Here is a 56620-nt window from a genome sequence, read left to right on the forward strand (position 1 = left end):
AAGGGCTGTCCCTAGTACGAGAGGACCGGGACGGACGAACCTCTGGTGTGCCAGTTGTCCTGCCAAGGGCATGGCTGGTTGGCTACGTTCGGGAGGGATAACCGCTGAAAGCATCTAAGCGGGAAGCCTGCTTCGAGATGAGGACTCCCACCCACTTGATGGGGTAAGGCTCCCAGTAGACGACTGGGTTGATAGGCCAGATCTGGAAGCGCCGTAAGGCGTGGAGGTGACTGGTACTAATAGGCCGAGGGCTTGTCCTCAGTTGCTCGCGTCCACTGTGTTGGTTCTGAAACCACGAACAACCCCGTAGTCGGGCCACGGCTATGGTGCGGTTGACAGTTTCATAGTGTTTCGGTGGTCATAGCGTGAGGGAAACGCCCGGTTACATTTCGAACCCGGAAGCTAAGCCTTACAGCGCCGATGGTACTGCAGGGGGGACCCTGTGGGAGAGTAGGACGCCGCCGAACAATCTTTGGAGGACCTCTGGTCTCAGCGACTCGCTGGGACCAGAGGTCCTTTTTTGTTTTTCCGAAGCGCGTCGGGTACCCGACTGCGCGAGAATGACTTGCGGTACCGAAGACAGGAGTCACCATGTCCCCCAACTCTCCCGATGAGCGTCCGGAGCGCGACCAGCGCCGCCGGGACAGTGGTGACCGCGGCGGCTACCGTGGCGGCCCGCGCCGCGACAATGACCGTGGCGGCTACGGCCGGCGCGATGACCGACGCGATGACCGCCGAGGCGACGACCGCCGAGGCGACGACCGCGGCGGATACCGCCGCGACGACAGCCGTGACAGCGGTGGCTCCCGAGCCCGCGACGACCGTCGCGACGGCGACCGCGGTGGCGACCGCGGCGGGCGCCCGCCGTACCGCCGCGATGACCGGCCCAGTGGGCCTCGTCGCGACGACCGGTCAAGTGGGCCTCGTCGCGACGACCGCGACCGTGACCGTGGTTTCCGCAGGGAGGGGGACCGTCCGGCGTACCGCCGTGACGACCGTCCCGGTGGCCCGCGCCGTGACGACGACCGCGGTGGCTACGGCCGCCGTGACGACCGCCGGGACAGCGGCGACCGAGGTGATCGCGGTGGTTTCCGCCGTGACGACAGCCGTGGTGGCGACTTCCGTCGTGACGAGCGTCGTGACGAGCGGCCGGCCTACCGTCGCGACGACCGCAGGGACGACCGGCGTGACGACCGCCGCGGCGACGACCGCGGTGGTTTCCGTCGCGACGACCGTGACCGTGGTTTCCGCAGGGAGGGGGACCGTCCGGCGTACCGCCGTGACGACCGTCCCGGTGGCCCGCGCCGCGACGACGACCGCGGTGGCTACGGCCGCCGTGACGACCGCGGTGGTTTCCGCCGTGACGACAGCCGTGGTGGCGACTTCCGTCGTGACGAGCGTCCGGCCTACCGTCGCGACGACCGTCGTGACAGTGGCGACCGTGGTGATCGCGGTGGTTTCCGCCGTGACGACAGCCGTGGTGGCGACTTCCGTCGTGACGAGCGTCGTGACGAGCGGCCGGCCTACCGTCGCGACGACCGCAGGGACGACCGGCGTGACGACCGCCGCGGCGACGACCGCGGTGGCTTCCGTCGCGACGACCGCCGGGACAGTGGCGACCGTGGACGCGGTGGCCCGCGTCGTGACGACCGGGGCGGACGCCCCGGCGGCTTCGGCGGTCGCGACGACCGCAGGGGTGGCGACGACCGGCGCGGCGGCGGCCGCTACCGCGAGGAGCGGGACCGCGACCGCGAGCCGATCAAGCGGCTCCCGATCCCTGACGACGTCACGGGCCACGAGATCGACAAGGACGTGCAGCAGGAGCTCCAGAGCCTGCCGAAGGGCCTTGCTGAGGACGTCTCGCGCAACCTGGTGATGGTCGCCCGGCTCATCGACGAGGACCCCGAGAGCGCGTACGCGTACTCGAAGATCGCGCTGCGGCTGGCCTCGCGCGTCGCCGCCGTTCGTGAGGCGGCAGGCTTCGCCGCGTACGCCAACCAGAAGTTCAGCGAGGCGCTCGCCGAGTTCCGCGCCGCGCGGCGGATGACCGGCAGCGTGGAGCTGTGGCCCGTCATGGCGGACTGCGAGCGCGGCCTCGGACGGCCCGAGAAGGCGCTGGACATGGCCGGTGCCCCCGAGGTGCAGAAGCTGGACAAGGCCGGTCAGGTCGAGATGCGTCTCGTGGCGGCCGGTGCGCGCCGCGACATGGACCAGCTGGACGCCGCGATCGTGACCCTCCAGAGCCCGGAACTGGCCTCGAACTCCGTGCAGCCGTGGACGGCGCGCCTGCGCTACGCGTACGCCGACGCGCTCCTCGCGGCCGGCCGCGAGGACGAGGCCCGTGAGTGGTTCGCGAAGGCCGTCGAGTCCGACAAGGACGGCAGCACCGACGCATCCGACCGGCTCGCCGAGCTCGACGGTGTCGAGTTCGTCGACGTGCTCGTCGAGGACGAGAACGAGGACGAGAACGAGGACGAGGACGGGGCCAAGACGGCCGCGACGCAGGCGGAGGCCGAGGCCGAAGAGACGGCCGGGACCGCTTCCGACGTCGACGAAGACCTCGACGCCGACCTTGACGCCGACTTCGAGGACGAGGACGAGGACGACGAGGCCGAGTCGGCCCCCGACGCGCGGCCGGAGGACGGCAGCGACGCGGCGGACTCCGACAGCGGCGAGACCCCGCGCGGCTGACACCCCGCCCCGCCCCGCGACAGCGGGGCGGACGGCGCACGACATGCACGGGCGGCGGGACTCCTTCCGGAGTCCCGCCGCCCGTGGGCGTTTTCGCGTGGGTTCAGCGGGCCAGTGCCCGCAGCACCAGCCCTGAGGCAGGCTTCGGCCCGAACGACGTCGACTTGCGGGGCATCTTGACCCCCTGGCGCGCGAGGTCGCGTACGACCTCCTCGCGGACCGGATGCATCAGGACGGCTGTCCCGCCGTCGCGTTCCGCCTTCTCGACCGTGGCGGTCGTGTCGTGGATGTACGCGATGTGCGCGGGCGAGTCCTCCGGGATGGCCCAGATGTGGTCGAGGAGCGTGGCGTGCAGGACGGTCGCGTCGAGGGTGCGCCACGCCTCGGGGCGGTCGGCCGGGATCGTCCGGGCGAGGAGGGCCGAGTCCGGGCGGTCGAGCAGGTGGAACGCGCCGTCGCCCGCCAGGAGGAAGGCGTTCCCGTCGGCGGCGGCCACCGCCAGGGCCTTCAGCGCCTCGGGGAGGGGCGCGTCGAGGTGGCGTACGCGGAAGGAGTCCCCGAGCACGGCCAGGGCGTCGGGCACGGGCAACTGGTGCAGCAGGCGGTGGATGGCGCGGACCCGCAGCGGATAGCGCGCCGTGTCCACCAGCAGTACGAGACCGAAGTCCCAGGGGCTGGGGGAGGGATGTTCGGCGCGCACACGCAGGTAGGTGGCCCAGCGGTGGTGGCCGTCGGCGATGAGCGCCTGGTGGTGGCCGAGATCTGTCTGGATCTCGGCCAGTTCGGCCGGATCGGTGACCGCCCACAGCCGGTGGCCGATGCCGTCCTCGGTGACGGTCGCGAGGAGCGGCGGGAGTTCGGCCGTCCGCTCGATGACCGCGGCCGTGCCCACGCGGGAACCGTTGCCCCGGTAGGTCAGGAGCAGCGGTTCGAGATTGGCGGAGGTGGCGCGCATCAGGGCCGCGCGGTCCGCGACGACGTGCGGCATGACGTCCTCGTGCGGGAGGACGACCCCTTCCGAGGGCTCCGAGAGGCGCAGGGCGCCGATGACCCCGCGCTGCAGATGGTCGCCGTCGCGCTGTTCGTAGACGTACAGGCCAGGCTCGGAGTCGGTCGTCAGTACGCCCTCGGACAGCCAGCGGCTCAGGGTCTCGGCCGCCTGCCGGTTGCGGGCTTCGGGGGTGACGTCCTGGGGGAGGATCAGCCGGACGATGTTGTGGGGGTCGGCGGACTCGAGTTCGATCAGCCCGTCGGGCCGCACGATGACGTCGTACGGCGGGGACGTCACGGCGGCCAGGCTGCCGACCCGGTCGCGGTCGTAGCGCAGGCCCCGGAACGGGGTCAGTTCGAGGCCGCTGCGCGCCGGTGTTTCCTCCGCGGGACCTGCATAGTTCATTGGGGCATCGTAAGTGTGTCGAGGCATGAGCGATGATCGGGGGAAAGTGGTCGAACGAGGAGCGATACGCAATGAGCCAGACCGTCCGGACCCGGCCCAAGGGCAGTGACCAGGCATTGAGCGAGGCGTACGACACCGCTCTGCTCGATTTGGACGGAGTGGTCTATGCGGGTGGCGCGGCGATCGCGCACGCCGTGGAATCGCTCGGTAGGGCCCGCTCCGGAGGCATGCATCTCGCGTACGTCACGAACAACGCGCTCAGGACACCGGAGGCGGTGGCCGAGCATCTGACCGAGCTGGGGACGGACACCGGCGCCGCCGATGTGATCACCTCGGCGCAGGCCGTGGCACGGCTCATCAGCGAGCAGGTGCCCGCCGGTGCGCGCGTGCTGGTCATCGGCGGTGACGGGCTTCGGGTCGCGCTGCGCGAACGCGGACTGGAGCCGGTGGAATCCGCCGACGACGACCCGGCGGCGGTCGTCCAGGGATACGGCGGGCCGGACCTGCCCTGGGGTCGCTTCGCGGAGGCGTGCTACGCCATCGCGCGCGGCGTGCCGTGGTTCGCGTCCAACACGGATCTGACCATCCCGAGCGCCCGGGGCATCGCCCCCGGTAACGGCGCGGCGGTCGAGGTGGTCCGTATCGCCACGGGTGCCGAGCCGCAGGTGGCGGGCAAGCCGCTGCCCCCGATGCACCGCGAGACGATCCTGCGGACCGGGGCGAAGCGCCCGCTGGTGGTCGGGGACCGGCTGGACACGGACATCGAGGGCGCGGTCAACGGCGACGTGGACTCGCTGCTCGTGCTGACCGGCGTGACGGACGGCGCACAGCTCCTCGCGGCGCCGCCGCAGCACCGGCCGACGTACGTGGACACGGATCTGCGCGGTCTGCTCACCGGCCAGCCCGAGGTCGTCGAGGTGGGCGAGGGCTTTTGCTGCGGTGGCTGGACGGCGACGGCCCGCCCGTCGAGCGGCTCCTCAGGGAGGGCACAGACGGGCGACTCGGGGAGGCTGGAGCTGGAGGGCGACGGCGAGCCCGTCGACGGGCTGCGGGCGCTGTGCGCCGCGGCGTGGACGGCGGCCGGCGAGGGCACCTGCGCACTGGACGGCGGGAAGGCGCTGGCCAGACTGGGGCTGTGAGCAGGCGTTGCCCCGACGGGTTCTGACGGGGGATCGAGACGCGATGAGAGGGTAGGCTAACCTAACCTCGTGTTGGTCGACAGTCCTCCCGAACAGCGCGCGGAATCCGCCCCCGCGCCCCCGAACCGCCGGACGATACGTGCCTTTGGGCTCCTTGCCTCTGCCGGGATCCTGGTGCTCGTCGCCCTGGTGAGCATCGCGGTCGGCGCGAAAGCGCTGCCGCTGGACCAGGTCTGGCACGGCCTGTTCCAGGACTCGGGGACGTACGCCGACGTCGTGGTGCGTGACCGGATGTCCCGTACCGTGCTCGGCCTGCTCGTCGGCGCCGCGCTGGGGCTGTCGGGTGCCGTACTCCAGGCGCTCACCCGAAACCCTCTGGCGGACCCAGGACTGCTGGGCATCAACGCGGGCGCGTCCGCGGCGGTCGTCACCGCGATCACGTACTTCGGGGTCACGAGCCTGAGCGGCTACGTCTGGTTCGCCTTCTTCGGCGCGGCGGCCGTCGGAGCGCTGGTCTGGTTCCTCGGCGGCAGCCGCGGCGCGACCCCGGCGCGGCTCGCGCTCGCAGGCACGGCCATCAGCGCCGCGCTCTACGGCTATCTCCAGGCCGTGATGATCATGGACGGCGCGGCGCTCGGCAGGATGCGCTTCTGGACGGTCGGATCGCTCGCCTCGGCCACCGACTCGACCATCAGGCAGGTGCTGCCGTTCCTGGTGGTCGGCACGGTCGCCGCGCTGGCCCTCGCCCGGCCGCTGAACGCGGTCGCGATGGGGGACGACACGGCCCGCGCGCTCGGCGCCAACCTGAACCGGACCCGCGCACTGTCCATGGCAGCCGCCACCGTGCTGTGCGGCGCCGCGACCGCAGCCTGCGGGCCGATCGTGTTCGTCGGGCTGATGGTCCCGCACGTCGTACGGTCCTTCACCGGCCCCGACCTGCGCTGGATCCTGCCGTACGCCACGGTCCTGTCGCCCGTGCTCTTGCTCGGCGCCGATGTCGTCGGACGGCTGGTCGCCCGGCCGGCGGAGCTCCAGGTCGGCATCGTCACCGCCGTCCTGGGCGGCCCGGTCTTCATCCTTCTCGTACGGCGACGGAGGACGGCACAGCTGTGAAGAACACAGGCAACCCGGCCTCCTTGCGGAACACCGCGAACAACACCGGCACTCCGGCCCCTGCGCAGAGGAGCGGCGACGCGGCCCCGGGCATCCGGGGTGTCCGCGCCGTCCGCGCACGCGGCGGCCTCTCCGTCCGGTTCGACGTCCGGGCGTTCACCGTAGTCGTCCTGCTGCTGGTGGCCGCACTCGGTGCGAGCGTGGTGCTGATCGGCACCGGCGACTTCCCGATCCCGGCCGCGGACGTGCTCAGGACGCTGTTCGGCGACCAGGACCCCGGCCGGGAGTTCATCGTCAACGACCTGCGCCTGCCGCGCGTCCTCGTCGGCCTGCTCGTCGGTGCCTCCCTCGGCCTCGGCGGAGCGCTCTTCCAGGCCGTCTCCCGCAACCCGCTGGGCAGCCCGGACGTGCTCGGCCTCGGCCAGGGCTCGACAGCCGGCGCCCTCATCATGATCGTGCTCTTCTCGGGAAGCGCGGACCAGGTGGCGCTGGGGGCGCTCGTCGGCGGGCTCGTCACCGGCCTCGCCATCTACCTGCTCGCCTGGAAGCGGGGCGTGCACGGCTACCGGCTGGTCCTGGTCGGCATCGGCGTCTCCGCGATCGTCACCGCCGTCAACGGCTATCTGCTGACCGAGGCGGACATCGTCGACGCGGCCCGCGCGGTCGTCTGGATGACGGGTTCCCTCAACGGCCGTGACTGGGAGCAGGTGTGGCCGCTGCTCGTCCTGTGCGCGGTCCTCGTCCCGCTCGTCCTGGCCAACGCCCGCGGGCTGCGCATGATGGAGATGGGCGACGACGTCTCGAACGCGCTCGGGGTGCGCGTCGAGCGGACACGACTGCTGCTGATGCTCGCCGCCGTACTGCTGACCGCGGGCGCCACCGCCGCCGCCGGCCCCGTCGGCTTCGTGGCACTCACCGCGCCGCAGCTCGCGCGGCGGCTGACCCGCTCCCCCGGACCCAACCTGGTGCCGTCCATGTGCATGGGAGCGACGCTGCTGATCGTCGCGGACTGGGCCTCGCAGCGGGCCTTCGGCACGGACCAGCTGCCCGTCGGTGTGGTCACCGGCGTGCTCGGCGGCGTGTACCTGCTGTGGCTCCTGGTCACCGAGCGCAAGGCGGGACGCATATGAGCGCCGGCGGACCGGACATGAACAACCAGAGGAGCACTGTGAACCGCCTGTCCGCCGACGACGTCACCCTCGGCTACGACCAGCGCGTCATCGCGGAGAAGCTGTCGGTGGAGATCCCCGACAACTCCTTCACCGTCGTCGTCGGCCCGAACGCCTGCGGGAAGTCGACGCTCCTGCGCGCCCTGTCGCGGATGCTGAAGCCCACCCGCGGCCGGGTGCTCCTCGACGGCCAGGTCATCCAGTCGATGCCCGCCAAGAAGGTGGCTCGCACGCTCGGGCTGCTGCCGCAGTCGTCGATCGCCCCCGACGGGATCACGGTCGCCGACCTGGTCGGCCGGGGCCGCTACCCGCACCAGGGGCTGCTGCGGCAGTGGTCGGCGGAGGACGAGCGGGTGGTCCAGGAGTCCATGGCGTCGACCGGTGTCGCCGAACTCGCGGACCGCTACGTCGACGAACTCTCCGGCGGCCAGCGGCAGCGCGTGTGGATCGCGATGGCACTCGCCCAGCAGACCCCCCTGCTGCTCCTGGACGAGCCGACGACCTACCTCGACATCCAGCACCAGATCGACGTGCTCGACCTGTGCGCGCAACTCCACGAGGAGCAGGGCCGCACCCTCGTCGCGGTCCTGCACGACCTCAATCACGCGGCCCGGTACGCCACCCACCTCATCGCCCTGCGCGGTGGCGAGGTCATCGCCGAGGGGGCCCCGAACGACATCGTGACGGCCGAGCTGGTCGAGCAGGTCTTCGGACTGCGCTGCCAGGTCATCGAGGACCCGGAGACGGGGACTCCGCTGGTGGTGCCGGCGGCCCGCAGGGCACGCCGGGCGACAGCGGCCGCCGCGGCCGCCGAAGGTGCCTGAGAGAAGTGTCCTGGGCCCGGCCGGGCCGCGAACGGCCACAGGCCGGGACCGGCCGCGATGGCCGCGAGCCCGGACGCGCCGCGATGGCTGCGGGCCCGGACGCGCCGCGACGGCTAGAGGAGGGACCGGAGCCGGAACAGGTCCCGCAGACCGGCCTCCAGCCGTACCCGGCCCGAACCCCAGGCTTTCGCGAAGTTCAGCTCGCCGTTCACCATCGACACCAGGTCGTCGCCGCTCATCGTGAGCCGTATCTGGGCTCGCTCGCGCGGCGTGCCCGGCAGCGTGTCGAGGACCTCGATCCGGCCGTCCTCGAGGCGGCCCACGAAGGTGATGTCGAGGTCGGTGATACGGCAGCTGAGCGAGCGGTTCAGGGCCGCCGCGCTGCGTACGTCCCCCTGGGCGCCCGCCAGGTTGTCAGAGAGCTTGTCGAGTGCGGTGCGGCACTCCTCAATCGTCGCCATCGCGATCGACGTTACCGCAGCGCTTCGCGGTAGCGTCGGGGCATGAGCGAGTCAGTTCCCGAGGCCGGGGCCCCGGCACAGCCGGCGGCCGTGGAGCCCGCGCCGCAGGTGACGATGCCCGAGAGCGACCCGTCCGGCGTGCCGTCCCGGACGGCCGGACCCGAGGGCGAGGAGGCGCGGGACACCGTCCCCGACGCCGAACCCGCGTACGATCCCGCCGCCCCGGCCCCGCTGGACGTCCCCCGCACCCCGACCGGCAACGCCGACGTGGACGCCCAGCTGGACCGGCTGACCGACGCCGACCACCTCGCCACGGACGGACACGTCGAGGTGTACGAGGATGTACACCGGGGGCTGCGCGACGCGCTCACCGCGCTCGACGCCCGCCCGGGACCTCCGGCGCCCCCGACGACGTATGGCACTAGGAGCTGAACCGAACGTGGCAGGAGTGGCACGCCGCCGCCTCGACGCCGAGCTGGTCCGCCGGAAGCTCGCACGCTCGCGCGAGCACGCGAGCCAGCTGATCGCCGCGGGAAGGGTCACCGTCGGCAAGACACTCGCGACCAAACCCGCGACTCAGGTGGAGACCGCGGCCGCGATCGTGGTCACCCAGGACGACAGCGACCCCGACTACGTCTCACGCGGCGGGCACAAGCTCGCCGGCGCCCTGGAGGCGTTCGTACCGCAGGGGCTGAAGGTCACAGGACGGCGGGCGCTGGACGCCGGCGCGTCCACCGGGGGCTTCACCGATGTCCTGCTGCGAGCGGGCGCCGCCCATGTCATCGCCGTCGACGTGGGATACGGACAACTCGCCTGGTCTCTGCAGAGCGATGAACGCGTCACCGTCAAAGACCGTACGAACGTACGCGAGTTGACGTCGGAGGCGATCGATGGGGAGCCCGTGGACCTAGTTGTCGGGGATCTGTCCTTCATCCCGCTCGGCCTGGTGCTGCCCGCCCTGGTGCGGTGCGCGGCGCCGGACGCCGATCTGGTGATGATGGTCAAGCCGCAGTTCGAGGTGGGGAAGGAACGGCTGGGGAGCGGCGGTGTCGTCCGCAGCCCCGAACTGCGCGCCGAGGCCGTGCGCGCGGTGGCCGGACGAGCCCGGGAGCTGGGGCTCGGAGTGAAGGGTGTGACCGCCAGCCCACTGCCCGGACCCTCGGGCAATGTCGAGTACTTTCTGTGGCTGCGTGCCGGGGCACCCGAACTCGACCCGGCTGACGTTGACCGAGCAGTGGCGGAGGGGCCGCGTTGACACAGACCCGAGCTCGTACTGTTTTCCTGCTGGCCCACACGGGGCGGCCGGCGGCCATCCGCAGCGCCGAGCTGGTCGTCCAGGGGCTGCTGCGCTCCGGAATCGGCGTACGGGTCCTGGAGGCGGAGGCGGCCGACCTGCCGCTGCCCGGCGAGGTGGAGCTGATCGGGGAGGCGACGCCGCAGTGTCTCGACGGCTGCGAGCTGCTCATCGTCCTCGGGGGTGACGGCACGCTGCTGCGCGGCGCGGAGTTCGCCCGAGCCTCCGGGGTGCCCATGCTCGGAGTCAACCTCGGCCGCGTCGGCTTCCTCGCGGAGGCCGAGCGGGACGACCTCGACAAGGTCGTCGACCGTGTCGTCACCAAGGCGTACGAGGTCGAGGAGCGCATGACCGTGGACGTCGTCGTGCACCGCAACGGCGACATCGTGCACACGGACTGGGCGCTCAACGAGGCCGCCGTGCAGAAGGTGTCCGCCGAGAAGCTCCTCGAAGTCGTCCTGGAGATCGACGGGCGGCCCGTGACCGGCTTCGGCTGCGACGGCATCGTCTGCGCGACCCCGACGGGCTCCACGGCCTACGCCTTCTCCGCGGGCGGGCCCGTCGTGTGGCCGGAGGTGGAGGCGCTGCTCATGGTGCCCATCAGCGCGCACGCGCTGTTCGCCAAACCCCTCGTCACCTCGCCGGACTCCGTGCTCGCCGTGGAGGTGCTGCCGCACGTCCCGCCGGGTGTCCTGTGGTGCGACGGCCGACGGACCGTGGAGCTGCCGCCCGGGGCCCGTGTGGAGGTGCGGCGGGGCGCCGTGCCGGTACGACTCGCACGGCTGCACCACGCGTCCTTCACCGACCGGCTCGTGGCGAAGTTCGCGCTGCCGGTCTCGGGGTGGCGGGGAGCCCCTCACTAGGCGCGCGCAGGGCCTGCCACACGCGTGCGGCGGGCCCTTCGTCCGTGCGACGGACCGCCCGGAAACCCACTCCCGCGGGTGACAAGGGCGCCTTTGCGGTCCCTTGTCACCTGCGTCTTCGCTCCGGCGGGGCGGGGCCCGTCGCACACACGGGCTCCGACCTCGTAAGGTCGTGTCCGTGTTGGAGGAGATGCGGATACGGTCGCTCGGAGTCATCGACGACGCCGTCGTCGAGCTGTCGCCCGGCTTCACCGCCGTGACCGGTGAGACCGGTGCGGGCAAGACGATGGTGGTCACCAGCCTCGGGCTGCTGCTGGGCGGGCGCGCGGACCCGGCCCTCGTACGGATCGGCGCGAAGAACGCGGTCGTGGAGGGGCGGATCGCCGTACCCGCCGGTGGGACCGCCCTCGTGCGGGCCGAGGAGGCCGGGGCGGAGCTCGACGACGGAGCCCTGCTCATCAGCCGTACCGTTTCCGCGGAGGGACGTTCACGGGCGCACCTCGGCGGACGCTCGGTACCGGTGGGCGTCCTCGCGGAGCTCGCCGACGAGCTCGTCGCCGTGCACGGCCAGACCGACCAGCAGGGGCTGCTCAAGCTGTCCCGGCAGCGGCAGGCGCTCGACCGGTACGCCGGGGACGCCGTCGCGGGGCCGCTCGCCAAGTACGCGGGCGCCTACCGGCGGCTGCGGGCCGTCTCGGTGGAGCTGGAAGAGATCACCACGCGAGCGCGCGAGCGGGCCCAGGAAGCCGACATGCTCCGCTTCGGACTCGACGAGATCGCGGCTGTCGAGCCGCGGGCCGGCGAGGACGTCGAGCTGGCCGCCGAGGCCGAGCGTCTCGGCCACGCGGAGGCGCTGGCCTCGGCCGCCACCGCCGCGCACGCCGCGCTGGCGGGCAATCCCGAGGACCCCGAGGGGATCGACGCCACCACGCTCGTCGCGGGCGCCCATCGGGCGCTGGAGGCCGTGCGGTCCCACGACTCCGCGCTCGCCACCCTCTCCGGGCGCATCGGCGAGATCGGGATCCTGCTCGGCGACGTCGCGGGTGAGCTGGCCGGATACGCCGACGACCTCGACGCCGACCCGCTGCGGCTCGCCGCGGTCGAGGAGCGCCGCGCCGCGCTCACCCAGCTGACCCGGAAATACGGCGAGGACATCGCCGCCGTGCTCGCGTGGGCCGAACAGGGCGCCGCGCGGCTCACCGAACTCGACGGCGACGACGAGCGGATCGACGAACTGACCGCCGAACGGGACGCCTTGCGCACCGAACTGGGCGGACTCGCACAGGCCTTGACCGACGCCCGTACGGAGGCGGCCGCACGGTTCGCCGCCGCCGTCACCGCCGAACTGGCCTCGCTCGCCATGCCGCACGCGCGCGTGTCCTTCGACATCCGGCAGACGGACGACCCGGACGGAGTGGAGCTCGGCGGGCGCACCGTCTCGTACGGCCCCGCGGGCGTCGACGAGGTCGAGCTGCTGCTCGCCCCCCACCCCGGTGCGCCCCCCAGGCCCATCGCCAAGGGCGCTTCGGGCGGTGAACTCTCGCGCGTGATGCTCGCCGTCGAGGTGGTCTTCGCGGGCACGGACCCGGTCCCGACCTATCTGTTCGACGAGGTGGACGCCGGCGTCGGCGGCAAGGCGGCGGTGGAGATCGGACGCCGGCTCGCCAAGCTCGCCAGGACCGCCCAGGTCGTGGTCGTGACGCACCTGCCGCAGGTGGCGGCGTTCGCCGACCGGCAGCTGCTCGTCGAGAAGACCAACGACGGGTCGGTCACCCGGTCCGGAGTGAAGGTCCTGGAGGGCGAGGAGCGGATCCGCGAACTGTCCCGGATGCTCGCCGGACAGGAGGACTCGGAGACGGCGCGGGCCCACGCGGAGGAACTGCTCGCGACGGCGCGCGCCGACGGCTAGGCGGGGGCCGTTCGGATCGGCCCGGGTCCACGACGCCCGGCACGGGACCTCGCCGCGTCGCCCCCCCGGGGCTTACGCCGTGGGGCCTTTCGCCGCCGCGGGTCTCCCCGTGGCGGGATCGCCCGATCGCCACGGCACGTCCTGGGCGTTCCGTGCCGAGTCCGGCCCGCGCGGCCACCGCCGCCCTCGTCGGTGCGGCCGGGCCGTACGCGGGACTTCGGGCGCGTTGGGGGGTATGGCGGCGTGAACATGCTGGCGCGCGCTTTGCGGAGAGGTCGGCGCACCCCCGCCAACCCCTCCCACATGCAGGGGACTTCTCACCCGTGTGAGTGATCGGCCTCGGCGAGTCGCCCCGCCCGCCGCGCCCCGCACCGGCGACGGTCCCGGAACACCCGTACGGCCTGGCATCCTTGGCGGAGTACGCGAAGTCCGCGGAGCACGCGGAGCGCGCCGTGCGTCACACTCCCGCACGAACCTTCTGTACGTTTCTTCGTGACCGTCCGACGCCGAACCAGGAGCCCCGGCCGCGTGACCCACGTGAGCAGCCACCCGCCGCACGGACAGTCCGCCCTGTGCACCGTGCAGGTGCTCGGCGGCGGGAGCGCGGGCAGCAGCGCGCACGTGCGGTCGCTCGCCGCCGGCCTGGTGGCCCGAGGGGTACGCGTCACGGTGTGCGCTCCCATCGAGGCCGACCGGACGTACGGCTTCACGCACGTGGGCGCGCAGCACGTGCCCGTGCCGCGCAGCAGCGACCCCGCCTCCGTGGCCGCGCTGCGGGCGGCGTGCGCGGACGCCGATCTGGTCCACGCGCACGGACTGCACGCCGCGCTGCGGGCGACGCTGGCCCTCAGCGGACTGCGCGTACCGCTCGTCGTCACCTGGCACACGCGCGCGCACGCCGAGGGAGCCCGGGCCCATCTGCTGCGGCTCCTGGAGCGGAGGGTCGCCCGGACCGCCGCCGTGGTGCTGGGCACCTCCTCCGATCTGGTGGACCGGGCGCGCAGAAGGGGCGCCCGCGACGCACGGCTCGCCGCCGTCGCCCTGCCTGCACCCCGCACCCGGGAGGAGCCGCAGGACCCCGACCTCTCACCGCTCAAGGTGCGGGCCGAACTCGGCGCCACCGAACGCCCGTTGCTCATGGCGGTCGGCTCGCTCGACCGGCACCGCGGCTACGGCGTCCTGCTGGACGCGGCACGCTCCTGGCGCCGCCTCGATCCCGTGCCGCTGCTCGTCGTCGCGGGGGAGGGACCGCTGCGGGCGGTGCTCCAGCGGCGGATCGAGGACGAAGAGCTGCCCGCCCGCCTGATCGGACGTCGCGGTGACGTCGCGGACCTCCTCTCGGCCGCCGATCTCGTACTGCTGCCCAGCAGTTGGGAGTCACGCTCGGTCCTCGCGCAGGAGGCCCTGCACGCGGGTGTGCCGCTGGTCGCCACCGCGGTCGGCGGCATCCCCGAACTCGTCGGCGACGCCGCCGAACTCGTCCCGTACGGCGACGCGGACGCTCTCGCCGACGCGGTGGTGCGCCTGCTCGGCGACCCCGCACGCCGGGAACTCCTGAAGGAGCGGGGCCTCCGGCAGGCCGCCGGCTGGCCGACCGAGGACGAGACGGTGGCCCAAGTGCTCACCGTCTACGACGAGTTGACGCAGACCCAACCACTCGCCTGAGCCCCGCGGCACGGCCCGGTCACGGGACGTGGCGGCGGGCCCGCAGCGCCAGGCTCAACGCCATGACCGTCTGCGGGTCGTCCAGGTCCGTGCCAAGCAACTCGCCGATCCTGGCGAGGCGGTTGTAGAGGGTCTGCCGGTTCAGATGCAGCTCGCGGGCGGTCTCCGCCTTGCGGCCCGCGTGCGCCAAGTAGGTCTCCAGCGTGGGCAGCAGAGGCGGCTTGGAGCGGTTGTCGTGGTCGCGCAGCGGGCCGATCGCGCGGTCCACGAAGGCCGCCAGGTCCGGATGGTCGCGCAGCCGCCACAGCAGGAGGTCGATGTCCAGGCGGCGCGCGTCGTACCAGGGGCGGTCCGACAGGCCCTGCGCCGCCGTCGCCGTCTCCGCGGCGTGCCGCAGACCGGCCGAGGCGGCGGCCCAGCCGCCCGCGACGCCGACGACCACCACCGGCGGCTGTGCGCCGGGCCGTTGCATGCCCGCGCGTTCCACACCGGCCCGCAGCGCCGCGGCGACCCGGTCCGCCACCGCCGGGCGTTCGGACTCCGAGCGCAGGCCCACGAGCAGCGGCACACGGCCCTCGACGGGGCGCACACCGAGCAGCAGGGGGACTCCGACCGACGCCAGCTCCTCGGCGACCGCGCGGGCCAGGACCGCCCAACCGCCGCCGGGGGAGGGGCCGTCGGCGAGACGCATCACGACCGGGAGGAGCGGCCCGGCACCGGGCTTGAAGCCGAGCACCCGGGCCTGCGCGGGCGCGTCCTCGGCCGCGATACGGCCCTCGGCGAGATCGGTGAGGAAGTCGCCGCGCCCGCGCGCCGCGAGCTCCTCCTCCTGGCGGGCCTGCATCAGTACGACGGCCAGGATGCCGGCGGCCCGCTCCGCCGCGATCCGGTGCACCGGGGCGACAGGGTTGCCGACCGGCAGCAGAACGAGACGTGCCCGCACCGAGCCCGAGCCGGGGCCGCCCCCGGGCACGTCCACGAGCGTCGTACCGGCGGGCGGCTCCTCCTTGTGCTGGCCGCGCAGGCCCTCCCACACCTGGAGCGGGTCGGCGCCGGCGGACTTCGTCCCGGCGGCGTACAGCAGCTGTCCGTCCGCCGTCTCCAGGAAGACCGGGTCGCCGCTGAAGTCCGCCAGGATGTCCAGGACCTGGGGCACACCGCCGCCGCCGAGGAGTGCCTCCGTGCAGCGCCGGTGCACCTCCTCGGCCTGCTGGAGCAGCGCGTAGTGGCCGTTGACGATCTCGGTGTGCACCTCCTCCGTGACCGTCACGAACGGGACTTCGCGGTGCAGCTGGACCAGCGGGAGACCGGCGGCCCGTGCCGTGTCGACGAGCGCGGAGGGCAGCCGGGTGAAGCGTGGTCCCAGCTCCACGACGAGCGCGGCGATACCGCGCTCGGCGAGGGTGCGGACGAAAGCACGCTGGTCCGCGGGGCGGGTGCCGAGCCCGTATCCCGTCGTCAGGAGCAGTTCGCCGCCCTTGAGCAGCGAGGCGATGTTCGGGACCTCGCCCGCGTGCACCCAGCGCACGGTGCGCTGCAGGCGGTCGGCTCCGGCGAGGATCTCCGGCAGTCCGCTGCGCAGTCCGGGCAGCTCGAGGGCCCGCTGCACGGTGATGCCGGCGCCCTGGGTGTCGTAACGGCTGTCCATACGGCGGACGCTACCCGTGGATGCGTTCCGGGGGCATCCTCCGGGGCTTCGGGAAGCTCCGCAGGACCGGCCTCGGCAGGCGCCGCGGGACCGGTCGGAGGGTGCCGGGTCCGGCGCCGGCCGCCGTGCTCACTGTGCCACGGGCCTGATGTTGTGGTTGAAACGGAAGACGTTGTCGGGGTCCCACGAGGCCTTCACGGCGCCCAGACGTCTGAGGTTCTCGGCACCCAGACCGGCCACGATCCGGTCCGCGCCCTCGTCGCCGATGAAGTTGAGGTAGACGGCGCCGGTGCTCCAGGGCCGTACGCTCTCCCGGACCTCCCTGACCCAGTCGATGCACCGTTCGTCGTCGGCGGGGTCCTCCCAGATGCCGAAGGGGTGCACCACCCAGGGCGCGTCCCGGTACGGCACCGGATATCCGGCGGGCCCGGTGGCGATCGCGCCGCCCTGCGGGAACAGCACGTGCTGGGTTCCCGTGGGCACGGGCACCCTCTCGCCGAGGGAGTGGAAGACGTCGAGCATGGCGTCGGGGGCCGCCGCCATGTACTCCGCGGACCAGTAGTTGCGCATGTCGGGAGGGTCGTCGAACATCGTCTGGAACTCCGCGTACGGCACGGCCGTCACGATCTCCGCCTCGTGCGGCAGCGCCAGCAGCGGCTGGGCGACCTTGCGCAGATCGTCCTGGCCGCCCGTGTAGGTCACCACGGCGGCGAGCAGCCGCGTGCCCACCAGATGGGCGGGGACGAAGTCCTCCGGGGGGCCGGTCAGGTAGAGGATGCCGCCGCCCGCCTCCTGCGGGCCGGTCGTGATGATCTCGCGGTAGGTACGCAGTACGTCGGGCCCGTGCTCGGGGAGGAAGATCACCAGGGCGAAGGAGAACTCGGGCAGCTCGTGCAGGTGCAGGGTGAGCGCGGTGGCGACACCGAAATTCCCGCCGCCCCCGTGCAGCGCCCAGAACAGTTCCGGGTTCTCGTCGCGGCTCGCGCGGACGGCCGCACCGTCCGCGGTGACGAGCTCCACACCGAGCAGATTGTCGATGGCGAGGCCGAACGCCCGGTCCAGCCAGCCGGTGCCGCCGCCCAGCACGAAGCCGCCGACGCCGGTCGTGGATGCGCGGCCCCCGGTGGTCGCCATGTGGTGGGGCTGGGTGGCGGTGTCCATGTCCCGCATCGTGGCGCCGCCCTGGATGCGTACGCTCGCCGATCCGGGGTGCACCGTGACCTCGTGCATCCGCCGCAGGTCGATCACCAGGGCGGCGTCTCCGAGGGCCATGCCCGCCACGCTGTGCCCGCCGCCGCGGACCGCGACCGCCAGGTCCAGGTCCCGAGCGAAGCGGACCGAGCGGATCACGTCGGCCTCGTTCTCGCACTGGGCGATCACGGCGGGCCGCCGGTCGATCATCGCGTTGAAGACGACCCGGGCTTCGTCGTAGCCCGGATCGTCCGGGGTGATGACCTCGCCGCTCAGATCCGTGCGGAGCGCGGCGAGCGCCGCGCCCGCCTTCGAAAGGGGAGCCATCGCAGCCGCCCCCTTTCCGGCAGGGGACAGGACTGCTTCAAGCGTAGGAGGGTACGGCGGATCCCTCCTGTTCGGCGGGGTGCGCCGGGTCAGCCGCCGTACGCTCCCGAGGCCGTCAGGCGCAGTGCCGTGTCGATCAGGGGGACGTGGCTGAACGCCTGCGGGAAGTTCCCCACCTGGCGCTGCAGGTTCGGGTCCCACTCCTCGGCGAGCAGCCCGAGGTCGTTGCGCAGGGCCAGCAGGCGTTCGAACAGCTTGCGGGCCTCGTCGACCCGGCCGATCATCGCGAGGTCGTCGGCCATCCAGAACGAGCAGGCGAGGAAGGCGCCCTCGTCGCCCTCCAGACCGTCCACGCCCGCGTCCTCACCGGCGGTCGGGTAGCGCAGGATGAACCCGTCCGGGGTGGACAGCTCGCGCTGGATCGCCTCGATCGTGCCGATCACCCGCTTGTCGTCCGGCGGCAGGAAGCCCATCTGCGGGATCAGCAGCAGCGAGGCGTCCAGCTCCCTGGAGCCGTACGACTGCGTGAACGTGTTGCGCTCCTTGTCGTAGCCCTTCTCGCACACGTCCCGGTGGATGTCGTCGCGCAGTTCGCGCCACTTCTCCAGCGGACCGTCCGCGTCACCGGACTCGATGAGCTTGATGGTGCGGTCGACGGCGACCCAGGCCATCACCTTGGAGTGCACGAAGTGCCGGCGCGGACCTCGTACCTCCCAGATGCCCTCGTCGGGCTGGTCCCAGTGGTCCTCCAGGTAGCGGATCAGCTTCAACTGGAGCAGCGAGGCGTAGTCGTTGCGGGACAGGCCCGTCATGTGGGCCAGGTGCAGGGCCTCGGTGACCTCGCCGTACACGTCGAGCTGGAGCTGGTGCGCGGCGCCGTTGCCCACGCGGACCGGCATCGAGTTCTCGTACCCGGGGAGCCAGTCGAGTTCCGCCTCACCCAGCTCGCGCTCGCCCGCGATGCCGTACATGATCTGCAGGTTCTCCGGGTCGCCCGCGACGGCGCGCAGCAGCCATTCGCGCCAGGCGCGCGCCTCCTCGCGGTAGCCGGTGCGCAGCAGCGAGGAGAGGGTGATCGCGGCGTCGCGCAGCCACGTGTACCGGTAGTCCCAGTTGCGTACGCCGCCGATCTCCTCCGGGAGCGAGGTCGTCGGGGCGGCGACGATCCCGCCCGTCGGCGCGTACGTCAGGGCCTTCAGCGTGATCAGCGAGCGGACCACGGCTTCGCGGTAGGGCCCGTGGTACGTGCACTGCTCGACCCAGTCGCGCCAGAACTCCTCGGTGGCCACCAGGGACTGCTCCGGCTCGGGCAGCGCGGGCGGCTCCTTGTGCGAGGGCTCCCACGAGATGGTGAACGCGATCCGGTCGCCCGGCGCCACGGTGAAGTCGGCGTACGTGGTCAGCGCCTTGCCGTAGGTCTCGCAGGCCGTGTCGAACCACACCGAGTCGGGTCCCGCGACGGCGACGGTGCGTCCCTCGTGCTTGTGCACCCAGGGGACCACTCGGCCGTACGAGAAACGCATCCGCAGCGCGGAGCGCATCGGCACCCGGCCGGTGACACCCTCGACGATCCGGATCAGCTGCGGCGCGCCGTCACGCGGGGGCATGAAATCGGTCACCCGGACCGTGCCCCGCGGGGTGTCCCACTCGGATTCGAGGATCAGCGAGTCGCCACGGTACCTGCGGCGTGCGGCCGTGGGCGGTTCGGCGTCGGCCGCGTGCGCCGGGCCGAGCCGCCAGAACCCGTGTTCCTCCGTGCCGAGCAGCCCCGCGAAGATGGCATGCGAGTCGAAGCGGGGCAGGCACAGCCAGTCGACTGTGCCGTCCCGGCAGACCAGCGCAGCTGTCTGCATGTCTCCGATGAGTGCGTAGTCCTCGATGCGCCCGGCCACGTGCATCTCCAGTCGAACGGCCACGTCGCCCCCCGTCAGGGGCGGTCGCTCTTGCGGTCAGGGGAACGTATGTAATGCGAAGCGTCTGTTGTTGCGGAACGTCGGTGTTGCGCCGCTGCGGAACGTCAATTGTCGGTGCGATTGTCGTTGCGAAACGAACTGACGAGCTCTCTTTGTTCCGGGATACAGGCGGGGATGGTGCCGTGTGCCGGCCGGGCTCGGCAGCGAGTGTCCGAGCAGGATACGACGCACCTGGAAGATCCGCGTGCCGCTCACGGCAACCCGGGTGGGCCGATCGAGTGAGGGCTGTGCGGGCTCTGTGCCCAGGTGTGCGCGGAGCGTGGCCGGAAGCGGTCCTGTTCTGTCGCTGATACCCTGGTAGCCCGTGGACCGGTGGGCAAGAAACCCCCGAACCGCAGCGACGGCACCTCCGGAAATCTCCGGACCCCACGCCGGCACGCACCCCAGACCGCGACCACGGGAGCCCCCCTTTGGCCATGCCGCCCAAATCCACGACGACCAAGCACATCTTCGTCACCGGGGGTGTCGCCTCCTCCCTCGGCAAGGGCCTCACCGCTTCCAGCCTGGGCGCGCTGCTCAAGGCGCGGGGCCTTCGGGTCACCATGCAGAAGCTCGACCCGTACCTGAACGTCGACCCCGGCACCATGAACCCGTTCCAGCACGGTGAGGTGTTCGTCACCAACGACGGCGCCGAGACCGACCTGGACATCGGTCACTACGAGCGCTTCCTCGACGTGGACCTGGACGGCTCGGCCAACGTCACCACCGGTCAGGTGTACTCGACGGTGATCGCCAAGGAGCGGCGCGGCGAGTACCTGGGCGACACCGTGCAGGTCATCCCGCACATCACCAACGAGATCAAGCACCGCATCCGCCGTATGGCCACCGACGACGTCGACGTCGTCATCACCGAGGTCGGCGGCACGGTCGGCGACATCGAGTCCCTGCCGTTCCTGGAGACGGTCCGCCAGGTGCGTCACGAGGTCGGCCGCGACAACGTCTTCGTCGTGCACATCTCGCTCCTTCCCTACATCGGCCCGTCCGGGGAGCTGAAGACGAAGCCGACGCAGCACTCGGTTGCGGCGCTGCGCAACATCGGTATCCAGCCGGACGCGATCGTGCTGCGCGCCGACCGCGAGGTGCCCACCGCGATCAAGCGCAAGATCTCGCTGATGTGCGACGTCGACGAGGCGGCCGTGGTCGCGGCCATCGACGCCAAGTCGATCTACGACATCCCGAAGGTCCTGCACACCGAGGGCCTGGACGCGTACGTCGTGCGCAAGCTGGACCTGCCCTTCCGCGACGTGGACTGGACGACCTGGGACGACCTGCTCGACCGCGTCCACAACCCGCTTCACGAGATCAACCTGGCCCTGGTCGGCAAGTACATCGACCTGCCCGACGCCTACCTCTCGGTCACCGAGGCGCTGCGCGCCGGCGGCTTCGCCAACAAGGCCCGCGTGAAGATCAAGTGGGTCACCTCCGACGACTGCAAGACCCCGGCGGGCGCCGCGAAGCAGCTCGGCGACGTCGACGCCATCTGCATCCCCGGCGGCTTCGGCGACCGCGGCGTCCTGGGCAAGGTGGGCGCCATCCAGTACGCCCGCGAGAACAAGATCCCGCTGCTGGGCCTCTGCCTCGGCCTCCAGTGCATCGTGATCGAGGCCGCGCGCAACCTGGCCGACATCCCGGACGCCAACTCCACCGAGTTCGACTCCGGCACCGCGCACCCGGTCATCTCCACCATGGCCGAGCAGCTCGACATCGTCGCCGGCGAGGGCGACATGGGCGGCACCATGCGCCTGGGCATGTATCCGGCCAAGCTCGCCGAGGGCTCCATCGTGCGCGAGGTGTACGACGGCAAGGAGTACGTCGAGGAGCGCCACCGTCATCGCTACGAGGTGAACAACTCCTACCGCGCCGAGCTGGAGAAGAAGGCCGGTCTGCAGTTCTCCGGCACCTCCCCGGACGGCAAGCTGGTCGAGTACGTCGAGTACCCGCGCGACGTCCACCCGTACCTGGTCGCCACCCAGGCCCACCCCGAGCTGCGCTCCCGCCCGACCCGCCCGCACCCGCTGTTCGCGGGCCTGGTCAAGGCGGCCGTGGCACGCAAGACGGGCAAGTGACACAAGGGTTGTACGGTGACCGGGGTGCGCGTCTTGCGAGGTGCGCGCCCCGGTCCGTCACAGGACCGGATCTTTCGCACGTGTGGGAGGACAGGCCATGACGATCAAGGACACCGCCGAGGAGTGGGAGGTCCGGGCGACCGAGACCCCGTTCAAGGGCAACAAGACCTCGGTGCGCACCGACGACGTGGTCATGCCCGACGGCTCGGTGGTCCGCCGCGACTACCAGGTCCACCCCGGGTCCGTGGCCGTCCTCGCCCTCGACGAGGAGGACCGCGTCCTGGTCATCCGCCAGTACCGCCACCCCGTGCGCCACAAGCTCTGGGAGATCCCCGCGGGCCTGCTCGACATCCCCGGTGAGAACCCGCTGCACGCCGCGCAGCGCGAGCTCTACGAAGAGGCGCACGTCAAGGCCGAGGACTGGCGCGTGCTGACCGACGTCTACACCACTCCCGGCGGCTGCGACGAGGCCGTGCGGATCTTCCTCGCCCGCGACCTCTCCGAGGCGGAGGGCGAGCGTTTCGAGGTCGAGGACGAAGAGGCCGACATGGAGCTGGCCCGGGTGCCCCTCGTGGACCTCCTCCGCGGTGTGCTCGGCGGTGACCTGCACAACAACTGTCTCGTCGTCGGCGTCCTCTCGCTGATCGCCGCACGGCAGGGCGACGGCCTCGACGCGCTGCGCCCGGCCGAGGCGCCCTGGCCCGCGCGCCCCTTCGAGGTCTGACGTCCGCCCACGCGGGTTCCCGTCGCCGCGCGCGGCACGTCGCCAGTCCTACGATCGCCTGATCCGATCGGGGGACGTGTCCGCCGCGCTCCGCACGGTTGGTCGCAGAGCGTGAACTAGGCTCTGGAAACGCCCGACCCGGAGTCCCGGCGGGCTTGCGCGTGCAGTGGGACGGGAGTGTGGCCCGTGGCGGAACCGGCCGTGGAGGACGGCGGCACGAACGTGTCGGCGAAAGGGCAGCCGACGGCTGGCGAGTCAGTTTCCACGAAGGGTCAGTTCCTCGGCCGTACAAGAGAGTTGAAGGAACTCAGGGCCGACATCGAGCGGGCGGGCCTGGACACCCTCTCGGGGCGCAAGGCGCCCCGGGCACGCGTACTGCTCATCGCGGGCAAGCCCGGATCCGGCCGTACCGCGCTCGCCGAGGAGCTCTCCCGGCAGGTCGCCGAGCGTTACCCCGACGGGGTGCTGCGCGCCCGGCTCACCGAACCCGACGGCGCCCGGGTGCCCACCGAGCGCACCGCGCGTGAGCTGCTCGTCTCCCTGGGCCTGACGACACCTCCCGGAGCTGACGCCGACGACCTCGGCGAGGCCCTGCGCGAGGCCCTCGCCGTGCGCCGGGTGGTGCTGCTGCTCGACGACGCGGCCGACGCCGAGCAGGTCGACGCGCTGCTCCCGGACGCGCCCGAGTGCCTGGTCATCGCCGTCTCCGGAGGGCCTCTCACCGGCATCGCGGACGTCCGCCCCTGCACGCTGGGCGGCATGGACACCAAGTCCGCCCTCGAACTCCTCGACCGGTTCACCGGCTCCGTCCGCATCACCGTCGACCCGCTGGCCGCCGAGGGCCTGGTCGAGCTGTGCGCGGGCCAGCCCGCGGCCCTGGTGCTCGCCGGCGGCTGGCTTGCCGCCCGGCCCGCCTCGGCCGTCGCCGACCTCACCAAGCACCTGCGTACCGACGGCGAGGAGGGCACGCCCCTCGACCGCGTCTTCCGCCTCTCGTACGGCTCGCTCCAGGCGGCCACGGCGCGGACGCTGCGTCTGCTGTCCCTTGCCCCCGCGGGCCTCGTGGACCCGCACACCGCCTCCGCGCTGTCCGGCTGTTCGGTCGGCGCCGCCCGCTCCGCCCTGGACGAATTCGTCACGCTCGGTCTGTTGCGCTCCGTCGAGTCGCCGCTGTCGCAGTACGAGGTGCCCGGCTGTCTGCTGCCCCTGTTGCGGGCGATGACGGAGATCCACGACCGCCCGTCCGAGCTCCAGCTGGCCCGCGCCCGCATGCTGGAGCGGACCGTGCGGCTGCTGGTGTCCTGCCGCGCCATCACGGAGACCGACAGCTCGCCGGCCCGCGAGAAGCTCGCCGGGATGCCCCGCGCCCTGCGCTTCCCCACTCCCCGGGCCGCCGCCCAGTGGCTGGAGGTCCGGCAGCCCGCGCTGCTGGCCTCGGCCCGGCTCGCGGTCGCCGACGGGGAGCTGGACACGCTGGCCCGCCGCCTCATGGCCGCGCTGGTCAGGGCGATGGTCGCGCACGTCGGGACGCGGGCCGCCGCCCCCGAGCTGTACGGCATCCACCGGCTCGTCCTGGACGTCGCCGAGCGGCGCGGCCTGCCGCGTGAGAAGGCCGCGGCGCTGCTGAACCTCGCCGACCTGGACGCGCAGACCGGCCGGACCGCCGACGCCCTGATCCGCTACCGGGCGGCGCTGGACGCCGGACGCGAGGCGAACGACCCGTACGCGACCGGCCGCGCGATGGAATCCGTAGGCGGTGCCCATCAGGAACTCGGGGACTTCGACCGGGCCGCCGACTGGTACGGCAGGGCACTCGCCCAGCGTCTGGCCCGCGGGGAGCGCGTGGACGCCGCCCGGCTGTACGGCCGCATCGCCACCGCGCACACGTACGCGGGCCGCTACGGCGAGGCCATGCGCAACTGGCGCGCCGCCGTCACCGGGCACCGGCGCAACGCCGACGTGGCCGCGCAGGCACGGGCGTTGAGCGAGATGGCCCGGGTGCAGGAGTACGCGGGGCGGCCCGAGGAGTCGCTGCGCACCTGCCAGGAGGCCGTCGAGTGGGCGCGGCACGCGGATGACGTACGCCTGCAGGCGGCGCTCCAGCTCAGGCTGGCCGACACGCTGGACCGGCTCGGTGACCCGGCGGCCGCCCGGCTGCACCGCGGCGCGGCGGAGCGCATGCTGGGAGACGAGCTCCCCGAGGGCACATCCAGCCGGGAAGACGACGCTAACGCCTACGAAATCCGCAGTACATCCACTGAAGATTGATGCATTGAAAGGCTAGACAGAGAGAATCCCTTCATTAAACTGGCTCCGCCGCGTTCTTTCGTGGTGTCTCCCGATGTGCTCCGGTGCGTCAGGTATGACATGCATTGCCTGGCTTGCATCGCCTCGGCATGCATAGCCCCAGAACCCTCTGAGCCAAGGACCGTGATCGACGTGAAGGTCGGCATCCCCCGCGAGGTCAAGAACAACGAGTTCCGGGTGGCCATCACCCCCGCCGGCGTGCACGAGCTGGTGCGCCACGGCCACCAGGTCGTCATCGAGCGCGGTGCCGGTGTCGGCTCGTCGATCCCGGACGAGGAGTACACCGCCGCAGGCGCGCAGATCCTGGAGACGGCGGACGAGGTGTGGGCCGCCGCCGACCTGCTGCTCAAGGTCAAGGAGCCGATCGCGGAGGAGTACCACCGCCTCCGCAAGGACCAGACCCTCTTCACCTACCTGCACCTGGCCGCCTCCAAGGAGTGCACGGACGCGCTCCTGGAGTCCGGCACCACGGCGATCGCGTACGAGACGGTCGAGCTCCCCAGCCGCGCGCTGCCGCTGCTGGCCCCCATGTCCGAGGTCGCGGGCCGTCTCGCCCCGCAGGTCGGCGCCTACCACCTGATGCGCGCGGCCGGCGGCCGTGGCGTGCTGCCCGGCGGTGTCCCGGGCGTGCTGCCCGCCAAGGCCGTCGTGATCGGCGGTGGCGTCTCCGGCTGGAACGCCGCGCAGATCGCCATCGGCATGGGCTTCGAGGTGACGCTGCTCGACCGCGACATCAACAAGCTGCGCGAGGCCGACAAGATCTTCGGCACGAAGGTCAAGGCCGTCATGTCCAACTCCTTCGAGCTGGAGAAGGCCTGCCTGGAGGCCGACCTCGTGATCGGCGCCGTGCTCATCCCGGGCGCCAAGGCCCCGAAGCTGGTCACCAACGAGCTGGTGTCCCGGATGAAGCCGGGAAGTGTCCTTGTCGACATCGCGATCGACCAGGGCGGCTGCTTCGAGGACTCGCGTCCCACCACCCACGCCGAGCCGACCTTCCCGGTCCACAACTCGGTCTTCTACTGCGTCGCCAACATGCCCGGCGCGGTGCCCAACACCTCCACGTACGCGCTGACCAACGCCACGCTGCCGTACATCGTCGAGCTCGCGGACCGCGGCTGGGTCGAGGCGCTGCGCCGTGACGCCGCGCTGGCCAAGGGTCTCAACACCCATGACGGCAAGGTCGTTTACCGTGAGGTAGCCGAGGCGCACGGCATCGAGCACGTCGAGCTGGAGACGCTGCTCGGCTGAGTCATCGACCGGCAAAAAGTCGATACTCCCCGGTCCGCGCTTCGCTCGATCGGAGGGAAAGCGTCACAGGTCGTCAACACCGCGCACCCGGCCGGACCTTGCCCGACAAGGTCCGGCCGGATGTGTGTCGGGTCACTTTGCGGCACTCGTTCAACTCGCCGCGAAGGTAACCCTTCGACCGATTCGCACACCGGTGAAACCTGCCGTGCGACGGCCTTACGCCCTTGACAGAGGGGTGTTCGGTTGCCGACACATCGGGTCGGGTCCGGCGGATTGTGTTGCTGCGGACCGGTGACACGCCATAGAGTCGCCAACCGTCGGCATGGTGCCACGCTGACCTATCTAGAAGTTTCCTGGTCACCAAGGAGGTAAGACGACTTGTGAATGAGTCGACATTTACTCCCGGGGGTGGTCAACCAGGAATGCCGGCGCGGGGCCAGGGCCCCACGGAGCTCAAGGCTGTCGGCTCCGTCGCTGTCCGAACCTTCGCAGCCCACCAGAGTCCCCGGATGACTCAGACAGCACACCAGAGCATGGATGGCCATCACGTGAACGCCATGGCCGGCAACGGAAGTGGCGAGAACCGCACCCACTTCGCCGACTACGACGAACTGCCCGAGGGGCACTTCTACGACCCCGACGCCGAGTACGAGCCCGATCCGGAGTACGCGGCCACGCTCGCGCCCGACGCTGCCCGTCAGCGCCGCGAGCGCGTCGGCCCGACCGGCCGCCCGCTGCCGTACTTCCCGATCCCGGGCCCGCTGACCGACCACGGCCCCGCGAAGATCATCGCGATGTGCAACCAGAAGGGCGGCGTCGGCAAGACCACGTCGACCATCAACCTGGGCGCCGCGCTCGCGGAGTACGGCCGACGGGTCCTGCTCGTCGACTTCGACCCGCAGGGCGCGCTCTCGGTCGGTCTCGGCGTCAACCCGATGGAGCTCGACCTCACCGTCTACAACCTGCTCATGGAGCGGGGCATGGCGGCCGACGAGGTGCTCCTGAAGACAGCGGTCCCGAACATGGACCTGCTGCCCAGCAACATCGACCTGTCCGCCGCCGAAGTGCAGCTGGTGAGCGAGGTCGCCCGCGAGTCCACGCTGCAGCGCGCCCTGAAGCCGCTGATGGCCGACTACGACTACATCGTGATCGACTGTCAGCCTTCGCTCGGCCTGCTCACCGTCAACGCCCTCACGGCGGCTCACAAGGTGATCGTGCCGCTGGAGTGCGAGTTCTTCGCCCTTCGCGGAGTCGCGCTGCTCACCGAGACCATCGAGAAGGTCCAGGAGCGGCTCAACCCCGAGCTGGAACTCGACGGCATCCTCGCCACGATGTACGACTCCCGCACGGTGCACAGCCGCGAGGTGCTCGCGCGCGTGGTCGAGGCCTTCGACGATCACGTCTACCACACGGTGATCGGCCGCACGGTCCGCTTCCCGGAGACCACGGTCGCCGGTGAACCGATCACCACGTACGCCTCCAACTCCGTCGGTGCCGCCGCCTATCGCCAGCTCGCCAGGGAGGTGCTCGCCCGGTGTCACGCCGAGTGAGTCTGCCGGGGGCCGACGAACTGTTCCGTACCACCGGGGGAATGGCGCTCCAGGCGTCCACGCCCTCACGCCGGACCAATGGCGAGGCGCGGGTTCCGGCGCCCGCGGGTGACAGCGACGCGGCCGCGGCGGGGGAGGACGCGCCCCAGTCGGTGCCCGTACAGGGCGGCGACGGCGAGGGCGACGAACACGTCGCGGCGGACGCCGAGCCGGCCGACGCGGGCGAGTCCCGCAGCCGGGGTGCCGCCGTGGAGCGCACGGGGCGGCGCCAGGCGCCGCAGGAGGGCTCCTCGGCCACCCAGCCGTCCCGCAAGCGGGGGCGGGCCGCCAACCGCCGGCCCAGCGGCCGGGAGCGGCACGACGAGAAGATCACGGTGTACGTGTCCGCCGAGGAGCTCATGGACCTCGAGCACGCCCGGCTGGTCCTGCGCGGCGAGCACGGTCTCGCCGTCGACCGCGGGCGGATCGTCCGCGAGGCGGTGGCCGTGGTGCTGGCCGACCTGGAGTCCCGGGGGGACGCGAGCATCCTCGTACGACGGCTGCGCGGGCGGTAGCGGTAGCCTGCGACGGCTATGACCTCGAACGACGCCCCTGTCCCCGCCGCCGGCTCCGGCGGGCGTCGGCGTGTCCTGGGGCGGGGCCCCGGGGCGACGCCACCGCCCGAGACACCGGCCGCGGCCTTCCCGCCGCAGCCTCCGGACGGAGCGCCCGAGCTTCCGGCGCGAGCCGAGGCGGCCGCGTCGCCGCAGGTGGACGAGGCGAGCGAGCCGGTTGCGCGGGTCGGCACGGGTGAGTCGCCCGCCGGGGGCGAGCAGCCTGCCGCGGTCGTGGAGACCGAGGCGGTCGTGGAATCGGTCGAGGTCGTGGAGACCGAGGCGGTCGCGGAGTCCGTCGAGGTCGTGCAGTCCGTCGAGGTCGTGGAGCCTGTCGCCGTCGAGGGTCTTGCCGGGGCTGTGCCCGGGGGCGGGGTCGCGACGGACGTCGGTGCGAATGCCGTGCCCGGACCCTCCGTCGGCTCCGACGACCCCGGTGACGGGGTCTTCAAGGTGCGGCTCTCGAACTTCGAGGGCCCCTTCGACCTGCTGCTCCAGCTGATCTCGAAGCACAAGCTGGACGTCACGGAAGTGGCGCTGTCCCGCGTGACAGACGAGTTCATGGCGCACATCAGGGCGATGGGACCGGACTGGGACCTCGACCAGACGACCGAGTTCCTGGTCGTCGCGGCGACCCTGCTCGACCTCAAGGCGGCCCGGCTGCTGCCCGCGGCCGAGGTCGAGGACGAGGCCGACCTGGCGCTGCTGGAGGCCCGGGACCTGCTCTTCGCGCGGCTCCTGCAGTACCGCGCGTACAAGCAGATCGCGGACATCTTCAACGCGCGGCTGGAGGAGGAGGCCCGCCGGTACCCCCGTACCGTCGGGCTCGAGGCCCACCACGCGGAACTGCTGCCCGAGGTCGTGATCAGCATCGGGCCGGAGGGCTTCGCGAAGCTCGCGGTCAAGGCGATGCAGCCGAAGCCCAAGCCGCAGGTCTACGTCGACCACATCCACGCGCCGCTGGTCAGCGTGCAGGAACAGGCCGGGATCGTGGTGGCGCGGCTGCGCGAGCTCGGCGAGGCGAGCTTCCGCGCACTGGTCGAGGACGCCGATGACACCCTCACCGTCGTGGCCCGCTTCCTGGCCCTGCTGGAGCTCTACCGGGAGAAGGCCGTCGCCCTCGACCAGGAGGAAGCCCTCGGGGACCTGCTGGTGCGCTGGACGGGCGGCGAGGGCGACGAGCAGCCCCGGGTCACCGACGAGTTCGACCGGCCCCCCGAGCAACCGACGGGCAAGGACGACGCCGAGGGGACCGGCACGGGCAAGGAGGAGAAGGCGTGAGCGAGGACATCAGCGAGATCCCGGCGGGGTTGCGCACCGCCGCCGACCTCGATCTCAAGCCGGCCCTGGAGGCCGTCCTCATGGTCGTCGACGAGCCTGCCACCGAGGAGCACCTCGCCAAGATCCTGGAGCGGCCGAAGCGGCAGATCGCGGACGCGCTGAGGGAGCTGGCCGACGAATACACGGTCCAGGGCCGCGGCTTCGAGCTGCGGCTCATCGCGGGCGGCTGGCGGTTCTACACCCGGCCCGCGTACGCCACGGCCGTGGAACGCTTCGTCCTGGACGGGCAGCAGGCCCGGCTCACCCAGGCGGCGCTGGAGACGCTGGCGGTCGTCGCGTACCGTCAGCCGGTCAGCCGCTCCCGGGTCTCCGCGGTCCGCGGAGTGAACTGTGACGGTGTGATGCGCACCCTCCTCCAGCGCGGTCTGGTCGAGGAGGCGGGCACGGAACCCGAAACAGGTGCGATCCTGTACACGACGACGAACTACTTCCTGGAGCGAATGGGCCTGCGCGGCCTGGACGAGCTCCCGGAGCTCGCGCCCTTCCTCCCCGAGGCGGACGCGATCGAGGCCGAGACGCAGGAAGGGGTTCCGTCGTTCGATCCGGACGCACCTGACGCTCCGGGGACAGACGACGCAGACGACTAAGACGGAACTTTGATGCGAAGCAGCGGTAGCGGCAAGAGCGGCGGGCGCGGTAACTACCGCGGTGCCGGCAACAGCAGGGACCAGAAGCAGGGGCAGGGCCGCCCCAGCAAGCCCCGCCCCGAGGAGCGCCGCTACGACGTGGGCCCCGGCGCCTCCAAGGACGGCCCGAAGTCCGGACGCGGCAGCGCGGCCCGCGGCGGCGCCAAGGGCGGACCCAAGCAGAGCCAGCAGCGTGGCGGCCGTACGGAGCCCGCGCGCTCGCGCGAGTACGAGACGCGGGCCGAGGAGCGCAACCGGGACCGGTACGCGGGCAAGAAGGACATCAAGCTGCCCAAGACCTTCCCGGGCGCCGAGCAGGAGGGCGAGCGCCTGCAGAAGGTGCTCGCGCGCGCGGGCTACGGCTCCCGGCGTGCCTGCGAGGAACTGGTCGAGCAGGCCCGGGTCGAGGTCAACGGCGAGATCGTCCTGGAGCAGGGCCTGCGCGTCGACCCGGAGAAGGACGAGATCAAGGTCGACGGGCTGACGGTCGCGACGCAGTCGTACCAGTTCTTCTCGCTGAACAAGCCCGCCGGTGTCGTCTCGACCATGGAGGACAACGAGGGCCGTCAGTGCCTCGGCGACTACGTGACGAACCGCGAGACGCGGCTCTTCCACGTCGGCCGCCTCGACACCGAGACCGAGGGCGTCATCCTGCTCACCAACCACGGTGAGCTGGCCCACCGCCTGACCCACCCCAAGTACGGCGTGAAGAAGGTCTACCTCGCGCACATCGTGGGCCCGATCCCGCGCGACCTGGGCAAGCGGCTCAAGGACGGCATCGAGCTGGAGGACGGGTACGCCAAGGCGGACCACTTCCGCGTCGTCGAGCAGACCGGCAAGAACTACCTCGTCGAGGTGACCCTCCACGAGGGCCGCAAGCACATCGTGCGCCGCATGCTCGCCGAGGCGGGGTTCCCCGTCGACAAGCTGGTGCGGGTGGCCTTCGGTCCGATCACCCTGGGCGACCAGAAGTCGGGCTGGCTGCGCCGCCTGTCGAACACCGAGGTCGGCATGCTGATGAACGAGGTCGGCCTCTAGGGGGCCGGGCTCCCTCGGCCCACGACGGCCGGTTCCGGAACTTCTCCGGGACCGGCCGATTCGTTTTCGCCGCCCCGCCGGTCTGTACCGGTGAACGATCCGCCGGTCCGCGCCGGCGGGGGACGCGCCGGTCCGCGCCGGGCGCCCTCCGCCGGACCGGGCCGGCGCGGGAACGCCGGTCGGTACCGGCGCGGGAGCCGCCGGGCGTGGGCCGGCGGGAAGGGAGCGGGCATGGCTGCGACGACCGACCGCGAGGAGTTCGTACGGCTCACGGATCCGTACCGGCGGGAGCTGCTCGCGCACTGCTACCGCATGCTCGGATCGGTGGACGACGCCGAGGACCTCGTCCAGGAGACCTATCTGCGGGCCTGGCGGGCGTACGGCGGGTTCGAGGGCCGGGCGTCCTTGCGGACCTGGCTGCACCGGATCGCCACGAACACGTGCCTGACGGCCCTGGAGGGCCGTGTGCGCCGTCCGCTGCCCGCCGGCCTCGGCGGGCCCTCGAACGCGCCCGAGGAGCCGCTGAGGGCCCCCGCGACGGACGTCGAGTGGCTCCGGCCGCTGCCCGACGCGCTCGTCGATCCGGCGACCGTGGTGGCGGCCCGGGGGAGCTTGCGGCTCGCGCTCGTCGCCGCGCTCCAGAACCTGCCCGCCCGGCAGCGGGCCGTGCTCATCCTGCGGGACGTGCTGGCCTGGCGCGCGCCCGAGGTCGCCGCGCTGCTCGGGACGTCGACCGCGGCCGTCAAGAGCACCCTCCAGCGCGCGCGGGCCCGGCTCGACGAGGTGGCGCCCGAGGAGGACCTGGTGACCGAACCGGACGTCGCCCGGGACCGCGAGCTGATCGACCGGTACATGGCGGCCTTCGAGCACGCCGACATGGACGCCCTGCTGGAGCTCCTCCAGGACGGCGTCGAACTGGAGATGCCCCCTCACCTGGACTGGTTCCGCGGCACCAAGGACGTGCTGCGTTTCCTGGGGGTGCGGGTCAGCGAGCCGGGACGGGTCCGGATGCTGCCGACGGGGGCCAACGGACAGCCCGCGGTGGGGTCGTACGAGAGGGGTGCGGACGGCGCGTACCGGGCGCACTCCCTGCAGGTGCTCGATGTGACCGGCGCACATGTCCCGGACCTGCACGACGCGCACGCAGCGCCTGCGCTCGGCGTACGCGGAGCGCGCATCGCGCGGATCACCGCCTTCCTCGACCCGGACCTCTTCGCGCGCTTCGGCCTGCCGAAGGTGCTGCCGCAGGTGCGCCGGTGAACTCCGGCGAGCTCCTGGAGCGTTCGCTCGCCTATGCCCTGGGAAGCGTCGCGGTGGTGGCGCCCGGCACGCTGGGACGGACCACGCCCTGCGTGCGCTGGGACCTGGGGGAGTTGCTGCGGCACCTCGACGACTCGGTGGACGCGCTGTACGAGGGCGTCACCGACGGGCAGGTGGGGCTGTGTCCCACCACGGGCGCCGCCGATCCCGTGTGCGCCTTCCGGGAACGTGCCTGCGCGCTGCTCGGCGCCTGGGCGGTGGCCTTCGGTGACGTGCCGCACGCGGGCCGCCCGCCCGGCACGGACGGGCCTTCGGCCGGCGGCGCCGCGAGCCGCGGCGGGGCCTTCGCGCGCGCTCTCCCGGGCGCGGGCGAGCCCCTCGTGGGCGTGGGCGACCGCTCGCTCGGGCTGGGCGTGCTCGCGGCGGTCGGCGCCGTCGAGATCGCGGTGCACGGCTGGGACGTGGCGCAGGCGTGCGGGAGGTCCCGGCCGATCCCGCCGGCGCTCGCCGCCGAACTGCTGCCCGTGGCGCGGTGCGTGGTGGACGACACCGACCGCGGGGTGCGCTTCGCCGCACCGGTCGGCGCGCCGACGTCGTGGCCCCGGCCCGGAGACCGTCTGGTGGCCTTCCTCGGGCGGCGCCCCGGCCCGCCGCGATTCCTTTCCGGACGGGCCCCGGTCTGCCTTCCGTGAGTGATCCCTCGACCTCACGGAAGGAACAGACATGGCCGACACCCTGCGCGCCCCGGTCCGCGAACCCGCTTCCGGTGCCGCACCGCCACGACGCGCGTGGACCGTCGTACTGGCCGGACTCGGGGCGCTGCTCTGCTCCCTGGACGTGGTGGTCGTCTCCACCGCGCTGCCCGCGCTGCGGGCGGACTTCGGGGCGAGCCTGTCCGACCTGGAGTGGACGATCAACGCCTACAACCTCGTCTTCGCCTGTCTCACCCTGACCGGTGCCGCGCTCGGCGACCGGTTCGGACGGCGCCGCATGTACGTTGTGGGACTCGCCGTCTTCACCGCGGCCTCGGCCATGGCGGCGCTCGCGGGAAGTCCCGGACAGCTGATCGCCGCGCGCGTGGTCCAGGGCGCCGGCGCCGCCGTCCTGCTGCCGCTCACGCTCACCCTCATCAGCGACGCGTTCCCGGCGGAGAAGCGGGGCGTCGCCATCGGCCTGTGGGGCGGGGTGACCGGGCTCGGCGTGGCGGCCGGACCGGTGCTGGGCGGCGCGGTCACCGAAGGCCTGTCCTGGCAGTGGATCTTCTGGCTGAACGTGCCGACGGGCCTTGCGATGCTGCCGGCGGCCGCCCGCAGGCTGCGGGAGAGCCACGGCCCTCGTCCACAACTCGACGTCGTGGGACTGCTGTTGGCGGCGATCGGGCTGACCGGACTCTCGTGGGCGCCGGTGCGGGCCCCGGAGGCGGGCTGGGGGAGTGCCGAAGCGCTGGGCGCGCTGGCCGTCGGAGTGGTCTTCGTGGCGGCCTTCCTCGGCTGGGAGCACACGCGGGCCCGCTACCCGATGCTGCCCCTCACCCACTTCCGCCGGCGCGGCTTCTCCACCGCCAACGGCGCCGCGTTCCTGACGTTCATGTCCCTGCTCGGCTCGCTCTTCATGATCTCGCAGCTCTTCCAGCTGGGCCTCGGCAACTCCCCGCTGGCGGCAGGCGTCCGCATCCTGGTGTGGACGGGGATGCCGCTGCTCGTCGCGCCGCTCGCGGGCGCGCTCGCCGACCGGTTCGGCAACCGCCCCTTCATGCTCGCGGGACTCGTCCTGCAGGCCGTCGGGATCGGCCTGCTGGCCTGGCAGGTCGAGCCGGGCGTCTCCTACGGCAGCCTGGTCCTGCCGCTGGTCGTCGCGGGTGTCGGCATCTCCATGGTCTTCCCCGCCGTGGCGAACGCGGTGACGTCGTCGGTGCCGCCCGAGGAGGCGGGCGTCGCGGCCGGGGTCAACAACGCGCTGCGCGAGTTGGGCGGGGTCTTCGGAGTCGCCGTGGCCGCGGCCGTGTTCACGCGGTACGGCGGCTACGGCTCTGCGCGGTCCGTCGTCGACGGCTGCGGACCCGCGCTCTGGGTCTCGGCGGGGGCCGCAGCGGCGGGCGCGGTGGTGGCGGCGTTCGCGCCGTCGCGCGCCGGAGACTGACACCGGTGCCGGGCGGGCGGAGCCGGGGACCGCGCACCCCGGCTCAGCCCGCCCGGCACCAAATTCCCGCGCTCAGGGGCTTGTTGGCACCCACCCACCCCTTTATAGTCGTACTGACCATAGTCAGAGTGACCATAAAAGTGGCGCTGAGCAGGAGGTGGGGGCGTGCGCGGGAAGGAGAGCCGTGCGCCGGGCGGCACAGCACCGGAGGGCTACGACAAGTACGCGTTCGAACCCTTCGCCGTCACCGTCGACCTGGCCGTCCTGACGGTTCGCGCCGGCGCACTCCAGGTGCTGCTCGTCGAGCGGGGGCAGGAACCCTACGCGGGCCGCTGGGCCCTGCCCGGAGGCTTCGTGCTGCCGCACGAGTCGGCGGAGGCGGCGGCCCGCCGCGAACTCGCCGAGGAGACCGGCCTGTCGGACCTCTCCGGACTCCACCTGGAGCAGCTGCGCACCTACAGCGAGCCCGACCGCGACCCCAGGATGCGCGTCGTCTCCGTCGCCTTCGCCGCGCTGCTCCCGGACCCTCCCGAGCCGCGCGGCGGCGGCGACGCCGCACAGGCCCAGTGGCTGCGGTTCAACGCGCTGGGCCCGCTCGCCTTCGACCACGACCGGATCCTCGCGGACGCCCACGAACGCGTCGGCGCCAAGCTCGAGTACACCTGTCTCGCGACGTCCTTCTGCCCGCCCCGCTTCACCCTCGGCGAACTGCAGCAGGTCTACGAGACCGTGTGGGGCACCGTCCTCGACCGGCCCAACTTCCGGCGCAAGGTCCTCGCCACGCCCGGATTCGTCGAGCAGGTCCCCGGCGCGGCGCGCCTCACCGGCGGCCGCGGCAAGCCCGCCGCGCTCTACCGCGCGGGCGGCGCCAAAGCCCTGCACCCGCCCCTGCTGCGTCCCAGTTCGGAAGGACGGCCCTGATGACCGCCACGACTCTCGCCAAGCGCGCCGCCACCGGATCTCTCATAGGCCTCGCCCTCGGCGACGCGTTCGGGTACCCGACCGAGTTCAACTCCGTCCCCGCGATCCTCGACAAGTGCGGGCCCTGGCGGCAGATGGCGCTGCCCACGCCCGCGAAGGTCACCGACGACACCCAGATGACGCTGGCGCTGGCGCGGGGCCTGCGCACGGCCATGGACCGCGGACTGCTCGGCCCGCTGCGGATGGAACGGCCGGTCCGCGAGGAGTTCGTGGACTGGTACCAGTCGCCCGACAACAACCGCGCGCCCGGCCGCACCTGCCTCGTCGCCTGCAACCTCCTCAAGAACGAGAAGCGCCGCTGGCAGGAGGCCAGCCAGATCGGCTCCAAAGGCTGTGGCGCCAACATGCGCGTGGCTCCCGTCGGACTGGTCCGCGGACTCAGCGACGAACAGCGCGCCGGTGCCGCGCAGCTCCAGGCCGCGCTCACGCACGGACACCCCACCGCCCTCGCCGCCGCGGACCTCACCGCGCAGGCGATCTGGCTCCTCACACAGGGCGTCGAGCCGATGGGCCTCGTCGGCCGGCTGCGCTCGTACGCGTACGAGAACCGCCACCGCTACCACTCCCGCTGGCTCGGCGACCTGTGGACCTACAGCGAGGACCCCACGCCCGAGGCGTTCATCACCCGCGGCTGGGACGAGTGCCTCGCCGCCCTCGACCAGCTGCGGCACGCCGTGCGGACCGTCTCGCCCGAGAGCGACCCCTGCATGGCCACCGGCGGCGGCTGGATCGCCGAGGAGGCCCTCGCCACCGGCCTGCTGTGCTTCCTGCTCTTCGTCGACGAGCCTCTCACCGCGCTGCGCCGGGCCGCCTGCACCTCGGGCGACTCCGACTCCATCGCCTGTCTGACGGGCGCCTTCGCCGGCGCCCACCACGGTTCGGACGCCTGGCCTACGGCCTGGGCCGACCGGATCGAGTACCAGGGCGACCTCATGTCGCTGGGGGCGCTCTGGGACGCTTGACCGATGACGGACGTCCTCGACATCGACCTCAAGGCCGTGGTGGCGCAGCAGCCCGACCCGGTGCTCTTCGCCACGGTCTCCGGAGCCCATCTCTACGGCTTCCCCTCGAGCGACTCCGACGTCGACCTGCGGGGCGTCCACCTGCTGCCCGCCACCGAACTGGTCGGCCTGCGCGAACCGGAGGAGACCCGGTCGCGCATGTGGTTCGAGGACGGTGTGGAGATGGACCTCGTCACCCACGACCTGCGCAAGTTCGTCCGGCTGATGCTTCGGCGCAACGGCTATGTGCTGGAGCAGCTTCTGTCCCCCCTGGTCGTGCACACCACCGAGGCGCACCGCGAGCTGGTCTCGCTCGCCCCCGCCGTGCTCACCCGCCATCACGCCCACCACTACCGGGGCTTCGCCGCGACGCAGTGGCGGCTGTTCGAGCGGACCGGCGAACTCACACGTTCCGTGTGCTGCTCACCGGCGTCCATCTGATGCGCAGCGGTGAGGTGCAGGCCCATCTGCCCACGCTCGTCGGGTGCGTGGCCGAGGCGCCCGCCCGGCTGCCCGACCTCGTCGCCGCGAAGGCGGAGCGGGAGCACGGCGCCGCCGAAGTCGACCACGCGCGCGTGCGGGACGACGTGGAGCGGTTGCACACCCTGCTGGACGAGGCCCAGGAAGCCTCGGCGCTGCCCGACGCCTCAACCGCCCACGACGCCCTGCACGATTTCGTCGTCCAGGTCCGCCTGGAGGGCTGAGGCGCGGCGCACCCGGACCAGGAAATCCTCCACGCGGACCCGGTCCGGCTCGTACGGGAGGGGACTACCCGCGGCCGCCTCGTCCGTCTCCGTCGCCAGCCGGGACATCCAGGCCTCCACCCGTTCCCACGGGACCTCGCCCCGCTTCACCGCGAGGAGCGGCTCACGCTGCTCACCCACGTCGATCCGGAGCTCGCCGGTGCGCAGCAGATCGCGGCACGTCGTGAGAAGGCGCAGCAGGTGCATGGCGTGCTTCCAGCGCGGGGCGCCGTGCCTTCGGACGTCGGTGTCGAGCTTCTTGCGCTGCCCCATGGCGTAGCGCGCGAAGGTCTCGTGCGCCTGACGGGACAGGAATGCCTCGCGCAGGGAGAGCAGTTCGCGGCCGGTGGCGTCCGCGTACTCGACGAGCGGGGAGTGCAGGCACTCCAGGACGTTCGGGTTGGCGCGCAGCGCCAGGGCGCAGAACCGCTCCAGCTCCCAGCTGAACTGTTCCTCGGCCGGGCCCTCCACATGCGTCGGCGGCTTCTCGAAGCGCCAGAAGAGCGGGGTGGGGACGAGGAAGACGCCCCGACGGTCGGTGTCGCTGGTGTCGTTGGCCAGCCCGAAGGCGCGTGAACCCATCACGCAGGAGTAGATCGTGTGGTCACGCACCAGGGCCGCGGCATCCATTCCCGGAGCGTACGTGCTGCCTCAGGTCAGCCGGATGGATTTTCCGTCGACGGTGATCTTCTTGGCGGGCAGCGGACGCGGAGCCGGGCCGGCCTTCACCGAGCCGTCCACGACACTGAACTTGCTGCCGTGGCAGGGGCAGTCGATCAGACCGTCGACCACGGCGTTCACCGTGCAGCCCTGGTGGGTGCAGATCGCGGAGAAGGCCTTGAACTCGTCCTTCTCCGGCTGGGTGACGACGACCTTCTGCTCCTTGAAGATCTTGCCGCCGCCCACCGGGACGGCGGCCTTCGTGGTCAGTTCCTTGCCGCCGGAGGCCGCCGCGGACGGCGCGGGCGAGGGAGCCTTCGACGTGTCCGCCAGCGGGGCCTCCGAGGGGGACGACTCCGACTCGCCGCTGCTGTTGTCGCCGTATTTGCTGCACCCCGAGAGCAGTGCGGCCGTCCCTGTCGCGAGAACCGTGCGCCGCGTCGAGCGGTTGGTCATGTCGTCACTCCGAACGTACGGAAGAACCAGAGGGCAGAGGTCAGCCAGATGGCCGTGAGCACGGCGAAGACGAGGCCGCCGATGATCGGCAGCAGCCAGCCGGGCAGGCGCTCCGAGCGGAGCAGCAGCATCTTGGCACTGAAGGCCCCGAAGAAGAAGCAACCCAGGAGGGAGTGCCACAAGACGCGCGATTCGTACGTCTGATAGCCCAATGCGTACAGACAGTGCACAGCGACCGGGACGGCCACGAGGAAGGCGATCCGGCCCGACCAGCGGTGCAGCGCCGGCGCCCAGCCCGGGCCCGGCAGCCTGCCGTAGACCATGAACGCCGAGACGACCTGGACGAGCGCGAGGAAGAAGGCGGTCGTCGCGAGCCAGGACTTCACGGCGCCCGTGCTGCTGAAGCCGGCGATGTTGAAGGCGGTCCCGGCCGGGTCGTGCACCTTGCCGTAGGCGCCCAGCCCGACGGCGACCGCCGCGGCGGCCAGGGCCGGGACGAGATAGCGGGCCGGGTGCGAGCGGCGGCGGACGGGCCCCGGCGAGGGGAAGCCCTGGGTGGCTGCGTTCGGGTCCACGGTCATATCGGTTCCCTGGTCAGGAAGGACGGGTGTCCGGCGGGGGGAGCGGGCCGCGGGCGTTCGCGGAGCCTGCGGCGGGGGCGGGCGGGGGACGCTGTCCGGGTGCGGGTACTGGCGCGGCTACTGGGGTCGGCCGGGGTGCGGGTGCCGGTGCCGCCGTGGGGCGGCGGACGGAGCCCGGTGCGGGTCAGGGAGTGACGGGCTTCGCCGTGATCGTCCGGCCGTCGACCGTCACGGCACCGGTCTCCGGGTCGATCCGGGGTGCCGTGGACGGCCTGCCGTCGCGGTCGAGGACGCCGACCTGCCGGCCGCCGGGCAGCACGATCCAGCCGCCGTCGATCTTCGCGCCGCGCACCGTGGCGGTCGCCCGGTACAGGCCGGACGGCTTGACCGCCTTGTCGGCGGTGAATCCGTAGCGGTGCCCGCCCAGCTCGACGGTTCCGCGGATCCGCTTGCCGTCATGGAGGGTGCCGTCGAGCGCGGCGCCGTTCTTCCCGGTGAGCTTCATGGTGCCGTCGTCCGCGACGGCGCCCTTCAGCCAGGATTCCTTGTCCCGTCCGTCGCAGAAGTAGGCGACCGCCCGGCCGTCGCGCAGTGAGACGGCGACCGCCGACGAGTCGTCGTCGGTACGGCCCGCGTAGTCGGCGTCTGCCGCAGCGCTCCGGGACGGGCTCGCGGACGCCGTCGACGGCGCGGCCGGGGATGCGGGCGTGGGTGTGGTCGGACCGGCCGTCGCGCCGGGCGACACGGTCGCGGCGGGTGGTTCCTGCTGGGCCGAGGACGCGTTCTTCGTCCCCGTCGTCGCATTGAGCGACAGCATGAACACCCCGAGCAGGAGTCCCGCCAGCAGGGTGAGAAGGGGTCCTGGACGCTTCATGCGGGTCATACGGGCCTCCCCCGAGGCGAGCCTCCTGCCATGACAACGGACGCGCGCCCCCGCGTCCAGGGGCGCACAGGGGTGTTCTCACCACAAGTGGCGGAATACGGCGATTCGCGTGAGATTGGCAAGGTCTGAGGCCGGGAGGCGACCCTGCCCCCGGCCCTTCTCTGGAAAGGCGTGACCATGGCGGGTAACGATCTCGGCAGCCTGCTCGGCGGCCTCCTCGGTGACTCCGGCCAGAGCGGCGCCGCGGGCGCTCCCGGCGCGGGCGACATCCTCGGCGCCCTGCTCGGAGCCCTGAGCGGCGGCTCGGGAGCCGCGAGCGGCAATCCGCTGGGCGGCCTGCTGGACATGCTCACCAAGGCGGGCCTGGCGGAGCAGAAGGACTCCTGGGTCGGCACGGGCGAGAACCAGTCCGTGACGGGCGCGCAGATCCAGCACGCGCTGCCCGACGACGCCCTCAAACAGATCGCCGACGAGGCCGGGATCACCACCGACCAGGCCGCGACCCAGATCGCGGAGAACCTGCCCCGGGCCGTCGACAAGCTGACGCCGCAGGGACAGATGCCCGCGGGGTCCCTGGAGGACCTCATCAGGGCGCAGAACCTCTGAGAACCACCGGCCCAGCAGGGGGCGTCCGCTCGTCTCGGCAGGCGGGCGCCCCGCACCCGCGCGTCGCGGGCTGACTACGCTGGTGCGTTCAGACACGTACGTACATCAGCGAGGAGCATCACCGTGGCGGTACGAGCGGTCCGGGGCGCCGTCCAACTGGAACGGGACGAGGCCGGGCACATGGACGAGCAGGTCAGCGAGCTGCTCACCGCCATCCTGGAGCGCAACGCGCTCACCGCGGACGACCTGATCAGCATCTGGTTCACCGCTACGCCCGACCTGCACAGCGACTTCCCGGCCGCCGCGGCCCGCGGACTCGGCATCGTCGACGTCCCGCTGATCTGCGCGCAGGAACTGGACATCGAGGGCGCGATGCCCCGGGTCGTACGGGTCCTCGCGCACATCGAGTCCGACAAGCCGCGCGCCGACGTGGTGCACGTCTACCTCGGCGCCGCCGGCGCGCTGCGCAAGGACATCGCCCAGTGAGGACCGCACTCGTCATCGGGACCGGGCTGATCGGCACGTCGGCGGCCCTCGCGCTGGCGGCCCGCGGCGTCGTCGTCCACCTCGCCGACCACGACCCGGAGCAGGCCCGTACGGCGGCGGCGCTCGGCGCCGGCACGGACGAGCCGCCGCAGGGGCCCGTCGACCTGGCCATCGTGGCGGCGCCGCCCGCGCACGTCGCGGCCACGCTCGCGGACGCCATGCGCCGCGGGGTCGCGCGCGGCTACCTGGACGTCGCCAGCGTCAAGGGCGGACCGCGCCGTGAGCTGGAGGCGCTCGGCCTCGACCTGTCCTCGTACATCGGTACGCACCCCATGTCGGGCCGCGAGAAGTCGGGCCCGCTGGCCGCGACGGGAGACCTCTTCGAGGGCCGTCCCTGGGTGCTCACCCCCACCCGCGACACGGACACCGAGGTCCTGAACCTCGCCCTGGAGCTGGTGTCGCACTGCCGTGCCGTGCCGGTCGTCATGGACGCCGACGCCCACGACCGGGCCGTCGCCCTCGTCTCGCACATGCCGCACCTGGTCTCCAGCATGGTCGCCGCGCGCCTGGAGCACGCGGAGGAGGCGGCGGTACGGCTCTGCGGGCAGGGCATCCGTGACGTGACCCGCATCGCCGCCTCGGACCCGCGGATGTGGATCGACATCCTCTCCGCGAACCCGGGGCCGGTCGCCGACCTCCTCGCGGACGTGTCCTGCGACCTCGACGAGACCGTCCAGGCGCTGCGCTCCCTCCAGTCCTCCGACGAGGCCAAGCGCCGCGAGGGTGTCGACGGCATCCAGGACGTGCTGCGCCGCGGCAACGCGGGCCAGGTCAGGGTCCCCGGCAAGCACGGTTCGGCTCCGCGCGTGTACGAGATCGTGGCCGTACTCATCGACGACCAGCCCGGTCAGCTGGCCCGCATCTTCGCGGACGCGGGGATGGCTGGCGTCAACATCGAGGACGTACGCATCGAGCACGCCACCGGCCAGCAGGCCGGACTCGTCCAGCTGATGGTGGAGCCCAAGGCGGTGCCGGTGCTGAGCGCGGCGCTGCGCGAGCGGGGCTGGGCGCTGCGGCAGTAGCGGCCACCCGGCCCCCGCCCGGTGACCCCGGCGGCCGGGCGCGCTCCCGGAGGCGCGGCAGGGCGTCCGCGGGCGGGCGCGGCGGCCGGTCGCGGCGCGGGCCGGTGATCCGGCCGCGGGAAGGGCCAGTGATAAGGGGTCCGCGAAGCCAGTAACCTTGGGCAGGGCGCGATCGTGCCTCCATACCCATCACCCGTACCAGGAAGGTGTCCGTCACCGTGGAAAAGGCCGCCCGGACCGCTCCGGCTGTGATTGTCGCCATCGACGGCCCCTCCGGCACGGGCAAGTCGAGCACCTCCAAGGCCGTCGCCGCGCAGCTCGGCCTGAGCTACCTGGACACGGGGGCCCAGTACCGGGCGATCACGTGGTGGATGGTGAGCAACGGCATCGACGTCTCCGACCCGTCCGCGATTGCCGCCGTGGCGGAGAAGCCGGAGATCGTCTCCGGCACCGACCCGTCCGCGCCGACCATCACGGTCGACGGGACCGACGTCGCCGGCCCGATCCGCACACAGGAGGTCACCTCCAAGGTCAGCGCGGTCAGCGCGGTGCCCGAGGTGCGCGCCCGCATCACCGAGCTCCAGCGCTCGCTCGCTGCTTCCGCCGCGTACGGGATCGTCGTCGAGGGCCGCGACATCGGCACCACCGTGCTGCCGGACGCCGATCTGAAGATCTTCCTCACCGCCTCCCCGGAGGCCCGTGCCGCACGCCGCAGCGGTGAGCTGAAGGGCGCGGACGTCAACGCCACGCGCGAGGCGCTCATCAAGCGGGACGCGGCCGACTCCAGCCGCAAGACGTCCCCGCTGGCCAAGGCGGACGACGCGGTCGAGGTGGACACCTCCGACCTCACCCTCCAGCAGGTCATCGAGTGTGTGGTCACCCTCGTCGAGGAGAAGCGGGCCGCCAAGTGACCGCACCCTCCGAGAGGGGCGCCGAGGTCGGGCGCCGCATCGGCGTCGGCCTGATGTACGGGCTGTGGAAGCCGCGCGTCCTGGGCGCCTGGAAGGTACCCGCGACGGGCCCGGCGATCCTGGCCGTGAACCACTCGCACAACATCGACGGACCGATGGTCATGGGCGTCGCGCCCCGGCCCACGCACTTCCTGATCAAGAAGGAAGCGTTCATCGGGCCGCTCGACCCCTTCCTGCTGGGCATCGGCCAGCTGAAGGTGGACCGCGAGACCACCGACCGCACGGCGATCACCCAGGCGCTCGGCGTCCTGGAGAACGGCGGCGTCCTCGGGATCTTCCCGGAGGGCACGCGCGGCGAGGGCGACTTCGCCTCGCTGCGGGCCGGCCTCGCGTACTTCGCCGTACGCAGCGGAGCCCCGATCGTGCCGGTGGCGGTGCTGGGAAGTTCCGACAGGCGGGGCCGGTTGATAAAGGGGCTGCCCCCGCTGCGCAGCCGGGTCGACGTCGTCTTCGGCGACCCGTTCGACGCGGGCGACGGCACCGGGCGGCGTACGCGCAAGGCGCTGGACGAGGCCACCACCCGCATCCAGAAGCATCTGAGCGCCCATCTGGACGAGGCCCGACGTCTGACCGGACGCCGGGAAAACGCCGGGCGCCCCACCGGGCACCAGGCGACACTTGAGTAGTGGATCTCCCGGAGGCGGGCGGTCCACCGATCACCACGAATGAACGACGAGGTACGGACTTCATGAACGACCACATCCAGCCCGAGGGCTCGGCAGAGCACGACCACGGGGCACTCGGCGACGTCGAGTACGCGGAGTTCATGGAGCTCGCCGCGGAAGAGGGCTTCGACGTCGAGGACGTCGAGGGCGCGATCGAGGAGGCGGGCCACGGCCCACTGCCCGTCCTCGCCGTCGTCGGCCGTCCCAATGTCGGCAAGTCGACCCTGGTCAACCGGATCATCGGCCGCCGTGAGGCGGTCGTCGAGGACAAGCCGGGCGTCACGCGTGACCGTGTCACCTACGAGGCCGAGTGGGCGGGCCGCCGCTTCAAGGTCGTCGACACCGGCGGCTGGGAGCAGGACGTCCTCGGCATCGACGCGTCGGTGGCCGCACAGGCCGAGTACGCGATCGAGGCCGCCGACGCGGTCGTCTTCGTCGTCGACGCCAAGGTCGGCGCCACCGACACCGACGAGGCCGTCGTCCGCCTGCTGCGCAAGGCGGGCAAGCCCGTCGTCCTGTGCGCCAACAAGGTGGACGGCCCGAGCGGCGAGGCCGACGCCTCGTACCTGTGGTCCCTCGGTCTCGGTGAGCCGCACCCGGTCTCCGCGCTGCACGGCCGCGGCACCGGCGACATGCTCGACGCGGTCCTGGAGGCGCTGCCCGAGGCCCCAGCGCAGACCTTCGGCTCCGCCGTCGGCGGCCCGCGCCGCATCGCTCTCATCGGCCGCCCGAACGTCGGCAAGTCGTCGCTGCTCAACAAGGTGGCGAACGAGGAACGCGTCGTCGTCAACGAACTCGCGGGCACCACCCGCGACCCGGTCGACGAGCTCATCGAACTCGGCGGTGTCACCTGGAAGTTCGTGGACACGGCGGGCATCCGCAAGCGCGTCCACCTCCAGCAGGGCGCCGACTACTACGCCTCGCTGCGCACGGCCGCCGCGGTCGAGAAGGCCGAGGTCGCCGTCATCCTGATCGACGCGTCCGAGCCGATCTCCGTGCAGGACCAGCGCATCGTCACCATGGCGGTCGAGGCGGGCCGTGCGATCGTCCTCGCCTTCAACAAGTGGGACACCCTCGACGAGGAGCGCCGCTACTACCTGGAACGCGAGATCGAGACCGAGCTCGGCCAGGTGGCGTGGGCGCCGCGCGTCAACGTCTCGGCGCGCACGGGCCGTCACATGGAGAAGCTCGTCCCGGCGATCGAGACGGCCCTGGCGGGCTGGGAGACCCGCGTTCCGACCGGCAGGCTGAACGCCTTCCTCGGCGAGCTGGTCGCCGCCCACCCGCACCCGATCCGGGGCGGCAAGCAGCCCCGCATCCTGTTCGGCACGCAGGCGGGCACCAAGCCCCCGCGGTTCGTGCTCTTCGCCTCCGGCTTCATCGAGCACGGCTACCGTCGCTTCATCGAGCGCCGGCTGCGCGAGGAGTTCGGCTTCGAGGGCACGCCGCTGCACATCTCGGTGCGGGTGCGCGAGAAGCGCGGGGCGAAGAAGAAGTAGAGGACATGAGGAAGGGCCGGCTCCCCCGGGGAGCCGGCCCTTCCTCATGGGCGGGGTCAGAGACCCCGACGCGGTGCGGGCGGCAGCGCGGCCGGGATGTGGTGCATCCCGGTGCCGTGCTGTCGCCCGCTCGGCTGCCAGACGGCCGTCGCCGTCGTGGTGTGACCCTGCTGCACGGCACTCTGCCGCGCGGAGTGCGCCCCGGCGCTGTAGGAGTTGTACGAGCTGGACGCGCCGTACGTGGTCGCACCGCGCGGCATGCTCCCGAAGGCAGTGAAGCCCAGATCCTCTTCGCCGTGCCGGTCGCCGGGCAGGGTCCTGAAGGCCCTGAGCCACTCGGCGTACAGCGCGTCGTAGATCGGCGTGACCGATGGACCGCCCGAGGTGTTCTGAGCCGATCGCGCGGGCGGGTCCGGCTGGAAGGGCCGGCGGCGGGGGGCTTCGTAGGTGTGCACGTATGTGCCAACGACCCCGCCGCCCAACGGATGCGGCCACCACGTCGCTTTCGCAGGTCAACCGGAGTGTGCCCGGCGCGCTTTCGCGCCCCGGTTCCCCGGCTCCCCGGGGCTCAGGTGCCCGCGAGCGGCATGGTGGCGGCGACGAGCTTTCCGTTGGCCGCCGCCTTGTCCAGCGCGTCGCGCAGCAGGTCCTCGCGGGGCTGGCGGCCGATCGAGCCGACCGGGGCCGCGAACAGGAGCACCTGCTGATGCTTGTTGGCGGCCGACCGCCAGCTCTCGGCGACCTGGAGCGCCTGGTGGGCCTGCCACCAGGCGACGGGGGAGCCACCGCCGGTGCCCGGCTGGAGCACGGCGTGCAGCTGGCCCATGGCGAGCAGCACGGACCAGCCGTGCAGGACCGGGGGCACCGCGTTCACCGCGGTCACCGGCATGAAGCCCTGCTCGATGAGGAGGGGGAGGAAGTCGTCGCCGATGTCGGTCGAGCCGGGGCGCACGATGGGGCCGGTCGGCTCGACGACGAGCGCCGGGTGCAACTCGCCGTTGATCAGGACGAGTCCGCTGGTCACACCCAGCACGGCCTGCTCGGGAACGAACTCGGTGGGGATGCCGTCGGGGTGGATCGAGCGGACGGCGCCCTGCAACTGCTCCTCGGTGACCTGCACGACCTGTGAGGGCAGGCAGGTGGCGTGGGCGAAGGCGAGGACAGCGGTCTCGTCGCCGATGAACAGGACGGTGCTGGTCCGCTCCTGTTCCGAGTCGCCCGGGGTGCGGCAGGACGTGCAGTCGTAACTGCCGGGGGCGTTCTCTCCGGCGAGCAGCCGGTCGGCTTCTTCGTCGCCGATCTCGGCGCGTACGTCGTCGCTGACGTCGAGCATGCGCGGCACGGTGGCTCCTCGGGAATGCGGTGCGCGGTGATGCCGGGTGGCTCCCGGCCCATGAACCCGGGGGATCCCGGCTCATGAAGATGACAACGGGCGATCTGTGGCCGGAGTCACGCCCGAGCGCGAACGGAATCGAACCATCCGACGCCCAGGGTGAGATCGCCTGCGGAATCCGTCACTCCCAGTCAACTTGTCGGAAGGTCAAGGAAGTTGAGTCGGTGAAGTGGGTCACAGGTCGCGAGGATGACAGGTCGATAAATCCTGAAATCACCCAATGAAGTGGGTGGCCGAAAATCGACGATACTCGCGGTAACGGCTAACTGGCCTCGAATGACAAGGAGTTGGTTGATATCGGGGCGGTCGGCTCCCTAGATTCCTCGGCCGTGTGCAACGAGCACCGCTCGGGCAGGTCCGCCGGCCGAACCATCCAGCTCTCAGTACAGCCTCCGGCGGACGGGGCGGAGCGCGCCGACCGCGTCCCATGCGCGGGCCGTCGCGCCCCGCCCTGGGGGACCCCGGGTGTTTCGAGAGGGAATTACATGTCCGAATGTGCCGAGAACACCCATCAGGCTCGTACGGCAGGCAAGGCCCGTACGACGGCGGTCCTCGCCGGGGCGGCACTCCTCGCCCCGCTCGGACTGCTCGCCGCGAGCGGTGACGCCGCCGCGGCCGACAGTGGAGTGTGGGACCGCATCGCGCAGTGCGAGAGCGGCGGCAACTGGCACATCAACACCGGCAACGGCTACTACGGAGGGCTCCAGTTCTCCGCGGGCACCTGGCGCGCGTACGGCGGCACCGCCTACGCGTCGAGGGCCGACCAGGCCTCCAGGAGCGCGCAGATCGCCGTCGCCACCAAGGTCCAGCGGGCGCAGGGGTGGGGCGCGTGGCCCACCTGTGCGGCGCGCGCCGGAGCCTACGGAAACGCGCCCGCGTCCTCGGGCGCCGGATCGGCCGCGGGGACGGCCGCCACGAAGTCGGCACCCGAGTCGGCCCCGTCGAAGCCGAAGCCGAAGCCGTCGAAGACGCCGCCACGCACGTCGGGCCACACCAACCGTGACGCGTCGCGCGGTGACTACACCGTCCGCAGCGGCGACACGCTGAGCGGTATCGCCGAACGGCACGGCTCCACCTGGCGGAAGGTCTACGCCGCCAACAGGGCCGTCATCGGCTACGACCCCGACCTGATCATGCCCGGGCTGCGGCTCGACCTCTGAGTCGCGCTCCCCCTCGTCCCGGGCACCCGGCCCCACCCGGTCCTCCGACCGGGTGGGGCCCCGGCCGTACCGGGCGCGGCTCGACCGGCGGGGCCGAGGGGCCGCCTAGCGTGGGCGCGATGTTCCTCATGCCGACCCGGCCGGTCACGCCGCCCCCGTCGATCAACCGCCTCCGGCAGGTGGCCGAGCACGCCAGACAGGCGGTCGGGCGCCTCGGGCACGCGGCCGCGGCCGCCACCGTCGTGGCCGTCACCGCCCTCGCCGTCCTCGTGCCCTCGGACGCGGTCGCCGCGCCCCCGCCCCCGCTTCCCGGCCCCCACATGACACGGGTGTCGTACGACTGCGCGAAGGACCACTGGCCCTGGGGCTGCATCGCCGAGTGCGAGAGCGGCGGCCGCTGGAACGCGAACACGGGGAACGGCTTCTACGGCGGGCTGCAGTTCTGGCAGCCCACCTGGGAGGCGTTCGGCGGACTCAAGTACGCCCGGCGTGCCGACCTCGCCACCCGCGCGGAACAGATCAAGATCGCCGAGAAGGTGGTGGCCTCCCAGGGGTGGGGTGCCTGGCCCGTCTGCTCCCGGAGGTACGCGCTCAAGGGCCGCATGCACGTGGTCAAGCACGGCGAGACGCTCGCTTCGATCGCCCGCAAGTACAAGGTCAAGGGCGGCTGGCAGGCGCTGTACAAGGCCAACAAGCAGATCGTCGGAAGCTCGCCGGACAAGCTGAAGGAGGGCACCCTGCTGGTCATCCCGGAGGGTTCGGCCGGCTCCCGCCACCTGGGCCTCGTCCTGTTCGGTCCGCCTCTGCACCCGTCGCTCTTCGCGCAGGTTCCGCCGCCTCTCCGCTGAACACGACCGCGCCCCGGCTCAGTTCGTACACGAACGTCGTCCGGTCGGTCCGCCCGCGCAGCCCCGGCGGCAGTCGCTGCTCCGCGACCACCACGCACGCGTCGAGACCGGCCAGCAGGTCGTACGTCCGAGCCGCGACCGCCGGCGACATGCCCTGCGCGGGTTCGTCGACGAGCACCACCCGCGCGCGGGCGAGCAGGGCGCGGGAGACGGCGACCATCCGCTGCTCACCGCCCGAGAGCGTGCCCGCGCGGCGGGAGAGCAGGGGCTCCAGCCGCGGGTAGGCGTCGAGGGCGGGGGAGAGGTCGCCCGCGGCGAGCTCCAGGTTCGCGCGCACGGTGAGCGAACCGAAGACGGCCCGGCGTTCGGGGACGAGGCACAGGCCGAGCCGGGCGCGTTCGTGCGCGGTCCGTCGGGTGACGTCGACGCCGTCCCACACGACCGCGCCTCCGGACAGCGGCACGGTTCCCGCCAGCGCGTGCAGTGCCGTCGTGCGCCCGGAACCGTTGCGGCCGAGCAGCACGGTGAGACCGGGGTCCGGGGCGGCCAGGGTCACGCCGTGCAGGGCCTCCAGCGGGCCGTAGCGCACGCGCGCGTGGCGCAGGGCGATGCTCAACCGCCGTACCCCCTCTCCAGTACGCGGTCGGCGGGGCCGGACGCGACGATCCGTCCCGCCACCATGACGTGGACGGTGTGCGCCAGGTCGGCGACGAGATCGAGGTCGTGCTCGACGACGAGGAGGGCGGTGCCGTCCGCGGCGAGCGCCCGCAGCACCCGTGCCAGCGTGGTCACTTCGGGGGTGTCGAGTCCTGCCGCGGGCTCGTCCAGCAGCAGCACCCGGGGACTCCCCGCGAGCGCCCGGGCCAGCTCGACGCGGCGGAGCGTGCCCGTCGGCAGCCCCGCCGCGGGGAACGCCCGCACCGGCCCGTCGAGGCCGAGGAGCCGCAACGCCCTCTCCGCGGCCTCCGGGTCGGCGGTCCGGCCCTGTTCGGCACCGACCAGGACGTTCTCGTCCACGGTCAGGGAGGGGAAGACGGCGAGCTGCTGGAAGGTCCGCGCGATCCCCAGCCGGGTGCGCGCGTGCGCGGGGAGCCGGGTGATGTCCCGCCCGCCGAGCAGCACCCGCCCGCCCGACGGGCGCAGCGTTCCGGCGAGGCAGTGGAAGAGCGTGCTCTTCCCGGCGCCGTTGGGCCCGACGACGGCCGTGACGCGTCCGGGCCGGACGTCCAGGTCGACCCCGTCGAGGGCGGTGAACCCGCCGTACGCGACGCGCAGACCGAGGGCGCGCAGGGACATGGAGAGGGGAGCCCGCGGCTCGGCGCCCGCCGGGGGAGCGGAGACGGCCCCCGTCCCGGTGCGGTGCCCCGACGCGGCAGCGGCTCCGGGCCGGCCGCCGGGCGGTGAGGATGCCGCCGCTCCCTGCCGCGTGCGCGGGGACGGCCGAGGGGCGGCTCCCTGCCGCGTGCGCGGGGACGGCGGGGGAGCGGTTCCCGGCCGGATGTGCGGGCCGGGTGGGGTGGTGTCGCTCCGGCCGGAGCCAGGGGCGGTGGGGGCGGTGCGGCCCCGGCCGCTGCGGGGTGCGGGTACGGCGGCAGGACTCGGCGTGCCGGAACGCGGTGAGGGGCGGGCGGCCGGCGGGGTCGCCCTAGGCAGCAGCCGTCGGCGTACCCGCGACCCCAGCGGGGTCAAGGACACCTCGCGGCGCAGCCGGAGGTGGGAGGCCGCCGTGCGCAGCGCCTCGTAGGGACCGCCGGGGAAGCGGCCGACGAGGACAGCCAGGACGCCGACCAGGACCGCCGCGACGCCGCCGCGCGCCCCCGCGTCGAGGCCCACCAGCAGCGCCGCCGCGGCCAGTGCGCCGAGGACGCTGTCCGCGCCGAGGACCACGACCGCCGCGAACCACAGCAGCCCGCGGACCGGGTCGTAGGCCGTGGCGTCGAAGGCGCGCAGCCCCATGCCGAGCATCCCGCCGCCCAGCGCGGCCAGCGCGGCACCCGCGACGAACGCGGCCAGCTTCAGGGCCGGGACGCGGACACCCGCCGCCGAGGCGCCCGGCTCGTGGTCGCGCAGGGCGGCGAGGGCGCGGCCCGTGCGTCCCCGGCGCAGAGCGTTCGCCGCCAGCAACGCGGCCGTCAGCAGCCCCAGTTCGAGCACGTAGTACGCGCGGTCGCCGCCGAAGCCGGCCGGGCGGCCGAGGGAGAGCCCCGACGTGGCGTACGGCTGGGCGAAGACGAAACGGCTGACCCCGACCCCCACGGCGAACGTCGCCAGTGCGAGCGCCAGGCCGTGCCGCCGGATGGCCGGCCACCCGGTCAGCACACCGAGCGGCGCGACCAGGAGCACGGCCACCGCGAGCGCGGCCAGTTCGGGAAGGCGCGGCAGGCCGGGGAAGCGGCCCGCGGCGAGCAGCGCGGTGAACAGGGCGCCCAGACCCGCGTACGCGGCCTGCCCCAGCGAGATCTGGCCGCCGCGGCCGGTGACGACGACCAGCGACAGCAGGACCACGCCCAACGCCGGCACCTGGACCGACGTGTGCAGGTCCGAGCCCGCGAACCCGAGGGGCAGCAGGAAGAGGACGACCGCCACGATCCACGCCCCGGGCGGCGTCGGCACGCGGGCCGTCGCCGTGCGCGGCAGCGCGTCACGGGTGCCGACGCCGGGCAGGACGAGCGCCGACACCAGCAGCGCCAGCACGAACAGGTTCGCGCCGACCGCCTGGAGCAGCGGTTCGGCGCGGCCTGCGGGGTGCAGCCGGGTCAACTGACTCTGCCCGACCGCCACACCGAGGGCCACCACGACGGCGACGGGGAGACTGCGCATCCGCGCGGCCACCGCCACCGCCATCACCTCCATGACCAGCAGCGGCATCCCGTACGGGTCCAGGCGCACGTACGGGGCGAGGAGAACGCCGCTCAGACCCGCCGTGAAGGAGCCGAAGGCCCAGCCGGCCGCCGCCACCCGGTCGGCGTCGATGCCGCCGAGCACGGCGAGGGGGCGGTCGTCGACGACGGCGCGCAGTTCGGTGGCGAAGCGGGTCCGCCGCCGCGAGCCCAGCGGGCGTCCCCTCGGCGAACGCAGTACGGCGCCCACGCCCGCGGCGAGCGCGAGGGCCACCGCCAACTGCCCCCAGGGGTCGGCCGACACCACGGTCGGCGCGTCCGCCCGCGCCCCGGTGCCCCACACCAGCGCCGCCCCGCCGACCAGCAGCACGAAGACACCGATCGACGCGACCAGCGTCTGCGCCGGGTCGCCGCCGAGCACGGCCAGCGGCCGGAACACGAGGCGCTCGAGCGCCACACCGATGGCGGGGGCCACCACGAGCAGGGTCACGGCGGTGCCGAGCGCGAGCGGCCAGCCCCACTCGACGGTGAACTGCCGCAGCAGGAAGGCGCACACCATGGCGACGGCGCCGTGCGCGAAGTTGAGCACCCCGGTGGCGCGGTGAGTGACGATCAGACCGATCCCGGTGAGCGCGGCGGCACTTCCCACCGAGAGACCGGCGAGCGTGAGGTCGTACGTCAGCGAGGCCACGAGAGGGCCGTCAGTCGACCGGACCGGCGGCGGACGGCTCGCAGATCGGGCACGGCCCGAGCTCCCCGCTCGCCAGGACCCTCGAGTCCACCGGCACCGCATCCGCCTTTCCGGCGACCAGCGGGCAGTCGGCGCGGTGCCACAGCGTGCCGCCCGGCACCATCGACAGGTCGCCGCTGGAGGCCAGGGGCGCGCTCATGGCGGGCCCGGACTCCGCCGCCCCGGCGGGCCCGGCCGCCACCAGCAGTCCGTACAACTCCTCGACGCGCGCCGCTGCCAGCGTGTTCCTGCCATGCGTGAGGAGAACCGCGCCCGCGATGATCAGCGCCGCGCCGGGCACCGTGCACGAGGCGAGGTACGGCAGTTGGCGCTCCGCGTAGCGCTCGCCCGAGATGCCGTACCAGCCGATGACGCACAGCACCGCTCCGGCGGCGAGCGCGGCCCACCCGGCCCACAGGACGGGGTGCACGGTCCGCAGTCGAGATGTCCGCATCCGGGCTCCCACACGTCGTGTGTCTGTCCATGTCAGCCAATGGCTTGCACTATGCCTTCTGGAAGCTGACCCTGAAAGCACCGGGCGCACATGGCCCGGACTACACCCGGTGGTGAGCCAGATGGTTCTCGGGAGCGAACTCAGGCGGCCAAGTGGCCGGGCAGCGGCGGCGGTTCTCGTCCTGGCCGCCGCCCTCACGGCATGCGGCGACGACAGCGGGGCTGGAGGCGGCGCCCCGCCCGCGCCCTCCGTGGAGCGGTCCGCCGACCCCTCGCCCAGGGCCACCGCCCCGTCCGACCCGGCGGCGGCCGAGAAGGAGATCGAGCGGAACTGGGAGAAGTTCTTCGATCCCGCCGTCCCCCAGAAGGACAAGCGGAGCGTCCTGGAGAACGGCGACGCCATGACCGAGGTCCTGAAGAGCTTCAACGGCGACAAACGCGGCCAGGAGGTGCAGGCGCACGTCGAGAAGGTCGAGTTCACGTCACCGCGGGACGCGGACGTCACGTACTCGCTGACCCTGAAGGGCGCGACCGCGCTGCCGGGCGCCTCGGGGACGGCCGTCGAACAGGACGGCACCTGGAAGGTCTCCGTCAAGACACTGTGCGCACTGGTCCAGTTGAGCGGCAATGAGTCGCCCGGCCCGGGCTGCTGAGGCGCTCGCCCTCGCGCTGCTTCTCCTGCTGGGCACGGCCTGCGGCAGCCGCCTCCCCGAGGGCGACTTCGAGAACCGGTCCACCCCCACCCGGCAGGCAGGCACCGCCCCGATCCGGGTGGGCATCGTCACCAGTGCCACCAGCCCCGTCGGCGGCTCGGCGTTCACCGGTCCGCGCGACGGGGCGAAGGCCTACTTCGACCGCCTCAACGCCCGCGGCGGCATCGACGGGCGCCGCGTCGAGGTGCGGCTGTGCGACGACGGCGGCAGCGGTGTCGGCAACAACGAGTGCGTGCACCGGCTGATCGACGAGGACGAGGTCGTCGCCCTCGTCGCGACGACGGCGCTCGACTACGCCGGCGCCCCGCGCGTGTCGCACGCGCGCGTGCCCGACATCGGGGGCCAGCCCATCGGGCCGGCGTACGACACCTACCCGCACCTGTACGGGATCTACGGGAGTCTCGCGCCCCGGGACGGAACGCCGGGCTGGGGCGGGAAGGTGTACGGGGGCACCGAGGTGTACCGCTATTTCAAGCGTGTGCACGGCGCCCGCACGGCCGCCGTCGTCTCCTACAACCAGTCCGCGTCAGCCGCCTACGCCCGGCTCGTCACCCAGGGCCTGAAGGCCGAGGGCTACAAGGTGGTCACCGAACAGGTCGACTTCGCGCTGCCCAACTTCCGTGCCGTCGCCGCCGATCTGAAGGACCGGGGAGCCGACCTCGTCTTCGACGCCGTCGACACGCACGGCAACGCGCAGCTGTGCAAGGCGATGGACGACGTGGACGCCGAGGTCATCGCCAAGGTCACCAACGTGCAGAACTGGACGTCCACCGTGGCCGAGGACTACAAGCACTCCCCCCGGTGTCGCAACGCCCTGTGGGCCACCGGGTCCAGCCGCGACTACGAGGACACCGCGAACCTCGCCGTACGCGAGTTCCGGGACGCGACCAAGGGGTTCGGGTCGCACTCCCAGTGGCAGCTGGAGGGCTGGGCGGCCGCGCGGTGGTTCGCCGACGCGGCGAAGTCCTGCACGGCGGCCGGGGTCACCCGCGCGTGCGTCGACGCCTTCATGAACCGCGGCGAGCCCTACACCGCGGGCGGGCTGCTGCTCCCGGTCACGTACGAGCGGCTGGCCGAGCCGCCGACGACACGGCGGGCCTGTCTGTCGGTGGCCCGCTGGCAGGACGGCCGGGGCTGGGTCTCCCAGGGCGACATGAACTCCACCTGCTTCCAGGTCCCGCAACTGTCCTACCGGCCCTGAGCCCCCGGGGGATCCCCCGGGGGTGACCGGCCGTCGTGGGGGAGTCCTTCCCGACGCGGGCACCGAGTCCTTGCGGACCGAGGATGTCCGCAAGGACTGCCAGACTCGGGCCCATGTTGGACACCTCCGCACGGCTGCTCCGTCTGCTGTCACTGCTCCAGGCCCACCGGGAATGGTCGGGTGCCGATCTCGCGGAGCGTCTCGGCGTCACGCCGAGGACGGTCCGGCGCGATGTGGACCGGCTGCGCGAGCTGGGCTATCCGGTCAACGCCAGCCCCGGCACGGGCGGCGGCTACCAGCTCGGCGCGGGAGCCGAACTCCCGCCGCTGCTGCTGGACGACGACGAGGCGGTGGCCGTCGCGGTCGGCCTGCGCACGGCCGCCGGCCAGGGCATCGAGGGCATCGGCGAGACCTCCGTACGCGCCCTCGCCAAGCTGGAACAGGTGCTGCCGCACCGGCTGCGCCGCAGGATCGGCGCCCTGAACGCGTTCACCGTGCCGATGCTGCGCGGCCCGCAGCCCTCGACGGTCGACCCGGCCGTCCTCACCGAACTGGCCAACGCCTGCCGCGACGGCGAGCGGCTCCGCTTCGAGTACCGCGACCACGGCGGCTCCTCGACCCGCCGCACCGTCGAGCCGCACCGCCTGGTGTGCACCGAACGCCGCTGGTACCTGGTCGCCTGGGACGTCGACCGCGACGACTGGCGCACCTTCCGGGTGGACCGCGTCACCCCCAGACCGCCGCACGGACCGCGGTTCGCGCCCCGCACCCCACCGGCCGAGGACCTCGCCGCGTACGTCTCCGAGGGCGTCTCCACCGGCGCGTACGCCACGCACGCCGTCATCCGTCTGCTGGTGCCCCTGGAGGAGGCGGCCGAGCGGATCTCACCGTCCGCCGGAACGCTCGAAGCCTCCGGTCCGGACAGCTGTGTCCTGCGGACCGGGGCGGCCAGTCTCGACGTCATGGTCGTGCACGTGACGATGACGGGATTCGAGTTCGAGGTCCTCGAACCCGCCGGGCTCACCGACGCGCTCACCGCGGCCCGGGACCGGCTGTCCCGGGCCCTGGAGCGGAGTTCACCGCCACGGCAGTGATGCGCGCCGCGCGCCGTGCACGGGCCGGCCGCGCGCGAGGTTCCTGCGCCGGAACGGGTATTTCCCATGGGGCGTCAGATTCCACGGCGGGCCCGGGAATCGGAATGGAAAGGGTCGCGCCGAGGCATTGGATCCGCACATTCCATCGAGCTGTTCGGGACGGTGTCATGCCTGCTCCGAATTACGTTCGAAGGAGTGCGGAAAGCGTAGGGAACCCCTCGTGCGTGTGACGGAGTTCGACCGAAACGCGTGTCGTGATCCTGTGACAGAAGTGTGACCGGAGGGGTATGGGTGACGCTGGGTGGCGATCCGGACTTCCCCGGCCGGGGCGACGCCGCCTAACGTGGCGGTCATGGCACCCATTCCCCCTCATTCCGCAGAACCCCAGGACAGCCCGGAGAGTTACGTAGGACTGGAGGCGAGCAGCGCCGAGCGCCGTGCCCAGGAGCACGGCTGGACCACGGTGCGCTCGCTGCCCCCGGGCGCGATCATCACCATGGAGTACCTCGTGGGGCGGCTGAACTTCGAGGTCACGGACGGCAGGGTCACGCGCTGCTGGAAGGGCTGACGGCACCGCACCGACGGGACCCGGCGTTCCCGGCAGGAGACTCGACCGACGCGCGAAGGCCCCCGGCTGTCAGGAGCCGGGGGCCTTCGCGGTGCGGGGAGAGGTGTGCGTACCGGCCCCGCCGTTCGGTTGTCCTCAGCCGCCCGTCAGGGGGCGGGCCGAGGTAGTGGCCGAGCGCGCCACCCGGTCGGCGTGCGGCGGGCGGCGGCTGCCGACCGGGGTGACCGGGGTGCGCTCCGAGCGGGGCGTGTGCGGGCCGGGAGCCAGGTACACCGGCGCCCGGGGCGCGCGGACGGAGGCGGCCGGCTCCCGTGCGGGGAACTCGCCGTCCGCGGTGGCCGGGTGCGGCACCCTGGCGGGCGCGCCGACCGGTGAGGCCGCGGGGGCGGGCACGGCACGGCCGCGACGAGCGCGCCAGGAGTCGCGCAGCGAGAAGATCCCGGTCTCGGCG

Annotated in this window: 52 protein-coding genes, 2 rRNA genes and 1 pseudogene (1 of these 55 cut by a window edge); 39 read left to right on the forward strand and 16 right to left on the reverse strand. The window is 72.5% G+C overall.

Annotated elements, in window-relative coordinates:
- Together H305_RS0138860 and rrf are read left to right on the forward strand one after the other, a co-directional pair.
- Window positions 1–260 (forward strand): 23S ribosomal RNA (locus H305_RS0138860); the annotation flags it as partial.
- Window positions 261–350: 90 nt separating this feature from the next.
- Window positions 351–467: ribosomal RNA gene (gene rrf / locus H305_RS0138865) — 5S ribosomal RNA — on the forward strand.
- A gap of 445 nt (window positions 468–912) precedes the next feature.
- On the opposite strand, the gene H305_RS48320 is transcribed toward rrf, so the two are convergent.
- Window positions 913–1797: a hypothetical protein gene (locus tag H305_RS48320; RefSeq protein WP_051371458.1), complete on the reverse strand. Its 885-nt coding sequence runs from the start codon at window positions 1795–1797 to the stop codon at window positions 913–915.
- 15 nt (window positions 1798–1812) lie between these two features.
- Here H305_RS48320 and H305_RS0138875 point away from each other — a divergent pair, with 15 nt between their 5' ends.
- Window positions 1813–2691: a tetratricopeptide repeat protein gene (locus H305_RS0138875; RefSeq protein WP_028805214.1), complete on the forward strand. Its 879-nt coding sequence runs from the start codon at window positions 1813–1815 to the stop codon at window positions 2689–2691.
- A gap of 103 nt (window positions 2692–2794) precedes the next feature.
- On the opposite strand, the gene H305_RS0138880 is transcribed toward H305_RS0138875, so the two are convergent.
- A complete protein-coding gene (locus tag H305_RS0138880; RefSeq protein WP_028805215.1) occupies window positions 2795–4087 on the reverse strand; it encodes a DUF1015 domain-containing protein in 1293 nt (430 codons plus the stop codon).
- Window positions 4088–4158: 71 nt separating this feature from the next.
- On the opposite strand from H305_RS0138880, the gene H305_RS0138885 reads away from it, so the two are divergent.
- The 4 genes from H305_RS0138885 (at window position 4159) to H305_RS48325 (ending at window position 8332) form a co-directional block, all read left to right on the forward strand.
- Window positions 4159–5226, forward strand: coding sequence for an HAD hydrolase-like protein (locus H305_RS0138885; protein ID WP_028805216.1), 1068 nt, complete (start codon window positions 4159–4161; stop codon window positions 5224–5226).
- Between the two features lie 69 nt (window positions 5227–5295).
- Window positions 5296–6339 (forward strand): FecCD family ABC transporter permease, encoded by a 1044-nt coding sequence (locus tag H305_RS0138890; protein WP_078629461.1) that lies wholly within the window; start codon window positions 5296–5298, stop codon window positions 6337–6339.
- Window positions 6340–6431: 92 nt separating this feature from the next.
- Window positions 6432–7469: a FecCD family ABC transporter permease gene (locus H305_RS0138895; protein ID WP_028805218.1), complete on the forward strand. Its 1038-nt coding sequence runs from the start codon at window positions 6432–6434 to the stop codon at window positions 7467–7469.
- Window positions 7466–8332 (forward strand): ABC transporter ATP-binding protein, encoded by an 867-nt coding sequence (locus tag H305_RS48325; RefSeq protein ID WP_037766760.1) that lies wholly within the window; start codon window positions 7466–7468, stop codon window positions 8330–8332. Before H305_RS0138895 ends, H305_RS48325 begins: the two co-directional genes overlap by 4 nt.
- Before the next feature lie 113 nt (window positions 8333–8445).
- Here H305_RS48325 and H305_RS0138905 read toward each other — a convergent pair whose 3' ends face one another.
- Window positions 8446–8793 carry an SCP2 sterol-binding domain-containing protein gene (locus H305_RS0138905; protein WP_028805219.1) on the reverse strand — a complete coding sequence of 116 codons (348 nt, stop codon included), beginning with the start codon at window positions 8791–8793 and terminating at the stop codon, window positions 8446–8448.
- Between the two features lie 42 nt (window positions 8794–8835).
- On the opposite strand from H305_RS0138905, the gene H305_RS0138910 reads away from it, so the two are divergent.
- The 5 genes from H305_RS0138910 (at window position 8836) to H305_RS0138930 (ending at window position 14524) form a co-directional block, all read left to right on the forward strand.
- Window positions 8836–9225, forward strand: a complete 390-nt coding sequence (locus tag H305_RS0138910; protein ID WP_028805220.1) for a hypothetical protein — start codon at window positions 8836–8838, stop codon at window positions 9223–9225.
- Between the two features lie 7 nt (window positions 9226–9232).
- Entirely contained in the window at window positions 9233–10048 is an 816-nt protein-coding gene (locus H305_RS0138915) for a TlyA family RNA methyltransferase (protein ID WP_028805221.1), read from the forward strand.
- Window positions 10045–10950 carry an NAD kinase gene (locus H305_RS0138920; RefSeq protein ID WP_028805222.1) on the forward strand — a complete coding sequence of 302 codons (906 nt, stop codon included), beginning with the start codon at window positions 10045–10047 and terminating at the stop codon, window positions 10948–10950. Before H305_RS0138915 ends, H305_RS0138920 begins: the two co-directional genes overlap by 4 nt.
- 190 nt (window positions 10951–11140) lie before the next feature.
- Complete coding sequence (recN, locus tag H305_RS0138925; RefSeq protein ID WP_037766762.1) at window positions 11141–12859, forward strand: DNA repair protein RecN; 1719 nt, start codon at window positions 11141–11143, stop codon at window positions 12857–12859.
- 528 nt (window positions 12860–13387) lie between these two features.
- Window positions 13388–14524 carry a glycosyltransferase family 4 protein gene (locus H305_RS0138930; protein WP_028805224.1) on the forward strand — a complete coding sequence of 379 codons (1137 nt, stop codon included), beginning with the start codon at window positions 13388–13390 and terminating at the stop codon, window positions 14522–14524.
- Window positions 14525–14543: 19 nt separating this feature from the next.
- On the opposite strand, the gene H305_RS0138935 is transcribed toward H305_RS0138930, so the two are convergent.
- From H305_RS0138935 to H305_RS0138945, 3 genes are all read right to left on the reverse strand, one after another.
- Window positions 14544–16172, reverse strand: a complete 1629-nt coding sequence (locus H305_RS0138935) for a PucR family transcriptional regulator (protein WP_028805225.1) — start codon at window positions 16170–16172, stop codon at window positions 14544–14546.
- A 129-nt stretch (window positions 16173–16301) separates the two neighbouring features.
- Window positions 16302–17690: an FAD-binding oxidoreductase gene (locus H305_RS0138940; RefSeq protein ID WP_028805226.1), complete on the reverse strand. Its 1389-nt coding sequence runs from the start codon at window positions 17688–17690 to the stop codon at window positions 16302–16304.
- Between the two features lie 89 nt (window positions 17691–17779).
- A complete protein-coding gene (locus H305_RS0138945; RefSeq protein WP_078629462.1) occupies window positions 17780–19588 on the reverse strand; it encodes a glycoside hydrolase family 15 protein in 1809 nt (602 codons plus the stop codon).
- A gap of 491 nt (window positions 19589–20079) precedes the next feature.
- Here H305_RS0138945 and H305_RS0138950 point away from each other — a divergent pair, with 491 nt between their 5' ends.
- The 15 genes and pseudogenes from H305_RS0138950 to H305_RS48345 all read left to right on the forward strand — a co-directional run bounded on the left by H305_RS0138950 (window position 20080) and on the right by H305_RS48345 (window position 37241).
- Window positions 20080–21729, forward strand: a complete 1650-nt coding sequence (locus tag H305_RS0138950) for a CTP synthase (protein WP_028805228.1) — start codon at window positions 20080–20082, stop codon at window positions 21727–21729.
- A 97-nt stretch (window positions 21730–21826) separates the two neighbouring features.
- Window positions 21827–22453, forward strand: a complete 627-nt coding sequence (locus H305_RS0138955) for an NUDIX domain-containing protein (protein ID WP_028805229.1) — start codon at window positions 21827–21829, stop codon at window positions 22451–22453.
- 186 nt (window positions 22454–22639) lie between these two features.
- Window positions 22640–24721 (forward strand): tetratricopeptide repeat protein, encoded by a 2082-nt coding sequence (locus H305_RS0138960; protein ID WP_028805230.1) that lies wholly within the window; start codon window positions 22640–22642, stop codon window positions 24719–24721.
- A gap of 162 nt (window positions 24722–24883) precedes the next feature.
- Complete coding sequence (gene ald, locus H305_RS0138965) at window positions 24884–26008, forward strand: alanine dehydrogenase (RefSeq protein ID WP_028805231.1); 1125 nt, start codon at window positions 24884–24886, stop codon at window positions 26006–26008.
- A gap of 422 nt (window positions 26009–26430) precedes the next feature.
- Window positions 26431–27558 carry a ParA family protein gene (locus tag H305_RS0138970; protein WP_078629463.1) on the forward strand — a complete coding sequence of 376 codons (1128 nt, stop codon included), beginning with the start codon at window positions 26431–26433 and terminating at the stop codon, window positions 27556–27558.
- On the forward strand, window positions 27543–28112 hold the full coding sequence (locus H305_RS0138975; protein ID WP_028805233.1) for a hypothetical protein: 570 nt from the start codon (window positions 27543–27545) through the stop codon (window positions 28110–28112). Before H305_RS0138970 ends, H305_RS0138975 begins: the two co-directional genes overlap by 16 nt.
- 18 nt (window positions 28113–28130) lie before the next feature.
- Window positions 28131–29432 carry a segregation and condensation protein A gene (locus H305_RS48330; protein WP_051371460.1) on the forward strand — a complete coding sequence of 434 codons (1302 nt, stop codon included), beginning with the start codon at window positions 28131–28133 and terminating at the stop codon, window positions 29430–29432.
- Window positions 29429–30079, forward strand: coding sequence for an SMC-Scp complex subunit ScpB (scpB, locus tag H305_RS0138985; RefSeq protein ID WP_028805234.1), 651 nt, complete (start codon window positions 29429–29431; stop codon window positions 30077–30079). The genes H305_RS48330 and scpB overlap by 4 nt, the downstream gene beginning before the upstream one ends.
- A 12-nt stretch (window positions 30080–30091) precedes the next feature.
- Window positions 30092–31156, forward strand: coding sequence for a pseudouridine synthase (locus H305_RS0138990; protein ID WP_028805235.1), 1065 nt, complete (start codon window positions 30092–30094; stop codon window positions 31154–31156).
- Between the two features lie 231 nt (window positions 31157–31387).
- On the forward strand, window positions 31388–32416 hold the full coding sequence (locus H305_RS48335; protein ID WP_037766767.1) for a sigma-70 family RNA polymerase sigma factor: 1029 nt from the start codon (window positions 31388–31390) through the stop codon (window positions 32414–32416).
- On the forward strand, window positions 32413–33108 hold the full coding sequence (locus tag H305_RS55385; RefSeq protein WP_051371462.1) for a hypothetical protein: 696 nt from the start codon (window positions 32413–32415) through the stop codon (window positions 33106–33108). Before H305_RS48335 ends, H305_RS55385 begins: the two co-directional genes overlap by 4 nt.
- Before the next feature lie 31 nt (window positions 33109–33139).
- Window positions 33140–34555: an MFS transporter gene (locus H305_RS0139005; RefSeq protein ID WP_028805236.1), complete on the forward strand. Its 1416-nt coding sequence runs from the start codon at window positions 33140–33142 to the stop codon at window positions 34553–34555.
- A 165-nt stretch (window positions 34556–34720) separates the two neighbouring features.
- Window positions 34721–35476 carry an NUDIX hydrolase gene (locus H305_RS0139010; RefSeq protein WP_028805237.1) on the forward strand — a complete coding sequence of 252 codons (756 nt, stop codon included), beginning with the start codon at window positions 34721–34723 and terminating at the stop codon, window positions 35474–35476.
- Window positions 35476–36498, forward strand: coding sequence for an ADP-ribosylglycohydrolase family protein (locus H305_RS0139015; RefSeq protein WP_028805238.1), 1023 nt, complete (start codon window positions 35476–35478; stop codon window positions 36496–36498). The genes H305_RS0139010 and H305_RS0139015 overlap by 1 nt, the downstream gene beginning before the upstream one ends.
- Before the next feature lie 3 nt (window positions 36499–36501).
- Window positions 36502–37241, forward strand: a pseudogene (locus H305_RS48345) (DNA polymerase beta superfamily protein).
- Here the strand turns inward: H305_RS48345 and H305_RS0139025 are convergent.
- From H305_RS0139025 to H305_RS0139040, 4 genes are all read right to left on the reverse strand, one after another.
- On the reverse strand, window positions 37185–37910 hold the full coding sequence (locus H305_RS0139025) for a DNA polymerase beta superfamily protein (protein ID WP_028805239.1): 726 nt from the start codon (window positions 37908–37910) through the stop codon (window positions 37185–37187). The pseudogene H305_RS48345 and the gene H305_RS0139025 overlap by 57 nt on opposite strands.
- A gap of 21 nt (window positions 37911–37931) precedes the next feature.
- Complete coding sequence (locus H305_RS0139030; RefSeq protein ID WP_028805240.1) at window positions 37932–38396, reverse strand: Rieske (2Fe-2S) protein; 465 nt, start codon at window positions 38394–38396, stop codon at window positions 37932–37934.
- Entirely contained in the window at window positions 38393–38977 is a 585-nt protein-coding gene (locus H305_RS0139035; RefSeq protein ID WP_028805241.1) for a DUF6529 family protein, read from the reverse strand. The genes H305_RS0139030 and H305_RS0139035 overlap by 4 nt, the downstream gene beginning before the upstream one ends.
- 184 nt (window positions 38978–39161) lie before the next feature.
- Window positions 39162–39851, reverse strand: coding sequence for a hypothetical protein (locus H305_RS0139040; protein WP_028805242.1), 690 nt, complete (start codon window positions 39849–39851; stop codon window positions 39162–39164).
- Between the two features lie 186 nt (window positions 39852–40037).
- Here H305_RS0139040 and H305_RS0139045 point away from each other — a divergent pair, with 186 nt between their 5' ends.
- The 6 genes from H305_RS0139045 to der all read left to right on the forward strand — a co-directional run bounded on the left by H305_RS0139045 (window position 40038) and on the right by der (window position 45169).
- A complete protein-coding gene (locus tag H305_RS0139045; RefSeq protein WP_037766770.1) occupies window positions 40038–40466 on the forward strand; it encodes a YidB family protein in 429 nt (142 codons plus the stop codon).
- Between the two features lie 123 nt (window positions 40467–40589).
- Window positions 40590–40952 carry a chorismate mutase gene (gene aroH / locus H305_RS0139050; protein WP_028805244.1) on the forward strand — a complete coding sequence of 121 codons (363 nt, stop codon included), beginning with the start codon at window positions 40590–40592 and terminating at the stop codon, window positions 40950–40952.
- Window positions 40949–42034 carry a prephenate dehydrogenase gene (locus tag H305_RS0139055; RefSeq protein WP_028805245.1) on the forward strand — a complete coding sequence of 362 codons (1086 nt, stop codon included), beginning with the start codon at window positions 40949–40951 and terminating at the stop codon, window positions 42032–42034. The genes aroH and H305_RS0139055 overlap by 4 nt, the downstream gene beginning before the upstream one ends.
- A 218-nt stretch (window positions 42035–42252) precedes the next feature.
- Window positions 42253–42945 carry a (d)CMP kinase gene (cmk, locus tag H305_RS0139060; RefSeq protein ID WP_028805246.1) on the forward strand — a complete coding sequence of 231 codons (693 nt, stop codon included), beginning with the start codon at window positions 42253–42255 and terminating at the stop codon, window positions 42943–42945.
- Between the two features lie 53 nt (window positions 42946–42998).
- On the forward strand, window positions 42999–43631 hold the full coding sequence (locus H305_RS48350; protein ID WP_051371467.1) for a lysophospholipid acyltransferase family protein: 633 nt from the start codon (window positions 42999–43001) through the stop codon (window positions 43629–43631).
- 62 nt (window positions 43632–43693) lie between these two features.
- On the forward strand, window positions 43694–45169 hold the full coding sequence (gene der / locus H305_RS0139070; RefSeq protein ID WP_028805247.1) for a ribosome biogenesis GTPase Der: 1476 nt from the start codon (window positions 43694–43696) through the stop codon (window positions 45167–45169).
- A gap of 56 nt (window positions 45170–45225) precedes the next feature.
- Here der and H305_RS0139075 read toward each other — a convergent pair whose 3' ends face one another.
- A complete protein-coding gene (locus tag H305_RS0139075; RefSeq protein ID WP_028805248.1) occupies window positions 45226–45624 on the reverse strand; it encodes a hypothetical protein in 399 nt (132 codons plus the stop codon).
- Window positions 45625–45737: 113 nt separating this feature from the next.
- A complete protein-coding gene (locus H305_RS0139080) occupies window positions 45738–46511 on the reverse strand; it encodes a hypothetical protein (RefSeq protein WP_028805249.1) in 774 nt (257 codons plus the stop codon).
- Between the two features lie 536 nt (window positions 46512–47047).
- Between H305_RS0139080 and H305_RS0139085 the strand changes: the two genes are divergently transcribed.
- Window positions 47048–47722: a transglycosylase family protein gene (locus H305_RS0139085; protein ID WP_028805250.1), complete on the forward strand. Its 675-nt coding sequence runs from the start codon at window positions 47048–47050 to the stop codon at window positions 47720–47722.
- Between the two features lie 119 nt (window positions 47723–47841).
- A complete protein-coding gene (locus H305_RS48355) occupies window positions 47842–48570 on the forward strand; it encodes a transglycosylase family protein (protein WP_107440193.1) in 729 nt (242 codons plus the stop codon).
- Here the strand turns inward: H305_RS48355 and H305_RS48360 are convergent.
- The 3 genes from H305_RS48360 to H305_RS0139105 are packed head-to-tail and all read right to left on the reverse strand — an operon-like array spanning window position 48467 to window position 52594.
- On the reverse strand, window positions 48467–49186 hold the full coding sequence (locus H305_RS48360; protein ID WP_037766773.1) for an ATP-binding cassette domain-containing protein: 720 nt from the start codon (window positions 49184–49186) through the stop codon (window positions 48467–48469). The two genes, H305_RS48355 and H305_RS48360, sit on opposite strands and share 104 nt — an antisense overlap.
- Window positions 49183–52101, reverse strand: coding sequence for an ABC transporter permease subunit (locus tag H305_RS0139100; protein ID WP_028805251.1), 2919 nt, complete (start codon window positions 52099–52101; stop codon window positions 49183–49185). Before H305_RS0139100 ends, H305_RS48360 begins: the two co-directional genes overlap by 4 nt.
- Window positions 52102–52111: 10 nt before the next feature.
- Window positions 52112–52594, reverse strand: a complete 483-nt coding sequence (locus H305_RS0139105) for a hypothetical protein (protein WP_028805252.1) — start codon at window positions 52592–52594, stop codon at window positions 52112–52114.
- Window positions 52595–52715: 121 nt separating this feature from the next.
- On the opposite strand from H305_RS0139105, the gene H305_RS0139110 reads away from it, so the two are divergent.
- From H305_RS0139110 to H305_RS0139125, 4 genes are all read left to right on the forward strand, one after another.
- Entirely contained in the window at window positions 52716–53246 is a 531-nt protein-coding gene (locus tag H305_RS0139110; RefSeq protein ID WP_028805253.1) for a hypothetical protein, read from the forward strand.
- A complete protein-coding gene (locus H305_RS0139115; protein ID WP_028805254.1) occupies window positions 53221–54507 on the forward strand; it encodes an ABC transporter substrate-binding protein in 1287 nt (428 codons plus the stop codon). Before H305_RS0139110 ends, H305_RS0139115 begins: the two co-directional genes overlap by 26 nt.
- Window positions 54508–54620: 113 nt before the next feature.
- Window positions 54621–55601, forward strand: coding sequence for a helix-turn-helix transcriptional regulator (locus H305_RS0139120; RefSeq protein WP_028805255.1), 981 nt, complete (start codon window positions 54621–54623; stop codon window positions 55599–55601).
- A 352-nt stretch (window positions 55602–55953) separates the two neighbouring features.
- A complete protein-coding gene (locus H305_RS0139125; RefSeq protein WP_028805256.1) occupies window positions 55954–56169 on the forward strand; it encodes an I78 family peptidase inhibitor in 216 nt (71 codons plus the stop codon).
- Between the two features lie 135 nt (window positions 56170–56304).
- On the opposite strand, the gene H305_RS0139130 is transcribed toward H305_RS0139125, so the two are convergent.
- Window positions 56305–56620, reverse strand: the final stretch of a protein-coding gene (locus H305_RS0139130; protein ID WP_028805257.1) for a phosphatase PAP2 family protein. Its footprint extends 710 nt past the window's final position; the window shows 316 of its 1026 coding nt (coding positions 711–1026); its start codon lies beyond the right edge, outside the window; its stop codon occupies window positions 56305–56307.

Origin of the sequence: Streptomyces sp. 142MFCol3.1, assembly GCF_000424945.1 — a bacterium.
GTDB lineage: Bacteria > Actinomycetota > Actinomycetes > Streptomycetales > Streptomycetaceae > Streptomyces > Streptomyces siamensis.

Excerpts from the sequence above, each read along its gene's own strand:
- H305_RS0139105 (WP_028805252.1), bottom strand. The coding sequence starts at position 52,594 with ATGCGGACATCTCGACTGCGGACCGTGCACCCCGTCCTGTGGGCCGGG.
- H305_RS48330 (WP_051371460.1), top strand. The coding sequence starts at position 28,131 with ATGACCTCGAACGACGCCCCTGTCCCCGCCGCCGGCTCCGGCGGGCGT.
- H305_RS0139035 (WP_028805241.1), bottom strand. The coding sequence starts at position 38,977 with ATGACCGTGGACCCGAACGCAGCCACCCAGGGCTTCCCCTCGCCGGGG.
- H305_RS0138955 (WP_028805229.1), top strand. The coding sequence starts at position 21,827 with ATGACGATCAAGGACACCGCCGAGGAGTGGGAGGTCCGGGCGACCGAG.
- H305_RS0139125 (WP_028805256.1), top strand. The coding sequence starts at position 55,954 with ATGGCACCCATTCCCCCTCATTCCGCAGAACCCCAGGACAGCCCGGAG.
- H305_RS0139045 (WP_037766770.1), top strand. The coding sequence starts at position 40,038 with ATGGCGGGTAACGATCTCGGCAGCCTGCTCGGCGGCCTCCTCGGTGAC.
- H305_RS0139040 (WP_028805242.1), bottom strand. The coding sequence starts at position 39,851 with ATGAAGCGTCCAGGACCCCTTCTCACCCTGCTGGCGGGACTCCTGCTC.
- H305_RS48335 (WP_037766767.1), top strand. The coding sequence starts at position 31,388 with ATGGCTGCGACGACCGACCGCGAGGAGTTCGTACGGCTCACGGATCCG.
- H305_RS0138885 (WP_028805216.1), top strand. The coding sequence starts at position 4,159 with ATGAGCCAGACCGTCCGGACCCGGCCCAAGGGCAGTGACCAGGCATTG.
- H305_RS48350 (WP_051371467.1), top strand. The coding sequence starts at position 42,999 with ATGTACGGGCTGTGGAAGCCGCGCGTCCTGGGCGCCTGGAAGGTACCC.
- recN (WP_037766762.1), top strand. The coding sequence starts at position 11,141 with ATGCGGATACGGTCGCTCGGAGTCATCGACGACGCCGTCGTCGAGCTG.
- H305_RS0139030 (WP_028805240.1), bottom strand. The coding sequence starts at position 38,396 with ATGACCAACCGCTCGACGCGGCGCACGGTTCTCGCGACAGGGACGGCC.
- H305_RS0138945 (WP_078629462.1), bottom strand. The coding sequence starts at position 19,588 with ATGCACGTGGCCGGGCGCATCGAGGACTACGCACTCATCGGAGACATG.
- H305_RS48325 (WP_037766760.1), top strand. The coding sequence starts at position 7,466 with ATGAGCGCCGGCGGACCGGACATGAACAACCAGAGGAGCACTGTGAAC.
- der (WP_028805247.1), top strand. The coding sequence starts at position 43,694 with ATGAACGACCACATCCAGCCCGAGGGCTCGGCAGAGCACGACCACGGG.
- H305_RS0138990 (WP_028805235.1), top strand. The coding sequence starts at position 30,092 with ATGCGAAGCAGCGGTAGCGGCAAGAGCGGCGGGCGCGGTAACTACCGC.
- H305_RS0138880 (WP_028805215.1), bottom strand. The coding sequence starts at position 4,087 with ATGAACTATGCAGGTCCCGCGGAGGAAACACCGGCGCGCAGCGGCCTC.
- H305_RS0138935 (WP_028805225.1), bottom strand. The coding sequence starts at position 16,172 with ATGGACAGCCGTTACGACACCCAGGGCGCCGGCATCACCGTGCAGCGG.
- H305_RS0138970 (WP_078629463.1), top strand. The coding sequence starts at position 26,431 with ATGCCGGCGCGGGGCCAGGGCCCCACGGAGCTCAAGGCTGTCGGCTCC.
- H305_RS0139115 (WP_028805254.1), top strand. The coding sequence starts at position 53,221 with ATGAGTCGCCCGGCCCGGGCTGCTGAGGCGCTCGCCCTCGCGCTGCTT.
- H305_RS0139120 (WP_028805255.1), top strand. The coding sequence starts at position 54,621 with ATGTTGGACACCTCCGCACGGCTGCTCCGTCTGCTGTCACTGCTCCAG.
- H305_RS0139015 (WP_028805238.1), top strand. The coding sequence starts at position 35,476 with ATGACCGCCACGACTCTCGCCAAGCGCGCCGCCACCGGATCTCTCATA.
- H305_RS0138950 (WP_028805228.1), top strand. The coding sequence starts at position 20,080 with ATGCCGCCCAAATCCACGACGACCAAGCACATCTTCGTCACCGGGGGT.
- H305_RS0138910 (WP_028805220.1), top strand. The coding sequence starts at position 8,836 with ATGAGCGAGTCAGTTCCCGAGGCCGGGGCCCCGGCACAGCCGGCGGCC.
- H305_RS48355 (WP_107440193.1), top strand. The coding sequence starts at position 47,842 with ATGTTCCTCATGCCGACCCGGCCGGTCACGCCGCCCCCGTCGATCAAC.
- H305_RS0138940 (WP_028805226.1), bottom strand. The coding sequence starts at position 17,690 with ATGGCTCCCCTTTCGAAGGCGGGCGCGGCGCTCGCCGCGCTCCGCACG.
- H305_RS0138905 (WP_028805219.1), bottom strand. The coding sequence starts at position 8,793 with ATGGCGACGATTGAGGAGTGCCGCACCGCACTCGACAAGCTCTCTGAC.
- H305_RS0139110 (WP_028805253.1), top strand. The coding sequence starts at position 52,716 with ATGGTTCTCGGGAGCGAACTCAGGCGGCCAAGTGGCCGGGCAGCGGCG.
- H305_RS0139025 (WP_028805239.1), bottom strand. The coding sequence starts at position 37,910 with ATGGATGCCGCGGCCCTGGTGCGTGACCACACGATCTACTCCTGCGTG.
- H305_RS0139005 (WP_028805236.1), top strand. The coding sequence starts at position 33,140 with ATGGCCGACACCCTGCGCGCCCCGGTCCGCGAACCCGCTTCCGGTGCC.
- H305_RS0139085 (WP_028805250.1), top strand. The coding sequence starts at position 47,048 with ATGTCCGAATGTGCCGAGAACACCCATCAGGCTCGTACGGCAGGCAAG.